The 54,109-nt window shown below is 70.4% G+C and carries 58 protein-coding genes (2 of these 58 only partly in view); 34 read left to right on the forward strand and 24 right to left on the reverse strand.

The window, feature by feature from the left end:
* On the reverse strand, positions 1–467 hold the 5' portion of the coding sequence (locus FGD71_RS39985; protein WP_119105458.1) for a DUF305 domain-containing protein. 184 nt of this gene lie to the left of the window's left edge; 467 of the gene's 651 nt are visible here — the first part of the coding sequence; it begins with the start codon at positions 465–467; the stop codon falls past the left edge of the window.
* Positions 468–660: 193 nt separating this feature from the next.
* On the opposite strand from FGD71_RS39985, the gene FGD71_RS39990 reads away from it, so the two are divergent.
* Complete coding sequence (locus tag FGD71_RS39990; RefSeq protein ID WP_119105459.1) at positions 661–2,163, forward strand: LVIVD repeat-containing protein; 1,503 nt, start codon at positions 661–663, stop codon at positions 2,161–2,163.
* Here FGD71_RS39990 and FGD71_RS39995 read toward each other — a convergent pair.
* From FGD71_RS39995 to FGD71_RS40015, 5 genes are all read right to left on the reverse strand, one after another.
* Positions 2,151–2,834: a TetR/AcrR family transcriptional regulator gene (locus tag FGD71_RS39995; RefSeq protein WP_119105460.1), complete on the reverse strand. Its 684-nt coding sequence runs from the start codon at positions 2,832–2,834 to the stop codon at positions 2,151–2,153. The two genes, FGD71_RS39990 and FGD71_RS39995, sit on opposite strands and share 13 nt — an antisense overlap.
* Positions 2,835–2,990: 156 nt before the next feature.
* Entirely contained in the window at positions 2,991–3,683 is a 693-nt protein-coding gene (locus FGD71_RS40000; protein ID WP_119105461.1) for an HAD family hydrolase, read from the reverse strand.
* A gap of 80 nt (positions 3,684–3,763) precedes the next feature.
* Positions 3,764–4,444: a phosphatase PAP2 family protein gene (locus FGD71_RS40005; protein ID WP_119105462.1), complete on the reverse strand. Its 681-nt coding sequence runs from the start codon at positions 4,442–4,444 to the stop codon at positions 3,764–3,766.
* 42 nt (positions 4,445–4,486) lie between these two features.
* Positions 4,487–5,422, reverse strand: coding sequence for a M56 family metallopeptidase (locus tag FGD71_RS40010; protein WP_119105463.1), 936 nt, complete (start codon positions 5,420–5,422; stop codon positions 4,487–4,489).
* Between the two features lie 165 nt (positions 5,423–5,587).
* Complete coding sequence (locus tag FGD71_RS40015) at positions 5,588–6,124, reverse strand: DUF5134 domain-containing protein (RefSeq protein ID WP_119105464.1); 537 nt, start codon at positions 6,122–6,124, stop codon at positions 5,588–5,590.
* Between the two features lie 332 nt (positions 6,125–6,456).
* Between FGD71_RS40015 and FGD71_RS40020 the strand changes: the two genes are divergently transcribed.
* From FGD71_RS40020 to FGD71_RS40040, 5 genes are all read left to right on the forward strand, one after another.
* Positions 6,457–7,506: a LacI family DNA-binding transcriptional regulator gene (locus FGD71_RS40020; protein ID WP_119105536.1), complete on the forward strand. Its 1,050-nt coding sequence runs from the start codon at positions 6,457–6,459 to the stop codon at positions 7,504–7,506.
* Positions 7,507–7,530: 24 nt separating this feature from the next.
* On the forward strand, positions 7,531–8,775 hold the full coding sequence (locus tag FGD71_RS40025) for a sugar ABC transporter substrate-binding protein (protein WP_119105465.1): 1,245 nt from the start codon (positions 7,531–7,533) through the stop codon (positions 8,773–8,775).
* 7 nt (positions 8,776–8,782) lie between these two features.
* A complete protein-coding gene (locus FGD71_RS40030) occupies positions 8,783–9,745 on the forward strand; it encodes a carbohydrate ABC transporter permease (RefSeq protein WP_119105466.1) in 963 nt (320 codons plus the stop codon).
* A complete protein-coding gene (locus FGD71_RS40035; RefSeq protein WP_119105467.1) occupies positions 9,742–10,569 on the forward strand; it encodes a carbohydrate ABC transporter permease in 828 nt (275 codons plus the stop codon). The genes FGD71_RS40030 and FGD71_RS40035 overlap by 4 nt, the downstream gene beginning before the upstream one ends.
* Before the next feature lie 80 nt (positions 10,570–10,649).
* A complete protein-coding gene (locus FGD71_RS40040; RefSeq protein WP_119105468.1) occupies positions 10,650–12,674 on the forward strand; it encodes a glycoside hydrolase family 31 protein in 2,025 nt (674 codons plus the stop codon).
* On the opposite strand, the gene FGD71_RS40045 is transcribed toward FGD71_RS40040, so the two are convergent.
* Both FGD71_RS40045 and FGD71_RS40050 read right to left on the reverse strand, forming a co-directional pair.
* Positions 12,646–13,260: a phosphoribosylanthranilate isomerase gene (locus tag FGD71_RS40045; protein ID WP_119105469.1), complete on the reverse strand. Its 615-nt coding sequence runs from the start codon at positions 13,258–13,260 to the stop codon at positions 12,646–12,648. The two genes, FGD71_RS40040 and FGD71_RS40045, sit on opposite strands and share 29 nt — an antisense overlap.
* Positions 13,253–13,699, reverse strand: a complete 447-nt coding sequence (locus tag FGD71_RS40050) for a VOC family protein (RefSeq protein ID WP_119105470.1) — start codon at positions 13,697–13,699, stop codon at positions 13,253–13,255. Before FGD71_RS40050 ends, FGD71_RS40045 begins: the two co-directional genes overlap by 8 nt.
* 96 nt (positions 13,700–13,795) lie before the next feature.
* Here FGD71_RS40050 and FGD71_RS40055 point away from each other — a divergent pair, with 96 nt between their 5' ends.
* A complete protein-coding gene (locus FGD71_RS40055) occupies positions 13,796–14,503 on the forward strand; it encodes a GntR family transcriptional regulator (RefSeq protein ID WP_119105471.1) in 708 nt (235 codons plus the stop codon).
* Here the strand turns inward: FGD71_RS40055 and FGD71_RS40060 are convergent.
* Positions 14,500–15,264: a VOC family protein gene (locus tag FGD71_RS40060; protein ID WP_119105537.1), complete on the reverse strand. Its 765-nt coding sequence runs from the start codon at positions 15,262–15,264 to the stop codon at positions 14,500–14,502. The two genes, FGD71_RS40055 and FGD71_RS40060, sit on opposite strands and share 4 nt — an antisense overlap.
* Positions 15,265–15,432: 168 nt before the next feature.
* On the opposite strand from FGD71_RS40060, the gene FGD71_RS40065 reads away from it, so the two are divergent.
* Together FGD71_RS40065 and FGD71_RS40070 are read left to right on the forward strand one after the other, a co-directional pair.
* Positions 15,433–16,386, forward strand: coding sequence for a GNAT family N-acetyltransferase (locus FGD71_RS40065; RefSeq protein ID WP_119105472.1), 954 nt, complete (start codon positions 15,433–15,435; stop codon positions 16,384–16,386).
* Between the two features lie 151 nt (positions 16,387–16,537).
* Positions 16,538–17,992 carry an endo-1,4-beta-xylanase gene (locus FGD71_RS40070; RefSeq protein WP_119105473.1) on the forward strand — a complete coding sequence of 485 codons (1,455 nt, stop codon included), beginning with the start codon at positions 16,538–16,540 and terminating at the stop codon, positions 17,990–17,992.
* Between the two features lie 65 nt (positions 17,993–18,057).
* On the opposite strand, the gene FGD71_RS40075 is transcribed toward FGD71_RS40070, so the two are convergent.
* Positions 18,058–19,104: a Ppx/GppA family phosphatase gene (locus tag FGD71_RS40075; protein ID WP_119105474.1), complete on the reverse strand. Its 1,047-nt coding sequence runs from the start codon at positions 19,102–19,104 to the stop codon at positions 18,058–18,060.
* A 283-nt stretch (positions 19,105–19,387) separates the two neighbouring features.
* On the opposite strand from FGD71_RS40075, the gene FGD71_RS40080 reads away from it, so the two are divergent.
* From FGD71_RS40080 to FGD71_RS40090, 3 genes are all read left to right on the forward strand, one after another.
* A complete protein-coding gene (locus tag FGD71_RS40080) occupies positions 19,388–19,828 on the forward strand; it encodes a CBS domain-containing protein (RefSeq protein WP_119105475.1) in 441 nt (146 codons plus the stop codon).
* 78 nt (positions 19,829–19,906) lie between these two features.
* Positions 19,907–20,275 (forward strand): DUF6479 family protein, encoded by a 369-nt coding sequence (locus FGD71_RS40085; RefSeq protein ID WP_119105476.1) that lies wholly within the window; start codon positions 19,907–19,909, stop codon positions 20,273–20,275.
* A gap of 148 nt (positions 20,276–20,423) precedes the next feature.
* Positions 20,424–20,939 (forward strand): flavin reductase family protein, encoded by a 516-nt coding sequence (locus tag FGD71_RS40090; protein WP_119105477.1) that lies wholly within the window; start codon positions 20,424–20,426, stop codon positions 20,937–20,939.
* Here the strand turns inward: FGD71_RS40090 and FGD71_RS40095 are convergent.
* On the reverse strand, positions 20,932–21,933 hold the full coding sequence (locus FGD71_RS40095; protein ID WP_119105478.1) for an SMP-30/gluconolactonase/LRE family protein: 1,002 nt from the start codon (positions 21,931–21,933) through the stop codon (positions 20,932–20,934). The two genes, FGD71_RS40090 and FGD71_RS40095, sit on opposite strands and share 8 nt — an antisense overlap.
* Positions 21,930–22,577, reverse strand: coding sequence for a diguanylate cyclase (locus FGD71_RS40100; RefSeq protein WP_119105479.1), 648 nt, complete (start codon positions 22,575–22,577; stop codon positions 21,930–21,932). Before FGD71_RS40100 ends, FGD71_RS40095 begins: the two co-directional genes overlap by 4 nt.
* A 128-nt stretch (positions 22,578–22,705) precedes the next feature.
* On the opposite strand from FGD71_RS40100, the gene FGD71_RS40105 reads away from it, so the two are divergent.
* Positions 22,706–23,671: an LLM class F420-dependent oxidoreductase gene (locus FGD71_RS40105; RefSeq protein WP_119105480.1), complete on the forward strand. Its 966-nt coding sequence runs from the start codon at positions 22,706–22,708 to the stop codon at positions 23,669–23,671.
* A gap of 30 nt (positions 23,672–23,701) precedes the next feature.
* Entirely contained in the window at positions 23,702–24,073 is a 372-nt protein-coding gene (locus FGD71_RS40110; protein WP_119105481.1) for a VOC family protein, read from the forward strand.
* 53 nt (positions 24,074–24,126) lie between these two features.
* On the opposite strand, the gene FGD71_RS40115 is transcribed toward FGD71_RS40110, so the two are convergent.
* Complete coding sequence (locus FGD71_RS40115) at positions 24,127–24,513, reverse strand: VOC family protein (protein ID WP_119105482.1); 387 nt, start codon at positions 24,511–24,513, stop codon at positions 24,127–24,129.
* Between the two features lie 72 nt (positions 24,514–24,585).
* Here FGD71_RS40115 and FGD71_RS40120 point away from each other — a divergent pair, with 72 nt between their 5' ends.
* Positions 24,586–25,140 carry a GNAT family N-acetyltransferase gene (locus FGD71_RS40120; protein WP_119105483.1) on the forward strand — a complete coding sequence of 185 codons (555 nt, stop codon included), beginning with the start codon at positions 24,586–24,588 and terminating at the stop codon, positions 25,138–25,140.
* Here FGD71_RS40120 and FGD71_RS40125 read toward each other — a convergent pair.
* On the reverse strand, positions 25,130–25,813 hold the full coding sequence (locus FGD71_RS40125; RefSeq protein WP_119105484.1) for a glycerophosphodiester phosphodiesterase: 684 nt from the start codon (positions 25,811–25,813) through the stop codon (positions 25,130–25,132). The genes FGD71_RS40120 and FGD71_RS40125 overlap by 11 nt on opposite strands.
* A 435-nt stretch (positions 25,814–26,248) precedes the next feature.
* On the opposite strand from FGD71_RS40125, the gene FGD71_RS40130 reads away from it, so the two are divergent.
* The 5 genes from FGD71_RS40130 (at position 26,249) to FGD71_RS40150 (ending at position 30,877) form a co-directional block, all read left to right on the forward strand.
* Positions 26,249–27,646 (forward strand): DUF6421 family protein, encoded by a 1,398-nt coding sequence (locus FGD71_RS40130; RefSeq protein ID WP_119105485.1) that lies wholly within the window; start codon positions 26,249–26,251, stop codon positions 27,644–27,646.
* A 38-nt stretch (positions 27,647–27,684) separates the two neighbouring features.
* The gene (locus FGD71_RS40135) at positions 27,685–28,431 is read left to right on the forward strand and encodes an SDR family NAD(P)-dependent oxidoreductase (RefSeq protein WP_119105486.1); all 747 of its coding nucleotides are present in this window, start codon (positions 27,685–27,687) and stop codon (positions 28,429–28,431) included.
* Positions 28,428–29,498 carry a threonine aldolase family protein gene (locus FGD71_RS40140; RefSeq protein ID WP_119105487.1) on the forward strand — a complete coding sequence of 357 codons (1,071 nt, stop codon included), beginning with the start codon at positions 28,428–28,430 and terminating at the stop codon, positions 29,496–29,498. Before FGD71_RS40135 ends, FGD71_RS40140 begins: the two co-directional genes overlap by 4 nt.
* A 91-nt stretch (positions 29,499–29,589) precedes the next feature.
* A complete protein-coding gene (locus FGD71_RS40145; protein ID WP_119105488.1) occupies positions 29,590–30,162 on the forward strand; it encodes a transglutaminase domain-containing protein in 573 nt (190 codons plus the stop codon).
* Between the two features lie 22 nt (positions 30,163–30,184).
* Positions 30,185–30,877, forward strand: coding sequence for a B3/B4 domain-containing protein (locus FGD71_RS40150; RefSeq protein WP_119105489.1), 693 nt, complete (start codon positions 30,185–30,187; stop codon positions 30,875–30,877).
* 25 nt (positions 30,878–30,902) lie between these two features.
* On the opposite strand, the gene FGD71_RS40155 is transcribed toward FGD71_RS40150, so the two are convergent.
* The gene (locus FGD71_RS40155) at positions 30,903–31,631 is read right to left on the reverse strand and encodes a lysophospholipid acyltransferase family protein (protein WP_119105490.1); all 729 of its coding nucleotides are present in this window, start codon (positions 31,629–31,631) and stop codon (positions 30,903–30,905) included.
* 203 nt (positions 31,632–31,834) lie between these two features.
* A complete protein-coding gene (locus tag FGD71_RS40160) occupies positions 31,835–32,251 on the reverse strand; it encodes a DUF4395 domain-containing protein (RefSeq protein ID WP_119105491.1) in 417 nt (138 codons plus the stop codon).
* Between the two features lie 75 nt (positions 32,252–32,326).
* On the opposite strand from FGD71_RS40160, the gene FGD71_RS40165 reads away from it, so the two are divergent.
* The 4 genes from FGD71_RS40165 (at position 32,327) to FGD71_RS40180 (ending at position 35,519) form a co-directional block, all read left to right on the forward strand.
* Complete coding sequence (locus tag FGD71_RS40165) at positions 32,327–32,749, forward strand: TlpA family protein disulfide reductase (RefSeq protein ID WP_119105492.1); 423 nt, start codon at positions 32,327–32,329, stop codon at positions 32,747–32,749.
* 226 nt (positions 32,750–32,975) lie between these two features.
* Positions 32,976–33,485, forward strand: coding sequence for a flavin reductase family protein (locus FGD71_RS40170; RefSeq protein WP_119105493.1), 510 nt, complete (start codon positions 32,976–32,978; stop codon positions 33,483–33,485).
* Positions 33,486–33,715: 230 nt separating this feature from the next.
* Positions 33,716–34,501 (forward strand): electron transfer flavoprotein subunit beta/FixA family protein, encoded by a 786-nt coding sequence (locus FGD71_RS40175; RefSeq protein WP_119105494.1) that lies wholly within the window; start codon positions 33,716–33,718, stop codon positions 34,499–34,501.
* A 55-nt stretch (positions 34,502–34,556) separates the two neighbouring features.
* The gene (locus FGD71_RS40180; RefSeq protein WP_119105495.1) at positions 34,557–35,519 is read left to right on the forward strand and encodes an electron transfer flavoprotein subunit alpha/FixB family protein; all 963 of its coding nucleotides are present in this window, start codon (positions 34,557–34,559) and stop codon (positions 35,517–35,519) included.
* Between the two features lie 61 nt (positions 35,520–35,580).
* Here FGD71_RS40180 and FGD71_RS40185 read toward each other — a convergent pair whose 3' ends face one another.
* Positions 35,581–36,516 (reverse strand): endonuclease/exonuclease/phosphatase family protein, encoded by a 936-nt coding sequence (locus FGD71_RS40185; protein ID WP_240437009.1) that lies wholly within the window; start codon positions 36,514–36,516, stop codon positions 35,581–35,583.
* A 193-nt stretch (positions 36,517–36,709) separates the two neighbouring features.
* On the opposite strand from FGD71_RS40185, the gene FGD71_RS40190 reads away from it, so the two are divergent.
* Positions 36,710–38,035, forward strand: a complete 1,326-nt coding sequence (locus FGD71_RS40190; protein WP_119105496.1) for a DUF6986 family protein — start codon at positions 36,710–36,712, stop codon at positions 38,033–38,035.
* Positions 38,036–38,131: 96 nt separating this feature from the next.
* Entirely contained in the window at positions 38,132–40,129 is a 1,998-nt protein-coding gene (locus FGD71_RS40195) for a serine/threonine-protein kinase (RefSeq protein WP_119105497.1), read from the forward strand.
* Here FGD71_RS40195 and FGD71_RS40200 read toward each other — a convergent pair.
* Positions 40,075–40,953 (reverse strand): hypothetical protein, encoded by an 879-nt coding sequence (locus FGD71_RS40200; protein ID WP_240437010.1) that lies wholly within the window; start codon positions 40,951–40,953, stop codon positions 40,075–40,077. The two genes, FGD71_RS40195 and FGD71_RS40200, sit on opposite strands and share 55 nt — an antisense overlap.
* Positions 40,954–40,956: 3 nt before the next feature.
* Positions 40,957–42,021: a LacI family DNA-binding transcriptional regulator gene (locus FGD71_RS40205; protein WP_420878393.1), complete on the reverse strand. Its 1,065-nt coding sequence runs from the start codon at positions 42,019–42,021 to the stop codon at positions 40,957–40,959.
* Between the two features lie 257 nt (positions 42,022–42,278).
* On the opposite strand from FGD71_RS40205, the gene FGD71_RS40210 reads away from it, so the two are divergent.
* The 3 genes from FGD71_RS40210 to FGD71_RS40220 all read left to right on the forward strand — a co-directional run bounded on the left by FGD71_RS40210 (position 42,279) and on the right by FGD71_RS40220 (position 44,952).
* Entirely contained in the window at positions 42,279–43,238 is a 960-nt protein-coding gene (locus FGD71_RS40210) for an ROK family protein (protein WP_119105498.1), read from the forward strand.
* A gap of 308 nt (positions 43,239–43,546) precedes the next feature.
* Positions 43,547–43,750 (forward strand): hypothetical protein, encoded by a 204-nt coding sequence (locus FGD71_RS40215; RefSeq protein ID WP_119105499.1) that lies wholly within the window; start codon positions 43,547–43,549, stop codon positions 43,748–43,750.
* A 161-nt stretch (positions 43,751–43,911) separates the two neighbouring features.
* Positions 43,912–44,952 carry an NUDIX hydrolase gene (locus FGD71_RS40220; protein ID WP_119105500.1) on the forward strand — a complete coding sequence of 347 codons (1,041 nt, stop codon included), beginning with the start codon at positions 43,912–43,914 and terminating at the stop codon, positions 44,950–44,952.
* Between the two features lie 86 nt (positions 44,953–45,038).
* Here FGD71_RS40220 and FGD71_RS40225 read toward each other — a convergent pair whose 3' ends face one another.
* Positions 45,039–46,394, reverse strand: coding sequence for a dipeptidase (locus FGD71_RS40225; RefSeq protein WP_119105501.1), 1,356 nt, complete (start codon positions 46,392–46,394; stop codon positions 45,039–45,041).
* A 175-nt stretch (positions 46,395–46,569) separates the two neighbouring features.
* On the opposite strand from FGD71_RS40225, the gene FGD71_RS40230 reads away from it, so the two are divergent.
* Positions 46,570–47,772 (forward strand): geranylgeranyl reductase family protein, encoded by a 1,203-nt coding sequence (locus FGD71_RS40230; protein WP_119105541.1) that lies wholly within the window; start codon positions 46,570–46,572, stop codon positions 47,770–47,772.
* Between the two features lie 47 nt (positions 47,773–47,819).
* On the opposite strand, the gene FGD71_RS40235 is transcribed toward FGD71_RS40230, so the two are convergent.
* Positions 47,820–48,272: a nitroreductase/quinone reductase family protein gene (locus tag FGD71_RS40235; RefSeq protein WP_119105502.1), complete on the reverse strand. Its 453-nt coding sequence runs from the start codon at positions 48,270–48,272 to the stop codon at positions 47,820–47,822.
* 129 nt (positions 48,273–48,401) lie between these two features.
* On the opposite strand from FGD71_RS40235, the gene FGD71_RS40240 reads away from it, so the two are divergent.
* From FGD71_RS40240 to FGD71_RS40250, 3 genes are all read left to right on the forward strand, one after another.
* Positions 48,402–49,136, forward strand: a complete 735-nt coding sequence (locus tag FGD71_RS40240; protein WP_119105503.1) for a TetR/AcrR family transcriptional regulator — start codon at positions 48,402–48,404, stop codon at positions 49,134–49,136.
* Between the two features lie 83 nt (positions 49,137–49,219).
* Positions 49,220–50,515, forward strand: a complete 1,296-nt coding sequence (locus FGD71_RS40245; RefSeq protein WP_420878394.1) for a sensor histidine kinase — start codon at positions 49,220–49,222, stop codon at positions 50,513–50,515.
* On the forward strand, positions 50,512–51,177 hold the full coding sequence (locus FGD71_RS40250) for a response regulator (RefSeq protein WP_119105505.1): 666 nt from the start codon (positions 50,512–50,514) through the stop codon (positions 51,175–51,177). Before FGD71_RS40245 ends, FGD71_RS40250 begins: the two co-directional genes overlap by 4 nt.
* Here FGD71_RS40250 and FGD71_RS40255 read toward each other — a convergent pair.
* The 3 genes from FGD71_RS40255 to FGD71_RS40265 all read right to left on the reverse strand — a co-directional run bounded on the left by FGD71_RS40255 (position 51,138) and on the right by FGD71_RS40265 (position 53,836).
* Positions 51,138–51,422, reverse strand: a complete 285-nt coding sequence (locus FGD71_RS40255) for a DUF6332 family protein (protein ID WP_119105506.1) — start codon at positions 51,420–51,422, stop codon at positions 51,138–51,140. The genes FGD71_RS40250 and FGD71_RS40255 overlap by 40 nt on opposite strands.
* 70 nt (positions 51,423–51,492) lie before the next feature.
* Positions 51,493–52,977, reverse strand: coding sequence for an MFS transporter (locus FGD71_RS40260; protein ID WP_119105507.1), 1,485 nt, complete (start codon positions 52,975–52,977; stop codon positions 51,493–51,495).
* A gap of 121 nt (positions 52,978–53,098) precedes the next feature.
* On the reverse strand, positions 53,099–53,836 hold the full coding sequence (locus FGD71_RS40265) for a maleylpyruvate isomerase family mycothiol-dependent enzyme (RefSeq protein WP_119105508.1): 738 nt from the start codon (positions 53,834–53,836) through the stop codon (positions 53,099–53,101).
* A gap of 225 nt (positions 53,837–54,061) precedes the next feature.
* Here FGD71_RS40265 and FGD71_RS40270 point away from each other — a divergent pair, with 225 nt between their 5' ends.
* On the forward strand, positions 54,062–54,109 hold the 5' portion of the coding sequence (locus tag FGD71_RS40270) for a hypothetical protein (RefSeq protein WP_119105509.1). 492 nt of this gene lie beyond the right edge of the window; the window shows 48 of its 540 coding nt (coding positions 1–48); its start codon is at positions 54,062–54,064; its stop codon lies off the right edge, out of view.

Raw genomic sequence — 54,109 nt, forward strand, 5'->3', positions numbered from 1 at the left:
CGCAACTTCTTCAGTTGTGCCTCGGTCGCCATGCCCGGCATCGCCTCGTGGTCGTGCGTCCCGGCCTTCTCGTCGCGGCCATGGGCCTTCTGCCAGCGCTTCATGGCGTCGATCTCAGGTCCCTGCGCCGCCGCGATGCGCTCGGCGAGCCGCTTCACCTGGGTCGACTCCGCGCGCTTCGGGGCGAGTTCGGTCATGTCCAAGGCCTGGGAGTGATGCTGGATCATCTTGCGCGCGTAGTCGAAGTCCGCCGCGTTGGGGGAGTCGTCGTCGGTGCGCTGCTTCGCGGCGTCCTCGGCGGAGAGTGTCTGCGCCGCCTCGCCCGGCTTGCCCGGAGCGATCACCGAAGGGCCCGTACCCGAAGCGGAATCCGGCTTGTCGTCCGAACCGGTGCAGCCCGCGAGTGCGAGGACTGCGGCCGTCACGGCGGCGGTGGCCAGGTGGCGGAACGAACGGGGTAAGAGCACTGCGACCTCCTGTGGCGCACGGGATGACAACCACGTTGTGGGTGTTGAGAACCGTCCTAGCACGCTTCCGCTCACCCGCGATCGGAAAGATTCATTACGAATCTGTTGCCCTCTGTTGATCTGTGCATGATGCCGACGATACTGCGGTGGTGCCTGAACCGTTCACTTGCGAACGGCACTAAGGGAGGATGCAGTGACCCTGTTAAGCAACCACCGAACGCGGCGCAGACGCCTGGGAGTTGCCGCCACCGCGGCCGGACTTCTGGCCGCGCTGCTCACGGCCGGTCCGGCCGTCGCGACCCCGGACCCCGGCGACAAGCCGGCCACGCCGGAGAAGGTCTCCAAGAGCGAGGCGGCCGAGGCCCGGGCCGCGATAGCCAACGGCGAGATACCCGGCAAGGACGAGATCGTCCACTCGGCCAACATCAAGCACCTCGGCAACATCCCCAAGGACGCGCTGCCCGGCACCAACTCGGACCTGGCCTTCCAGGGGAAGTACGCGTACGCCGGCAACTACGACGGCTTCCGCATCTTCGACATCAGCGACCCGAAGGCCCCCAAGACGGTCTCCCAGGTGCTGTGCCCCGGCTCGCAGAACGACATCTCCGTGTCCGGGAACCTGCTCTTCCTCTCCACCGACTCCTCGCGCAGCGACAGCTCCTGCAACAGCACCACGCAGCCGGCGACCGAGAAGTCCTCCTGGGAGGGCATGAAGGTCTTCGACATCAGCGACAAGTCCAACCCGAAGTACGTGGCGGCCGTCGAGACCGCGTGCGGCTCGCACACGCACACGCTGGTGCCGGAGCGCAAGAACGTCTACGTCTACGTCTCCTCGTACTCACCGAGCGCCACCTTCCCCGACTGCCAGCCGCCGCACGACGGCATCTCGGTCATCAAGGTGCCGCGAAAGGCTCCCGCGAAGGCGGCGGTTGTCGGCTTCCCGGTGCTCTTCCCCGGTGAGGGTCCCGACGGTGGCGGCAACCCCGGCTCGCCGACGAACCCGGGCGTCTCCAAGACCACCGGCTGCCACGACATCACCGTGCTGCCCTCCAAGGACCTAGCGGCGGGCGCCTGCATGGGCGACGGCATTCTGTTCTCCATCAAGGACCCGGAGAACCCGAAGGTCATCGACCAGGTCGAGGACAACGTGAACTTCGCGTTCTGGCACTCGGCGACCTTCAACCAGAAGGCCAACAAGGTCGTCTTCACCGACGAGCTCGGTGGCGGCGGTGCCGCCACCTGCAACGCGGAGATCGGGCCGAACCGGGGCGCCGACGGCATCTACGAGGTCGTCGGCAAGGGCGACAAGCGCAAGCTCGTCTTCAAGAGCTACTACAAGATCCCGCGCCACCAGGCGGACACCGAGAACTGCGTGGCCCACAACGGCTCGCTGATCCCCGTCAAGGGCAAGGACATCATGGTCCAGGCCTGGTATCAGGGCGGCGTCTCCGTCTGGGACTTCACCAACTCCTCGAAGCCCAAGGAGATCGGCTACTTCGAGCGTGGCCCGCTGTCCACGGACGCCCTCATGGGTGGCGGCTCCTGGTCGGCCTACTACTACAACGGCTACATCTACTCGAACGACATGGTCAAGGGCTTCGACGTCCTGAAGATCAGCGACAAGCGCACGGACCCGGCGAAGAAGGTTCGGGTGCCCGAGCTGAACGTGCAGACGCAGCCGGACTACTTCGACTGACCGGCCCGGTCCGCGGCACGATCCTCAGGCGAGAAGAACCGTGAGAGGTTCTTGTCGTACGTCCCGTCGGGCGCCTCGGCGTCCGGCGGGACACCCTGCTCCCAGTCGAGTCCGTAGCGCCGGAACAGCTCGGCCCGAAGGACCGGCAGGGACATCGGGACACCTGGCACCAGAGCCGCGTAGACCGCGCCCATCAGCAGCGCGCGCAGCATCGGATAGTCGACCGCGGCGTCCCGCGAACCGTAGCGGGCCATGGTGTCGTTGAGCAGTTCCGCCAGGCGCTGCTGCTCCGCGCACCGCACGAAACCTTCGCCCTGCAGGATGCCCGCCATGTGCTGGCGCATCAGCACGGGATGGTCTCGGGTCAGACCCAGGATCGCGTCGATGGCCCGCGCCATGAGCTCCCGGCCGTCCTCGGTGCGCGGCTCGCGCTCCAGCGCCTCCTGGAGCGTGCAGTGCATCAGCCGGTGGACAGCCGACTGCACCAGCTGCCGCTTGCCCGGGAAGTAGTACGAGACGAGACCGCGCGCCGAGCCCGCCCGGTCCGCGATGTCACCAAGTGTTGTCGCCTCGTAACCATGCTCGCTGACCAGCTCGAGCGCCGCCTGCAGAAGCTTCTCCCGGGAACGCCGCCGCAGCTCTTCATTGACCGAGCGGCTGCGCGGGGACATCCTGTAACTCCTGCGTTGACTGGCTGCCAGCCAACTATACTCAGCGCGTCCCGAGGCGAACCCTTCCAGGGTCCCTTCGGGCTGCCGTCCGCCTGGGCGACGCGGGGGATCGTCCAGGCGGACGCACAGGTGTGGCCGGGAGCCCGGCCACGGCCTTCAGCGGATGAGGTCCAGGACCGGGCGGAGGCTGTCCGGCCGCCTGCTGACCGGCAGGTGGTCGACGAAGTGCACCCCGCAGCCCAGAGCCGCCGCGCCGCCGTCCGCGCGGCGGTCGTCTCCGACCATCAGCGCGTCCCGCGGGTCGGTGCCGAGCGCCTCGCACGCGGTCGCGAACAGGCGCGGATCCGGCTTCTGGATGCCGTGCTCGTACGACAGTACGTAGGCGCCGACGTACGGGTCGAGGCCGTGGTCACGGAAGATCGGCCGCAGATCCCAGCCGATGTTGCTGACGACGCCGACGGCGACACCGCGCTCGCGCAGCGCGCCGAGCACCTCGGCCGTATCGGGGTAGGGCTGCCAGGCGGCCGGGGTCATGTGGCGGTCGTACAGCGCGTCGTGCAGCGCCGGATCGGGGAGCGGTACCTGGCGGGAGAGTCCGGTGTACGCGGCGCGGTGCAGCTCGGCGCTCTTGTCGCGGATGTCCCACACGGCGGCGACGGCGTCAGGTAACCGCCCGGAGGGGAAGGCGCCGCCCGGCAGCGCGCCCGCCGTCTCCAGGTCCCGCGCCGCCCGGATCAGCTCCGGTTCGGGCAGGAGGACGTCGGCCTCGGCCAGCACCGCGCGCAGCCAGGACTCGGTGGATTCGATACGGAAAAGGGTTCCGGAGAAGTCGAACAGAACGGCAGCCATGTGCGGGACCCTACCGATACCGCAGGCCGTACCGATGCGGTCCCGATGCGGTCCCGCCGGCGCGCGGCCTCGTGGGAAGATCAGGCCGCAGGGGCTCTCCACCGCTCGTACGACGCCACCGCCAGCGCCACGATCAGGGCTCCGAGCAACCAGCCGCCGAGCACGTCCGTGGGCCAGTGCACGCCCAGCCAGATCCGGGTGAGGCCCACGCCGAGGACGGAGACCGCCGCGAGGGTCAGCGCGACACGCCACAGGACGCGTCCGGCGTCGTACAGGCGCAGGAGCCAGAGCAGCAGGCCGCAGACGACCGCGGCCGTCAGGGCGTGGCCGGAGGGGAAGGCCGCGTAGTGGGCCGAGTCCACGGGGTCGGGCCAGACGGGGCGGTCCCGGCCGATCGCGGCCTTCAGCCCCTGCTGCAGCAGGGTGCCGAGCGCGCACGTGGCCGTCAGCCACAGGGCGAGCCACCACGCCGCGTGCTTCAGGACCAGCCAGATCACGGTCGCGGCGCACAGGGCGCGCATCGTCCAGGGGTCCCACACCCAGTCCGTCAGGATGCGGAAGGCCTGCGTGGTGTCGGGGTCGTCGACCGCCCAGCGATGCGTCGTGCGTGCGATGTCGCCGTCGAGGTCCATGAGCGGGTCCCAGGACACGGCGACCAGTACGAGCAGCAGCACGGAGGGAACGGCGAGGGCCACCGCGGCGCGGAGGGCGGTCCCGGGTGCCCGCGTGTGGGGTGGCGAGTCAACGGGTGGGGAGTGCATGCAACGATCCTCGCCGACCGGTGGGGTGGGAAGCCAACCGGGCTATCCCAACGCCCGCAGTCCCGGCACGAACGCCACCAGAACGGGGATCACCGGCACCAGCGCTGCGGCGGCCGTGAGCCGCAGCCGACGGGAGGGCGGGAGGCGGTCCGGGGGAGTGAGCAGACGGTGGACGCGCTGCGGGACATGGGCCTGCGGGGTGGGGCAGGGGCCGAACACGCCTCGGTCCTCGTTGAGTTCCACCAGCGCGAGGGCGATCGTCAGCCGCCCGAAGCGGCGGGAGGCCATGTCGTCGGCGGCGAGTTCGACCAGGCGGTGCATCTCGTCGCGGAACGCCGCGAAGACGGGAACCTGCGGAAAGCCGTTGGCCAGCGCGGCCGAGCTGTGCAGCAGCCAGTCGTGCCGGGCTTGGGCGTGTCCCTGCTCATGGGCGAGCACGGCGTCCAGCTGGCTCCCCTCGAGACGGCGCAACGCGGCGGTGGTGATGACGAGTTGGGGGGCCGCCCCGGGCAGCCACCAGGCGTCCGGGCGCTCGCCCTCCAGCACGACCAGGCGGTTGGTGCCGGGCTCCTCACCCGGCAACAGCGGGGCGCGTACGAGGAGTTCGGCGCGGCGGCGGCGCCGCCGCGCGCGAGCCCGTACGACCTCGCGGACCAGCATCGCCGCACTCCACACGCCGCCGCACGCGAGAGCGACCGCGGTCGCCGCGGCCCAGGGGCTCGCTTCGGCGAGGGCGTAGGACTCCACGACGGAGTGCGGGGCGGGGGCGAAGACCCGGCCGCGCACCGCCTGCCAGGCGGCGGCCGCGCTGAGCGTCATCGACAGCACGCAGCACAGCAGAACGGCCACCACCACGCACTGCCACACCCACAGGGCGACCACCGGTTCGCGGTCCGGCCAGTCCGTTCGGGCGAGCAGCCGCGGAGCGAGGACGGCGGCCAGGGCGCCGAGCAGCAGCAGTGCCGCGGGGACCATCATGGGTGCAGCCTATGAGCGGGGCGGTGCCGGAAGGTACGGCCCGGCCCGGCAAGTGACGTAGACCACGGCTTCGTACAGCCGTAGCGCCCGCCGGGGAGGGGGCGCCGAGCCCGGTTGAGAGCGTGACTCGGAGAGGGATTCAGGGCGGGATTCGGAGCGTGATGGTCAGAGCGTGAGGAGCATCGCGAGCATCCCGATGCCCATCGAGAGCCGGCACGCCCGCGACAGCTCCGGACGATCGCCCCAGCGGGCCGCACGGGTGCCGCCTCCTTCGTGTCCGGCGACAGCGACCGGGACCAGCCGTGTTCCGGTCCACAGCACGTAGGCGGTGAAGTACACGAGGAGCACTCCCGTCAGCACGGGCACCCCGGAGTGCGCGCCGCGGGCCATCGCCGCCGCCATGTAGACCATCGCGGACGCGCCCACCAGATGGTGCAGATGATGCGGACAGGTCCGCGCCGCCCACAGGGCACGCAGCGCGGCCGCGCCGAACACGGCCGTGTAGCCCAGCCACGCCCACCGCGGCGGCGTCAGCACCGTGGCGGGCACCGCCATCGCGGCCATGCCGAATCCCATGAGCGCCTCGCCGCCCGCCGCGCGGCGCTGCTCCTCCACGGGGCTGCGCATCCGCAGCAGACAGTAGGCCCCGGTCGCCGCGCACAGCGCGACGAGCAGCCAGCCTGGTGACGAAGCTCCGTGCACCGCGCACCTCCCCGCTCGACGGTGCCGAACAGCCCGGTCGAAGAGATGCCCGTGCCGATCGGTGCGCACGCGAGCGCAAGGGTGTACTCGGGGAGCGTGCGCGGTGCACCGAGGGGCCCTTCCGCGACACCAGGTCAGAAACTTTGCGGTCACCGACCGTTGACATGAGACACAGGTCACTCCTACCTTCAGGCACGCCGGTTCGGGAATCCGGCTGACGTACGAAATGTCGAACAGCTGTGGGCGGCGGAGGTGCGTACGGGGTGTCGAACCGGTTCGACGAGGTCGCCGCGGGCGACCGTGGCCCCGCGGGCGACGGCAGCCGCACTCGCGTGAGCGGCGGCAGTCCCACTGCCGCTGCCGTCAACATCGGTGAGATCGCGCGCCTCGCCGGTGTCTCGCGCAGCACGGTCTCGTACGCGCTGAGCGGCAAGCGGCCGATCTCGGAGCGGACCCGGCTGCGCATTCAGCAAGTCATCGACGAGTACGGCTTCCAGCCCAACGCCAGTGCCCGCGCGCTGGCCCACGGTCGCACCCGGACCCTCGGCGTGGTCTTCCCGCCGGCCGGCCGCCGCTACACCGACATGCAACTCGACTTCCTCAACGCGGTGATCGACGCCGCCGCCGTGCATGACCACGACGTGCTGCTGTCGCGCAGTGGCGAGGGCACGGACGAGGCGTTCGACCGGTTGGTGGGGCAGCGACGCGTGGACGGGGCGATCCTGATGGAGATCCGCGTCCAGGACTCACGTGTGGACCGGCTCCTCGGCACCGGATTCCCCTTCGTCACCATGGGGCGGACCGCGGACCCCGACGCCAACTCGTGGGTCGACATGGACTGGACGGAGCTCACCGCACGCTGCGTCCGGCATCTCGCCGAGCTCGGGCACCGGCGGCTCGCCCTGGTGAACCGGCCCCAGGAGCTGTTCGCCGTCGGATACGAGGCCGCGCACCGCGCCGTCGACGGCTTCCGGGCGGCCGTCGCCGAGCAGGGGCTGACCGGCGAGATCCACCACTGCGGGGACGACGCGGCCTCGGGTGAGGCCGCCGTCCGGGAGATCCTCGCCCACGACCCGCTGACGACCGGTCTCGTCGTCCTCAACGAGGCGGCACTCGTGGGTGTGTACCGGGGACTGGCCCAAGCGGGCCGGTCCGTGCCCGAAGACGTATCGGTGACCGGTATCGCGGGCGCCCGCTGGGCCGAGATGGTCACCCCGATGATGACCGGCGCCGACAACCCGTCGGATGTCATGGGCCGGCTCGCCGTGGAGCTGCTGCTGGAACGGCTGGCGGATCCTCCGGCGGCGCGGTCCCGGCACCACCTGCTCGCCCCCGAACTCACCCTGCGCGCGAGCACCGGCCGTGCACCGAACCGCAGTTGAACCACGCACCCCTGGGAGAAACACATGTCGAACCGGTTCGATCGACGCTCGTTCCTGCGGATATCGGGCTCGGGGCTCCTCGCCGCGGGTCTGGCGGGGCCGCTCACCGCCTGCGGCGGCTCGGACAGCGGCTCGTCCGGCGGAAACGAGCTCGTCTGGTGGGACTACCTCGTCGAGGACGCCCGCCAGCCCGGCATGAAGGCGCTCATCGCCGACATCGAGAAGCAGGTCGGCGTCAAGATCACCCGCCGCACGTTCTCGTACGCCGAGCTGGAGCCCGCCATCATCAAGGGCGCCGCCTCCGGGGACCTGCCCGACATCGCGATCGTCGACAACACCTCGATGAACTCCTTCGTCCCCCAGGGGCTCCTCACCGATCTCACCGACCGCGTGAAGGAGTGGGGCCAGTCGGACGCGTACTTCGAGGGCCCGTGGAACAGCGGCGTCATCGACGGCAAGACCTACTCCGTCCCGAACAACTCCAACTGCCTCTGCCTCTACTACAACACCGAGATGCTCAAGGAGGCGGGAGTCGAGCCCCCGAAGACCTGGGACGAGCTCGCCAAGGCCGCGAAGAAACTCACCAAGGGCGACACCTTCGGCTTCGCCATGAGTGCGATCAAGACCGAGGAGGGCGTCTTCCAGTTCGAGCCCTTCCTGTGGTCGACGGGCGGCGACCTGGACACCTTCGCCACGGACGGTGCCACCGCGCTGGCGTACCTGAAGGACCTGGTCGACGCGGGCGCGCTGTCGAAGCAGTGCGTCGGCTGGACCCAGCAGGACACCAACAACCAGTTCGTCTCCGGCCGCGCGGCCATGCAGATCAACGGCCCCTGGCAACTGCCCGCCCTGCAGGCCCAGAAGAAGGTCAAGTGGGGCGTCGTCCCGATCCCGGTGGACAAGAAGGCGGCTAGCTGTCTCGGCGGCGAGAACTGGGTGATCCTCAAGACCAGCGGCAAGGCCGACCAGTGCTGGCAGGCCATCAGGCGCAGCCAGGAGAAGACGGTCCTCGCCAAGTACCTCGACGGGCTCGGGCTGCTGCCCGCCCGCTCCGACATGGCCGACGCCGGCAAGTGGGCCACCGATCCCACACTGAAGGTCTTCGTGCAGGAGTTCGCCAACGCGCGCCCGCGCTCCTACGGCCCGAACTACCCACAGCTGTCGCAGGCGATGGCCGAGGCCCTCCAGGCATCCCTCACCGGCAGCTCCAGCCCGCAGGCCGCCGCGAAGAAGGCCGCGTCCGCCATCACGCCCAAGCTGAAGAAATAGGCCCGGGATGAGCCTCCAGGTGAAAGCCCGCGAGCCGGCGAAGGCGGTGGCGAAGACGGCAGCGGTGCGGCGCGGACACTCCCTCGTGGCGCGCCGCAACCGGGCCGGGTACCTCATGTCGACGCCCGCACTGCTGTTCCTCGGCGCGACCATGCTCTTCCCGCTCGCCTACAACTTCTGGACCTCCGTCCACGACGTCGCCATCGGTGATCTGCTCACCGGCGACTGGACGTTCAGCGGCGTCGACAACTACGACAGCGTCGTCTCCGAGAGCGCATTCTGGCACTCGGTGCGCGTCTCACTGGCTTTCACGGCCGGGTCGCTGGCCTTCCAGTTCACGATCGGCTTCGCGCTGGCGCTGCTGTTCGTACGGAAGTTCCCGCTGGCGGGCCTGTTCCGGTCCCTGATGCTGGTCGCGTGGCTGCTGCCGCCCATCGTCTCCGGCACCCTCTTCCGCTGGATGCTGGACGCCGACGCCGGCGCCTACAACGAACTGCTGCGGGCCGTGGGACTGGACTCCCTCGCCCACAACTGGCTGACCGACCCGAGCACCGCGCTGCCCGGCGTGATCGCCGCGAACATCTGGGTGGGCGTGCCGTTCAACATGCTGCTGCTCCTGGTGGGGCTGCAGTCCATCGACCCCACGCTGTACGAGGCGGGGGCCATCGACGGCGCCGGGCCCTGGCAACGGCTGCGGCACATCACGATCCCGCTGATGCGGCCGGTGTCGGCGGCCGTGCTGCTGCTCGGCCTGATCTACACCTTCAAGGTCTTCGACCTCGTCTTCGTGCTCACCGGCGGCGGCCCCGTCGACACCACGACCGTGCTGCCGCTGTACGTGTACCAGGTGGCGTTCAAACTCTTCCAGCTCGGCCGGGGCGCGGCGGCGGGCACCCTCCTGCTGCTCATCCCGCTGCTGGTCGCGATCGTCTACGTACGGCGCCTGCGCAAGGAAGGAGCCGCCGCATGACCGGTACGAAGCGGCCCTGGCTGCTCACACTCGTCGCGGGCGTCATCACCGCGTTCTTCCTGCTGCCGCTGTACTGGATGATCGCCACGTCGCTGAAGAAGCCCGACCAGGTACTCACCTCGCCGCCCCAGTGGATCCCGTCACCGCCGACCGGCGAGAGCTACACGCGGGCGCTGGACAAGCCGATGCTCGGCCAGGCGCTGCTCAACAGCGTCGCCATCTCGCTCGGCGTCGTCGTGCTGACCCTGTTGTTCGCGGTGCCGCTCACCTACGCCATCGCCCGCATCGGTATGCGCGGCTCCGGCGCCATGGTGCTGTCGCTGCTCGTGGCGCAGCTGCTGCCCAGCATCGTGCTCGCCGCGCCCCTGTTCATCGTGCTGCGGCAGGTGGAGCTGACCAACACCCTCATCGGGCTGATCATCGCCGACACCACGCTCACCCTGCCGTTCGCGGTGATCGTGCTGCGTCCGCTGGTGCGGGCCATGCCCGTCGAGGTCGAGGAGGCGGGGCTGGTGGACGGCTGCGGGCTGCCGGGGGTGCTGTGGCGGATCGTGCTGCCCGTCATGCGGCCGGGTCTGATCGCGGTGGGTGGATTCTCGTTCCTGCTCGGCTGGGGTGAGTTCGTCTTCGGGATCACCCTCAACAGCGATCCGAAGGTGCAGCCGGTGACTGTCCTGCTGAACACCTTCGTCGGCCAGACAGGTACCGATTGGGGCCCGCTCATGGCGGTCGCCACGCTCGTCAGCATCCCCGTGGTATGCGTCTTCGCGATGCTCCAGCGGTTCATCGTGGGCGGGCTGACCGCCGGAAGCGTCAAGTCCTAGCCCGCTGTTCCGAACCCCGTTGTCCCGAACCCGCTGTCCTGAACCGTTTTCCTGAACGGCCTTTTCCCGCAAGGAGATCCATGCCTGTCTTCCGCGTGCTCGACGACGCCCTGGAAGTGCGGCACCGGCACGAGGTGCTGCGTGTCGAGGCCTGGGGCACGGACAGCGCCCGCGTCAGGGTCGCCCGGTACCGCCTTCCGACGGACGACGTCGGGGCGCTCGACGCGGCGCCGGAGCACAGCGGCACCGTGACCGTCGGCGCGGAGAAGACCACGGCTCAACTAGTGAACGGTGAGCTGACCGTCACGGTCGTCTTCGACGGCAACGCGGCCGACCCCGAGCCGCGCCTGACGTTCACCCGCACCGGCACCGACGAGGAACTGCTCGCCGAGCAGCCGGAGCACCCCTGGTCCCCGGGCGCCCGCGCCTTCCAGGGCAACCGGTCCGGCGCGTACGCGATCCACCAGCGATTCGCCGCCCACCCGGGCGAGCGGCTCTACGGCCTCGGCCAGCACACCCACGGCCGCCTCGACCACAAGGGCCTGCGCCTCGATCTGGTGCAGCGCAACGGCGAAGTGAGCATCCCCTTCGTACTCTCCAGCCGGGGCTACGGCTTCCTGTGGAACCAACCCGCCCTCGGCCGGGTCGAGTTCGCCGAGAACGCCACGCGCTGGACGGCCGATCAGGCGCGGGGGATCGACTACTGGATCACGGCCGCGCCCACGCCGCGCGACATCCTCGCCCGGTACGCCGACGCCACCGGCCACGCGCCCGAACTCCCGGAATGGGCCGCCGGTTTCTGGCAGTGCAAGCTTCGCTACCGGACACAGGACGAACTCCTCGCCGTCGCCCGCGAGCACAAGCGGCGGGGCCTGCCCCTGTCCGTCATCGTCTCCGACTACTTCCACTGGTCGGCGATGGGCGACTACCGCTTCGATCCCGAAGAATGGCCGGACCCACAGGCCATGGTCGACGAACTCGCCGAGATGGGCGTCGAGTTGATGGTCTCCGTCTGGCCCACCGTCTCCCAGCTCTCCGAGCACTACGAGGACTTCCGCGACCGTGGGTTGCTGATCGGCTCCGACCAGGGCGCCGAGGTGCACCATCTGGTCCAGGACAAGGGCATGGCCACCAGGATGCCCGTCTCCGTGTACGACCCGACCAACCCTGACACCCGCGCGTTCGTCTGGGACCTGATCCGCCGCAACTATCTCGACCTCGGCATCCGGGTCTTCTGGCTGGACGCCTGCGAACCCGAGCTCGACCCCGCCCACCCCGCGAACACCACGCTGTACGCGGGCCCCGGAGCCCAGACCCTCAACATCTACCCCCGTGACAACGCCCGCCTGTTCGCCGAGGGCATGGCCGCCGCCGGACAGCCCGGCACCGTCCTGCTGTCCCGCTCGGCCTGGGCGGGCTCCCAGAAGTACGGGGCGGCCGTCTGGTCCGGCGACATCCCCGCGACCTGGGACTCGCTGCGCTCACAGGTGCGGGCGGGACTCTCCATCGCCGTCTCCGGCATTCCCTGGTGGACCACCGACATCGGCGGCTTCCACGGCGGCGACCCGGACGACCCGGCGTACCGCGAACTGATGATCCGCTGGTTCCAGTACGGCGTCTTCTGCCCCCTCTTCCGGCTGCACGGCGACCGCGAGCCGCGCATGCCCTGGGGGTACGCGCAGACCGGCGGCCCCAACGAGGTCTGGTCGTACGGTGAGGAGGCGTACGAGATCCTCTCCGCCCAGCTCTTCCTGCGCGAGCGGCTACGGCCCTACCTGCAAGAGCAGATGCGTGTCGCGGCCGTCGAGGGTGTGCCGCCCATGCGGCCCCTCTTCGTCGACTTCCCTCAGGACGAGGTGAGTTGGACCGTCGAGGACCAGTTCCTCTTCGGCCCGGACATCCTCGTCGCCCCGGTCACGGAGCCGGGCGCCCGCCACCGGGAGGTGTACCTCCCCGCGGGCCGCACCTGGACCGACGCCTGGACCGGGCACACCCACGAAGGCGGCCGGACCCTCACCGCCGAGGCACCGATCGAGCGCATCCCCGTCTTCACGACTCAGGGATCCGGCCTCCCCCTCAAGGACGCCGGTCGCGGGCGGATGTGATGAACGCGGTGATCAGCGCGGGATCCTTGACTCCCCGGCTCCGCTCAACGCCGCTGGACACATCGACGCCCCATGGGCGGGTGGCGTCGATGGCGGCCCGCACGTTGTCCGGGGTGAGGCCCCCGGCGAGCAGCCACTTCTCTCCCGGGCCGGCCAGGGGTTTCCTGGTCCAGTCCCAGGGGACGCCGGAACCTGGCACAGGCGCGTCGAGGAGGAGGATGTCCTCGCCCATGTCCCCGCAGCGCGGCACGTGGTTGCCGAACGCCGCGGCGCGGATCAGTGTCCACCCGCCCATGGCCAGGTCGTCGTAGTAGGCGCGGTCGTCCGGCCCGTGCAGTTGGACGGCGCGGATTCCCGCGCGGTCGGCCAGGGACCGCACTTCGCTAAGGGGCTCGTCGCGGAAGACACCGACCGTCAGGACGTGCTCCGGTACACGACGGCACAACCGCGCGGCCGTGGTGGCGTCGAGACGGCGCGGACTGTCCGAGAAGACGAACCCGATGGCGTCGGCTCCTGCTTCGAGGGCCGTGTCGACGTCCCTCTCGGTTTTCAGACCACAGATCTTGATGAACAGGGAGTCACTCATGCTCGCCTCCGGCGGCGAAGACCTGTGAGTCGTCGGCGAACGCCTTGAACTCCAGGGCATTGCCCGCCGGGTCGAGCAAGAACATCGTCCACTGCTCGCCGGTCTGCCCCTCGAACCGCACATAGGGCTCGATGACGAACTCGGTGCCCGCCGTACGCAGCCGGGAGGCGAGTTTGTGGAACTCCGGGACGGTCAGGATCAGCCCGAAGTGCGGCACGGGGACGTCGTGGCCGTCGACGGGGTTGCGCACGCCCCGCGAGCGGCCGGGCGCCAGGTGAGTGACGAACTGATGGCCGTGCAGGTTCCAGTCCACCCAGCTGTCCGCGCTGCGGCCCTGCTCCAGGCCCAGCACCTCGCCGTAGAAGTGGCGCGCGGCGGTCAGGTCGTCGACCGGCATGGCCAGATGGAACCGGGGGATGGGGGAGTCGAGAACGGTCATGTGAGGGTGCTGCCTTCCTGAACGCGAGCCCCGCGACGCGCCGGACCAGGGGTTGATTGTAGTGATGTTAACATTACGACATGGACGGCGAGCGTGATGAGTGAACAGGGCACGGTGACCCCGGCCCGCCGCAGGGGTCTGGCCGACGAGGTCGCGGACCGCGTCCGGGAGGCGATCTTCAGCGGGGTCTACGCTCCCGGGGCCCAGCTGCGCGAGGTGGAGCTGTCAGGCGCGCTGGACGTCAGTCGTGGCCCGGTGCGCGAGGCGCTGCTCCGGCTGGAGCGCGAGGGCCTGGTCCGCAGCGCATGGCACCGCGGTGCCACGGTGACGACGCTGACCTCCACGGACATCGCCGAACTCGACAGCCTGCGCGGGACCCTGGAGCATCTCGCCGTCCGGCAGGTGATCGCCCACGCCTCCGACGAGGACATCGCGGCCATCGACAAGGCGGCCGACCGCATGGAGCGCGCCGTGGACGGGCACGAGATGGTGCGCTGCGACATCGCCTTCCACGACGCCGTCTACGCCGCCGCACGGCACCGGCGCCTGCAGGAGGCGTGGCAGGCGATCCGCTCCCAGGTCCACCTCTTCCTGCTGACCCGGATCGGCGCCGACTCCGCGGACTACCTCGACCACATCCCGGACGAGCACCGCTCACTCGTCGTGGCCCTTCGCGCCCGCGACGCCGCGACCGCCCTCGACCTCTTCGCCACCCACCGCCGCCACGCCTTCGACGTACTCACCGGCTCTGACGACTCCGACTCTGTCGAAGAGCCTGGCCCGCAGGACACCCCCTCCAGCTAGGCCCTCTCGCCCTCCTTGTAGATGCCGAACGCCGCCCCCTGCGGGTCCCGTGGCACGGCGATGCGTGGGCCGTCCGGGACCGAGACGGGTTCCATGAGGAGGTGGCCGCCGGCATCCGTACAGGCCTGGGCGGTCGTGTCGACGTCCTCGACGGCGAAGTACGGCAGCCAGTGCGAGGGGACCTCGTGCGGGAACCTGGCGCCCATCTCCACCATGCCGCCGAAGTCGGCGCCTTCGATGCCCCATTGCGTGTAGGACTCCGAGGGGCGGACGGTCCAGTCGAACACCGTCGTATAGAAGGCGATGACCGCGTCCGGGTCGCGTGTCATCAGCTCGACCCAGCCGAGCGAGCCCGGTGCGTTGAACAGCGCGGCGCCGTGGAAGGACCACGGCTGCCACAGCTGGAAGACCGCGCCGCCCGGGTCGGCCACCACCGCGAAGCGGCCATGGTCGAACACGTCCGTCGGCTCCAGGAGGACCGCGCCGCCCGCGGCCCGCACCGCCGCCGCGGCCGCGTCCGCGTAGGGCACCGCGAACGACACGTTCCAGGCGACGGGCTGCCCCTCCTGATACAGCGGGCTCAGCGCAGCGACCGGCGCGTCGCCGAGGTGCGCGATGGTGTAGCCGCCCGCCTCCTCGCGCGGGTCCGTTTCCGGCCGCCAGCCGAAGACATCGGCGTAGAACCGCTTGGCCGCCTCCAGATCACTGGTTCCGAGCTCGGCCCAGCAGGGCCCGCCGGGCACCGGCTTGTCGAACTTCATGACCATCCCTCCGCCGGAAGCGCTCCCTCCCAGCACGCTAAACCGGCCCCCGGGTCCCGGCCATCCGGCGGAAAGCCCCATGGCGGGACCAGGCCGTGGGGCGTAACCTCTGCCGCGTACCGCACCTCATGGCGGCCTCCCTCAACGATCATCGCCCGGAGGTCCCGTATGTCCGCGCTCAAGGTGCGCCCCTTCCATCGTGACGACCGAGACCAGCTCACCGAGCTCGTCAACGCCCATGTCGCCGCTGTCGTCCCCGGTGTCTCCGTCTCCGTGAACACGGTGCTCAGTGAACTGCAGCGGCAGCCCGACGAGTTCATCACCGACCCATGGGTGGCCGAGCGGGTCACCCTCGTCGCGGAGCAGCGCCAGTATGTGGTGGCCGGCGCGCATCTGCTGCGCTACCGCGCCGACGCCGAGGTCGGCGAGCACTACCGGGACGCGGGCGAGATCGACTGGTTCGTCTGCCGTCCGCCCGCCTCCTTCTGGCCGGACTCCGAAGAGGCCGCCGACCTGCTGATGGCTGCCTGTGTGGCCCAGCTCGCCCGCTGGAACGTCCGCCTCCGCCATGCCGACGGCGCCCTGCCCGCGCCCGCCGTGTACGGCCTGCCGCGGCCCTGGCCACACATCCGTGCGGCGTACGAACGGGCCGGCTTCCGGCACACGGGCGGCACGGAGGTCATCCTGATCGCCGAAGTGGCGGATCTGCCATCGATGACGGCGCTGCCGGGAGTCCGCGTCGACCGCACTCTCGGCGAATGCGGCACCCGCTTCACGGCCCGCGATGGGGGCCCCTCCCCGCGCGAGCGCGGCCGAGAGCCCGGGGGAGGGCGCATCCTCGGCTTCATCGAGATCGACACGGCTCTGAGCCGCCCCGAGCGCCATGCCCGCAGCGGTGGTCTCGCCGACATCGGCAACTTCCCCGTCGAGCACCCGCTCGACGGTCTGGAGAGCCTGCTTCTCGCGCACGCCGCCGACTGGCTCCGCCTCTGTGGAGTGGAGCGGCTCCTCGCGTACGAGTCCGCCGAGGACACGGAAGCGATCAGCCGCCTGACCGCCGCCGGCTTCCACGAGCTGACCCGCACCGACCGCGGCTGGGAGCACCAGCCCGAGGGCGGGTGACGCCACTCCCGGCCTCCCCTTCGGTCAACTCCCCTCACGTCCGTTGACGGTTCACACCCCCGCCTCTACCGTTCCGAAAGCACTCTCGAAACTTTGCAGAAGTCTTCCGGAAATTCCGGGATCGACGTGAAGCCGTCATGAGAGGACGTCCATGAAGCTCCTGAGCTTACGAAGAGCCGCGTCGGTGAACCTGGCCGTGGCGTCGCTCGTCATCGGGGGAGCCGCCTCCGGTCACGCCGCGGCCTCCGATCAGGCAGGCGCCTCCGGTCAGGCAGGCGTCTCCGGTCAAGCAGCCGACCGCTCCGCGCCGCGGGCCGCCGCCGAGCCCGTCCTGCGGGAGCTCGCCGCCGCCAAGGGCATCTACTACGGAACGGCCGTCACCGCCTCCAAGCTCAACGGCTCCTACGGGTCCATCACCGGTGAGCAGTTCGACTCCATCACCCCTGGCAACGAGATGAAGTGGGGCTCGGTCGAACCGAATCGCGGCAGCTACAACTGGTCCGGGGCGGACGCCATCGTCGATTTCGCCGAGGCGCACGGCCAGAAGGTCCGCGGCCACACTCTCGTCTGGCACAGCCAACTGCCCAACTGGGTCATCAACGGCAGCTGGACCGCCGACAGCCTGCGGACCGTCATGACCGACCACATCGCCACCGAGGCGGGCCGCTACAAGGGCCGCATCGACCACTGGGACGTGGTCAACGAACCGTTCAACGAGGACGGAACACGCAGGCAGTCGGTCTTCCAGACGGCGATCGGCGACTCGTACATCGCCGACGCACTGAGGGCCGCCCGCGCCGCCGACCCGACCGCCAAGCTGTACGTCAACGACTACAACGTCGAGGGCGTCAACGCGAAGAGCACCGCCCTGTACAACCTGGTCAAGTCGCTCAAGGAACAGGGCGTCCCGATCGACGGCGTCGGCCTCCAGGCCCATCTGATCATCGGTCAGGTGCCGTCCAGCATGCAGGCCAACATCCAGCGCTTCGCCGACCTCGGCGTCGACGTGGCGATCACTGAGCTCGACATCCGGATGACGGTCCCGCCGACCAGCGCCCAACTCGCCCAGCAGAAGGCCGAGTACAAGGCCGTCACCAGCGCCTGCCTCGCCGTGTCACGCTGCGAGGGTGTCACCGTCTGGGGCTTCACCGACTCCGACTCCTGGATCCCCGAGGTGTTCCCCGGCTACGGCGCCGCCACCCCGTACGACGAGAACTTCCGGCCCAAGCCCGCCTACTACGGCATAGCCGAGGCCCTCGGCTGGACCGACGGCGGCACCACGCCGACGGGCAGCTGCGCGGTCACGTATGCCGTGCAGAACCAGTGGAACTCCGGGTTCACGGCACAGGTGACGGTCAAGAACACGAGTACGGAAGCCGTCAACGGCTGGAAGGTGGCGTGGAGTTGGCCCGCCGGGCAGCGGGTGACGCAGGCCTGGAACGCCACCGTCACCCAGTCAGGCTCCGCCGTCACCGCCACCAACGCCCCGTACAACGCGGCGATCGCACCAGGGGCGACGGTGACCTTCGGGTTCAACGGAGCCTTGTCCGGCAGCAACAGCGCGCCCACGGCCTTCACCCTCAACGGGACGGCCTGCACGGCATAGCGCACCGGCGGGCCGGCGGGGGAGTGCAAGGCACCCGCCCTCCGCCGGCCCGTGATCCCGCGGTACTACCCCACTCCACCCGAGAGTTGTGCGGCCGGTGAGCCCTCCTCCTCGCCGACGGGGTGGAGGACCCGGGGTGGTGTGGCGTCGTGCTCGCGGACGGAAAGAGCCGTCCCGTCCCACCACTCGGCGTTGCCGTCCTCGATGCAGCGCAGCATGACTCCTTCGCGCAGCGCCCAGGGGCAGATCGTCACCTCGTCGATGCCCATCAGCTTCATCGTCGTGTGCGCGACGATCGCCCCGGCAAGGGACTGGCCCGAACGGGCGGCGGAGATGCCCGGCAGGGCGGCGCGTTCCGCCGCCGACAGCTCCGCGAGCCGGTCGACCGCCTGGCGCAGATCGGCGCGCGTCATGCCGCGCGGTGTGAAGGGCCCCTGTCGGCCGGGAGGCGCGCCGCACAGGCGGCCCAACTGCTGGAACGTACGCGACGTGGCGACCGTCGTGCGCGGAGCCTCCCAGCGGATGCGGGCCGCGACATCGCGCAGTTGGTGGCGCACATGGCGGCGCAGCGCTTTGGTCTTGCGCTGCGGGGGCGGGTCCTGGCCGCGGAAGTACTCGCGGGTCATCCTGTTGGCCCCCAACGGGAGCGAGATGGCGAAGTCGGGCAGCTTGCTGCGACCGAACGCCACCTCCAGCGATCCGCCCCCGATGTCCAGCATGGCCAGCGGTCCCGCACGCCAGCCCATCCACCGCCGCGCGGCCAGGAAGGTCAGTTCCGCCTCGACCTCACCCGGCAGGATGTGCAGCGGAACTCCGGTCTCCGCGGAGACCCGCCGCAGGATTTCGGGGCGGTTCGGGGCGTCCCGCACGATCGCGGTGGCGAAGGCGAAGGGCCGTGTCACACCCCAGCGTCTGCCCTCGCTCCGGGCGTCCGCGACGGCGTCGACGATCCGGGCCACCTGCTCGTTCGGCAGGTGGCCGCCACGCTCGACGTGCTCCGACAACCTCAGCCGCCGTTTGGCGGTGTGCACGGGTAGCGGAACCGCACCGTCCGTCTCCGCGATGACGAGCCGCACCGTGTTCGAACCGACATCAAGCACTCCCATACGCATCCCCTCCCAGTACCCGAGGCGGCTTGTGCCAACCGGTCGCCCACTGGGCGCCCGGGGGCAGTTGGCGTGATCGCGCCGTCCGGGTCCGGTCGACGTGCGTGCGCGGCTGCCTCGGAGCGCCTGGCATGCGCTCCTGCGCGATGGACTGTCAGGAAGGTTGGGAGGACGGGGCAGGGGTACTGCACGCGGCGCGGCCCGGAAAGATCCAGGCAGAGCTCGGGGTTCAGGGCTCGGGGGCTCAGAGACCGGAAACCGGAAATCGGAAACCGGAAAGGTGAATGGAATGGTCCAGTTGGTGTACGACGTCATGACACCCGGTGCGACGACGGTCGAACCCGGCGCGTCGGTCGCGGAGGTGGCCCGGTTGATGCGGGACCAGGACCTCGGCGGCGTCCTCGTCGCCGACGGGGACCGACTGCTCGGCTTGGTCACTGACCGTGACATCGCGCTGCGCGTGGTGGCGGATGCCGGTGACCCGCGCATCATCGACGTCGGCTCGATCTGCACGCCGGACCCGGTGTGCGTCGGCCCCGACGAGGAGGCCTCGGCCGCTGTCGCGCTGATGCGGCGGCACGCGGTGCGCCGGCTCCCCGTGGTGCAGGACGGCAGGCCCGTCGGCATGGTCAGCCTCGGCGATCTGGCGGCGAACCGGGACCCGAACTCCGCGCTCGCCGACATCAGCCGGGCCGCGCCCAGCCCCGGACGGGGCCCGTCGGCGACGTGACCCGCGCGGTTCAGGAGTGGCTCACACGACGCCTGTGGTGCACCTGTTTCGCCCGGTCCCCGGGGGTACTCGCCCGTCATGGACACCTTCGGCAGAGGTTTGGCCATCCCTCCTGAAGTCGCGGCCGTGGCCCTCCCTCTCGGAGCAGGCTTGACGATCACGTTGATGCTGATCGCCGCGGTCTGGCTGGGCAAACGCGTGCGCGCCCGTGAACCCGGCCCCCCGCGCCCCGAGGACCAGCCCCACCTGCCCGAGACCGGCGCCGTCCACGAGATCAGTGAGATGCGTGAGCCCGATGAGATGCCGCACGACGGCACGGTGCTCCTCCCGCACGAGCTGCGGGCCCTCGGCAACATGGGTTCGCGTCGCGCGAAGAACCAGAAGCCGCCGACCTGGAACGAGGGCAGCAGCGGCGGATTCGGCAGCGGCGGGCCAGGGCACCACTGAGGGCCGGCTGCCACTCTCGGCGGGTCGGGGCACGTGACGGAGCCCCGGCCCGTCGGCGGCTGCCCTGCCGCCCGAACCCGCCATCGAGAGGTGGGCGCCGCGCCATGAGGACGGACCGCGATCCCGGGCCAGAGGGCCAGGCACCGACATGACGGTCATGGAGTCCTTCGTCGAGCGGCTCGACCACCCCGTGTACGTGGTGACCGCCACGGCCCACGGGGAGCGGGCGGGCTGCCTGGTGAGCTTCGCCTCGCAGTGCTCGATCCGGCCTGCCCGGTTCATGGTGTGGCTGTCGACGCTCAACCGGACCTTCCGGGTGGCGCGCTCCGCGGAACGGCTCGCGGTGCATCTGCCCGGTCGCGACCAGTACGCGCTCGCGGAGCTGTTCGGCGGCGAGACCGGCGACCACGTGGACAAGTTCGCACGCGCGGCCTGGACGCCGGGCCCCGACGGCGTTCCCGTACTGGACGGCACGCTCGCCTGGTTCGTCGGCCGGGTGGAAGGGCGTACCGACGCGGGAGATCACGTCGGCTTCCTCCTCAGCCCCGTCACGGGCGGGACCAGCGCGCGCACGGGGCGCACGGGGAGTACGGACTGTACGGATCGGGAGCCGCTGCGCCTGAGTGACGTCGACGGCATCACCGCCGGGCATCCCGTCAGCTGATCACGTCCTCGCTCACCGGCGCCGCGCACACCGCGATCCCGTCCTCCAGGAGGCTGCCCAGAACCAAGGCGCTCCCGCATGCGTGCACGCTGGTCACCATGCGGTAGCCGACACGGCGGCGCCCGAGATCGTGGCGGGCCCGGCCGTCGGGGCCGACGCCCATGACGCGCGCGACCGGACGCGGGCGTACGCGGAGCGGACGGACGATCCGCCAGACCGCACGGCGCACTCCCACGGGCGCCTGACGCAACCAGTCGAGGGGCGCTTGGCGCGGGCCGGCCAGGGCGACCCAGATCGTCCCGTCCGCGCCACGCGAAAGGTTGTCCGGGAAGCCCGGCAGGTTCTCGATCAGGGTGTCCTGGCGGCCGGCACGCGCCCCGGACAGCCACAGCCGGGTGAGACGGTACGCGCCGCTCTCGGCCACCACGACACAGGACTCGTCCTCGGAGAGGACCACTCCGTTGGCGAAACGCAGGCCGTCCAGGAGGAGTTCGGCTGCGTCGCTGCCGGGCCGGAGCCGGAACAGCCCGCCGGTCGCCGTGTCCTCGATCAGGTCGCCGAGCCAGTCCTGAAGCCCGTAGCGCCTGCTGGAGACGGTGAAGTACACGGTGCCGTCGGCCGCCGCGGCCGCGTTGCTGCAGAACCGCAGCGGCGCTCCCGCCACGGAGTCGACGAGGACCTCGACCGCCCCGTTCCCGCGACCCGGGGTGACACGCAGCAGCCCGCGCTCCGCGTCGCACACCAACAACCGCCCGTCCGGCAGGACTTCGAGCCCCAGTGGCCGACCTCCGGTGTGGGCGACTTGTTCCACGTCGACGGGACGGCCGTACGGACGGACACGCAGAATGCGGCCGTCCTCGACACCCGTGATCACGTGGCCTTCGCGGTCGACGACGACATCCTCCGGGCCCGTGCCGCCGACAGGTACGCGGCTGAGGGGTGGCAGCCCCGCGGGTGCGGTTCGGCGCCCCGGCCGGTGCGCTCGCGGTGTCATGAAGAGCGCTGGGCCCGGACGCAGCGCCGCAGCTCCTCGGCGTACGGCAGCACCACCCCGGCACCGATCACCACGCCCAGCCCGGCCAGATACGCGGCGGACAGCGGCCGGTCCTTGGGCAGCAGCCTCCAGTCGTCGGGGCCGCGACCGCCGCGCAGGGTCGCGCGGACCTCATCCGAGTGCAGGCACGCCGTGAAGGCCAGCCCCGACAGCGGCAGTACCTCCAGGAAGCTGTGGATGTGCTGCTCGACGGGGCGGACTTCCCGCTCCTCGACGGCCAGCGTCACGTCGTACAGGGCGGTGGCGCTGTGAGCCGCAGCGGCCCCGCCCATCACGGACAGGACGAGCGGGTTGATCCGGGCCAGGAGGCCCATGAGGACCGGGATCCCGGCCTCGGTCATCATCAGCGCGTGTACGACGGACTCCTTGGTCCCGGAGGTGTGCTCGATCCGGGTGCGCCGGTGCATCCACCAGTCGGCGACCGCCGGCACGACCCATAGCGGCAGCACCCCGTACAGCAGAAACCTCCGGTTCGCGTCCTCGGTTCCGGTGGACGTGAGGGAGACCGGTAACCGGTCGCGTCCTTGTCGCCAGTGGCGCCATCGCTGCCAGGACCTGGTCAGGGAATTGCCGGGCAGAGCCATCGGAACCTCCGTCGCACACGAGGATGCACATGCCCGGCCCCGGTACCCGGCACCGGCCCACGCACACCCCGTGTCCCCGCCCCGCCTGAGGCACGTTTCGGGTACCCCTGACCGGCTACTAGGAACGCATGGTGCAAATCGGATACACGATGATGACCGAGCAGGCAGGCCCTCGTGAACTCGTGCAGCACGTGGTGGCCGCGGAACAAGCAGGATTCGACTTCTCCGTCACCTCCGACCACTACTTCCCGTGGCTGGAGGAACAGGGGCACGCTCCGTACGCGTGGAGCGTGCTGGGTGCCGCGGCGCAGGCCACGTCCAGGATTCCCCTCATGACGTATGTGACCTGCCCGACGACGCGCTATCACCCGGCGGTCGTCGCCCAGAAGGCCGCCACGACGCAGCTGCTCGCCGAAGGCCGTTTCCGGCTCGGGCTCGGCTCCGGCGAGAATCTCAACGAGCACGTGGTGGGCGGCGGCTGGCCGGCCGCACACGTCCGCCTCGAGAAGCTGGAAGAGGCCGTCCGGATCATCTGCGCCCTGTTCTCCGGTGAGAGCGTGAACCACCACGGCACGCACTTCGACGTGACGAACGCCAAGCTGTACGACGTCCCCGACGAGGCGCCCCCGATCGGCGTCGCCGTCTCGGGCGAGCGCTCCTGCGCACTGGCCGGCCGGCTGGCCGACCTGGTGATCGCCACCGAACCGAAGACCGAGCTGGTGGACTCCTTCGAACGGCACGGCGGCAGCGGCAAGCCGAAGGTGGGGCAACTGCCCGTCTGTTACGACCCCGACAAGGACGCGGCCATCGGCCGGGCCCACGAGCAGTTCCGCTGGGCGCTGGGCGGCTGGCCGGTCAACGCCGAACTGCCCGGCCCCGCGAACTTCGACACCGCCACCCAGAACGTACGTCCGGAGGATGTCGCGGAGACCATTCCGTGCGGCGGCGACGTCGACACCTTCGTCGAGGCCGTACGCCCCTACGTCACCGCGGGCTTCACCGAGATCGCACTCGTCCAGGTCGGCGGTGACCACCAGCACCCGTTCCTGGACTGGGCGGAGAAGAAGCTGCTGCCGGCGCTGAAGGACCTGTGAACCAGGCTTGAAGGAAAGGACTTTCCCGCCATGGCCATCGCCCAGTACCGCCTCGTCGCCTTGGACTGTCCGGACCCCGCGGCCCTCGCCACCTTCTACGCGGGAGTGCTCGGCGGCGACATCAAGCAGTACAACGACGACTGGTACGACCTCTACGTGCCCGACGGCCATCGCGTCGCCTTCCAGCGCGCCCCCGGCTTCCGCCCGCCGCACTGGCCACGCGCCGACGACAACTCCCAGCAGCTGCACCTGGACTTCACCGTCTCGGACATCGACACCGCCGAAGCCCAGGTCCTGGCCCTCGGCGCCACCCCGCTCGACCTGGACGACGAGGACGGGCGTCGCGGGTTCCGGGTGTACGCGGACCCCGTCGGCCATCCATTCTGCCTGTGCTGGGAATGACGGCGGCCGCCTCAGTGTCCCGGCAGAGGCCGGCCGGCTTCGCGGTGGGGCCCTTACGGCCGGTACCGCAGCGGATGGTCCGCAGGCACCTCCACCACCACGATCTCGGTTCCGTCGGGGTCGGTGAGCCACATCTCGATCAGGCCCCACGGTTCCTTGACCGGGGGCCGCAGCACCTCCACGCCCGCCGCCGTCAGTTCCTCGTACGCGGCGGTCACGTCCGCCACCTGGAGCCACAGTTTGAGAGCGGGGGAGGGGGGTTCTTCGGAGCGGCCCGAGACTTCCAGGAAGCCACCGCCGAGGAAATAGACGGTGCCGCGTTCGGGGCCGGTGCCGAACTCCCGGTAGACGGGCAGGCCCAGTTGCTCGCCGTAGAAGGCGCGGGAGCGATGAGGGTCAGTGGGGCGGAGCAAGGTCCGGCTGCTCAGTACATGCACCATGCCCCCGCACCTTAGCCGGACAGGCCCTAAGCTCGTCGGTGCCCGAGCCCCGCCCGAGACCGGAGCCGTTCCATGGAGACCGCCGAGGAGACCGCCGACACCGGCCTGACCTTCCGAGACGCCACCGACGCCGACGTCGAAGCCTTGGTGGCGCTGATCGAGTCGGCCTACCGAGGAGACTCCAGCCGAACCGGCTGGACCACCGAGGCGGACATCCTGGAGGGGCAGCGGACGGATCCGGAGGGCGTACGCGCGGTCATCAAGTCGCCCGACAGCCGCCTGCTGACCGTAGAGCGCGAGGGCACCATGATCGCCTGCTGTCAGCTCGAACACCGCGGTGACCACGCCTACTTCGGCATGTTCGCGGTCAGCCCGGCGCTCCAGGGCGCGGGTCTCGGCAAGGTGATCATCGCGGAGGCGGAGCGGCACGCACGCGAGACGTGGGGCGTGCGCGCGATGCACATGACCGTGATCTCCGTACGCGAGGACCTCATCGCCTGGTACGAGCGGCGCGGCTACCGCCGTACGGGAGAGATGACCCCCTTCCCGTACGGCGACGAACGGTTCGGCGTTCCGCAGCGCGACGACCTGCAGTTCGAGCTCCTGGTGAAGCCGCTTACGCCGTGAAGCGGCCGGTGCGCTTGATCTCCGGGTAGTCGGTGGTCGCCCCGTCGAGCTCCAGGGCGCGCACCAGCCGCAGATGGTCCTGCGTGTTGACCACCCAGCCGATGATCCGCAGGTCCGCCTTGCGCGCGCGCTCGACGACCTCCAGCGTGAGCCGCCGGATGTTCAGTACGAGAGTGGTGGCGCCGACCGCCGTGGCGCGCTCGACGACGTCGGTGCCGTACCGGCTGGCGACCAGCGCGGTGCGTACGCCTGGGACGAGCCGCGCGATCTCGGCGATGGCCTCGTCGTGGAACGACAGCACCTCGACCCGGCCGACCAGATCCCGCCGGTGCATGACCTCGGCCAGTGCCCGGGCCGCCGCGACATCCTTGATCTCGGCCTGCAGGGGTGCCGAGACAGCGTCCAGTACCTCCTCGAAGACCGGGATGCGTTCACCGTGCCCCGCGTCCAGCGCGCGCAGCTCGGCGAGGGTCTTCTCCGCGATCGGTCCCGAACCGTCGGTGGTCCGGTCCACGTCGGCGTCGTGCATGACGACGAGCTCGCCGTCCTTGCTCAGATGCAGATCGAGTTCGATCACGTCGAGGCCCGCTTGCTGGGCGGCGACGAAGGAACGAAGGGTGTTCTCGGGTTCGACACCCATGATTCCGCGATGACCGATGGTGAGGAAGTTCAAGGCTGACTCCGCTTCCGTCGACGGCGGCTCGACTGCCGCGCTGCGGTCCCGTACCCACGCGGCAAGGCCGCAGCCTAATCGCCAGTCTCGGCGATGAACCCTGTCCGACACCGGGGAATGACGCGTTCCAGCCGCCCGGCACGGCTCGCGCGGTGTATCGGATCACCCCTGAGTGGGCGCGTCCCGAGAGAGTTGACCGAGCGCTCCGGTTGCGCGGGCTCGGTTCCGCTGTCGTACCGGAGCTCCTGGAGGACACGTGTGGCTGGTGTGGTTACCCACCGATGAGCGAAAGTAATCGTCTGAGCGATGCCTGACAGGAAAAAGAGCGGCATAGATAGCGCTGGACAGGATGATTTCCCGACCTTCCCACTTGTGGGAAGGAACCCCGCATGCATACGGTGTCTATACGCGAGGTTCTCCCGTGGAGGATGGGGCATGACGGAAATTCTTGTGCAGGTGGGCACGGAGGAGCAGGTTCCTTCCGGTGGCAGGGTGGTGGACCACCCGGCTTGGCCCGTGCTCAAGGATGCTGTGGAGCGGATCCGGCCATGGCAGTCCAAGGACGGCTCGATCGACTTCGACGCCGAGGGCGCGCCGGATCGGGGCGAGGCCGAGCTCGCGGTACGCCGTGCCGTGGACTCCGTGGAGGCGCTCTCCCCGCTGCTGCCGCACGACGCGGCCTACCACCAGGCGCTCACCAAGGACCTGCGCCGCTGGGTGGACGAGGGCTTCAAGGTGCCCGACTTCCTGGACTCGCTGCTGGCCTTCGAGCCCGCCGCGCACCGCGAGGACGGCCTCCAGCACCTGGTCGTCTTCCCGATGTACACGCAGAACGGCAACCCGGACCGCAACTTCGAGGCGGTCGTGCTGCGCATGGTGTGGCCGGACTGGCTCGCCGAGCTGGAGCGCACCCGCTACGACAACCCACTGTTCTGCGGCATCACCTTCGAGGACTTCACCTCGGGCTACGACACCAACTCGGCCGTCCTCTTCCCGGAGACCATCGCCGTCCGTGAAGCCCCCGAGCGGTTCAGCTGGGGCGGCATCTTCTGCGACCGGGAGGCGGCCCGCTTCCGCCGGGTCACCGAGGCCGCCGTCGACATCCTCGGCGTCGACCTGCCCGACGACGTCCGCGAGATGGTCGGCGACCAGGATCGCTGCCAGCAGGCGTTCGTCCTGTGGGACATGGTCCACGACCGCACCCACAGCCATGGCGACCTGCCCTTCGACCCGTTCATGATCAAGCAGCGCCAGCCGTTCTGGATGTACGGCCTGGAGGAGCTCCGCTGCGACCTCACCGCCTTCAGGGAGGCCGTGAAACTGGCGGACGACGGCTTCCCGCAGGGCCGTGACGTGCAGTACGCGGTGCTGTTCGACCGGATGTTCCGCTTCCCCGTCACCGGCGAACGCGTCCGCAACTACGACGGCCTCGGCGGCCAGCTGCTCTTCGCGTACCTGCACAAGCACGACGTCGTCCGCTGGAGCGACAACAAGCTGTTCATCGACTGGCAGCGCGCCCCGCAGGTCACCAACGAGCTGTGCGCCGAGATCGAGAAGCTGTACCGCGACGGCATCGACCGCCCGAAGCTGGTCCACTGGCTCGCCGGCTACGAACTGGTCTCCACCTACCTCGCCCCGCACCCGGGCTCCAAGTGGGCCAAGGGCCCGGACGCCCTGGATCTGAGCCAGCCGCCGCGCAAACTCGTCGACGACGTGCTTCCGGACGAGTTTCCGCTGAGCATGTTCTATGAGGCGCTCTCCAAGAAGCTGAAGAACGTGATCGCCTCTACCAAGGGCATCACGGCGGACAGCGCCGAGCGGGTGGCCGCGTGAGCGACCGCACCGAGACGACTGCTCAGGAGGCGAGGATCATGGGGAACGGGGCGCTCAACGGCGCGGTGATCGCGGTGGCCGGCGCGGGCGGTCCCGCCGGCCGGGCCACTCTGCTGCGGCTCGCCGAGGAGGGTGCGGTCGTCGTCGGCTCGGACAACGACCCGGAGCGGCTGGCCGAGGCCGTGGACTCGGCGCGCTATGCGTACGGCGGTGCCACCGTCGTCGGGGACACGGTCGACCTGCTCGACCGGGAGTCGACCCGAGACTGGGCCACGCGCGTCGAGAAGGACTTCGGGCGTGTCGACGGCCTCGTCCACCTCGTGGGCGGCTGGCGCGGCAGCGAGACCTTCGCCAAGACGAATCTCGACGACTGGGACCTGCTGGAGCTGCTGCTCATCCGTACAGTGCAGCACACCTCCCTCGCCTTCCACGAGGCGTTGCAGCGCAGCGACCGCGGCCGGTACGTACTGATCAGCGCCGCGGGCGCCAGCAAGCCCACCGCGGGCAACGCCGCCTACGCCGCCGCCAAGGCCGCCGCCGAGGCGTGGACGCTGGCCATGGCCGACTACTTCCGCAAGGCTGGGGGAGCGGAGGGCCCGACGTCCGCTGCTGCCATCCTGATTGTGAAGGCGTTGGTGCACGACGCGATGCGCGCCGAGCGTCCCAACGCGAAGTTCGCGGGCTTCACGGACGTCAAGGAGCTGGCCGAGGCCATCGCCGGCGTCTGGGAGAGGCCCGCCGCCGAAGTGAATGGAAAGCGTCTGTGGCTGACCGAGAAGCCGTGAACCCTCCGAAGACCGACGCCCGGCGTCATCACGACCCGGAGGTCCGCGGTTTCGCCAGTGACAACTACGCGGGGGCCCACCCCGAGGTGCTCGCCGCCCTCGCCTTGGCGAACGGCGGCCACCAGGTCTCGTACGGCGAGGACGACTACACCGGCCACCTCCAGCAGGTGATGCGCAGCCACTTCGGCGCGAGTGCCGAGGCGTTCCCCGTCTTCAACGGGACGGGCGCCAACGTCGTGGCACTCCAGGCGCTCACGGACCGCTGGGGCGCGGTGATCTGCGCGGAGGGCGCGCACATCAACGTCGACGAGGGCGGCGCCCCCGAACGCATGGGCGGCCTCAAGCTGCTCACGGTGCCCACGCCCGACGGCAAGCTCACGCCCGAGCTGATCGACCGGCAGGCCTGGGGCTGGGAGGACGAGCACCGGGCCATGCCGCAGGTCGTCTCGATCGCACAGAACACCGAACTCGGCACCGTCTACACCCCCGACGAGATCCGTGCCATCTGCGAGCACGCCCACGCGCGCGGTATGAAGGTGCACCTCGACGGGGCCCGGATAGCCAATGCGGCCGCCTCGCTGAATGTCCCGATGCGGGCGTTCACCAACGCGGTCGGCGTGGACGTCCTGTCCTTCGGTGGCACCAAGAACGGCGCGCTGTTCGGCGAGGCCGTCGTCGTCCTCAGCCAGGACGCCGTCAGCCACATGAAGCACCTGCGGAAGCTGTCGATGCAGCTCGCCTCCAAGATGCGCTTCATCTCGGTGCAGTTGGAGGCGCTGCTCGCCAGGGATCTCTGGCTGCGCAACGCCCGGCACGCCAACGAGATGGCCCAGCGCCTCGCCGAGGGCGTGCGCGCCGTGCACGGCGTCGAGATCCTGTACCCCGTCCAGGCCAACGCGGTCTTCGCGCGGCTGCCGCACGACGTGAGCGAGCGTCTGCAGAAGCGTTACCGCTTCTACTTCTGGGACGAGGCCGCCGGTGACGTCCGCTGGATGTGCTCCTTCGACACGACTGAGGACGACGTGGACGGCTTCGTGGCGGCGCTCAAGGAGGAGATGGCGCGCTAGCGAGCCACACCGAGCTCCGGCTCTGCATAGGTATGCGGCTGATGGAAAAGTCATTGACTCCCGTTCGGCCGCGTTCCTATGCTCTGCGGGCATGGAGCTGATCCAGGAAACTGCCGACCTGTCCACTTATTTGGCCGCTGGCGAGGTCATCGATCATCATCATCCGCGCGTACGGGAGACGGCGGCGCACCTTGCCTCGACGGTCGCCGACTCGTATGCCTATGCGCAAGCGGCGTACGAATTCATTCGCGACACCATCCCGCACTCGGCCGACAGCGGCGACCCGCGTGTCACCTGGCGCGCCTCCGACGTCCTGGAGCAGGGCACCGGTATCTGTCACGCCAAGGCCCACGCGCTGGCAGCGCTGCTGCGGGCCGAGGACATCCCCACGGCGCTCTGCTACCAGAAGTTCGACATGGTGCACGGTCTGATCGCCGTGCGGTTCAACGGGGCGTGGCACCGGCAGGACCCTCGCGGAAACAAGCCGGGGGTCGACGCCCGGTTCTCGCTCGATGGCGAGCGTCTGGCCTTCGCCCTCGATCCGGAGTCCAATGAGATGGACTATCCGGTTCTGTATGCTGAACCTCACCCGGTCGTGCTGCGCGCCCTGAAGGCCGCCCGTGACCGGGAGCATCTGTGGCAGACCCTCCCCACCGCACTCTGAGGCAAGGCAGGCACAGCAGACGATGACTCTCACGCTCACCGTGTCCGACGAGGTGCGCGCCCTCGCGCCCCGTTTCACCTACGTCACCGTCGAGGCGTACGGACTCGTCAACGGGCCCAGCACGGACGGCACTTCGGCAATCCTGGACGACGCGGCCCGCCGTCTCGCCGTACGACTCGAAGGGCGTCCCCCGCACGAGGACCCGCACATGGCCGCCTGGCGGGAGACGTACACGGCCTTCGGCGCCAAACCGTCGCGTACGCGCAACTCGGCGGAGGCACTGGCCAAGCGGGCCTTGTCGGCCGCGGGCCTGCCCCGGATCAACCTGCTCGTCGACCTCTACAACGCGATCAGCGTCGCCCATCTGATCCCGGTGGGTGGCGAGGACATCGCCCGCATCCAGGGCGGAATGCGACTCGTGCGAGCCACGGGCGACGAGGCTTTCGTGACCGTCGCGGCGGGCGAGGAGGTCGTCGAGCACCCCGACGCGGGCGAGGTGGTGTGGCGCGACGAGGCAGGTGTGACCTGCCGGCGCTGGAACTGGCGCCAGGGTCCGCGTACGCGGCTCACGGAGGAGTCCACTTCCGGGCTCTTCCTGCTGGAGAACCTGGCGCCGATGCCCGTGGCCACGGTCGAGGCGGCCGGAGCCGAACTCGCCGAACTGCTGGAGAAGTTCAGCCCCGGTGCGCGGATCACCGTCCACGCCCCTCGATAGTGGCCCCGGGCCCCGAAGCGGTGGCTCAGCGCGCCTCGGCCGCCCGCACCTCTTCGGGGGTGGGGGCCGTGCCGCCGAGGTGCGCGGGCATCCACCACGTGTCGTTCGGACCCTTGGGGCGCACGGGGTAGGCGCGTTGAGCGGCTTCCAGAAGCTCCTGCACGCGCTCGCGCAACTGCCGGGTGATCGCGCCCGCGTACTTGTCGCGGGAAGCCTCGATCGCCTCGCCGACCCGGATGGTGATCGGGACGTGGCTGCGCTTGAAGTTGCGCGGGTGGCCCTTCGTCCACAGCCGCTGCGTACCCCACAGCGCCATCGGGATCAGCGGAACGCCGGCCTCCTGGGCCATGCGCGCTGCACCCGACTTGAAGCTCTTGAGCGTGAACGACTGCGAGATGGTGGCCTCCGGGAAGACCCCGACGATTTCACCGGAACGCAGCGAGTCCAGCGCGTGCGCGTACGCCGCCTCACCGTTCTTGCGGTCCACGGGGATGTGCTTCATGTTGCGCATCAGCGGACCGGAGATCTTGTGCCGGAACACCGACTCCTTCGCCATGAAGCGGACCAGGCGCTTCTGCGGCAGCGCGGCGAAACCGTCGAAGATGAAGTCGAGATAGCTGATGTGGTTGCTCACCAGCACCGCACCGCCCGAGCGCGGAATGTTCTCCGATCCCTTGCAGTCGATCTTCAGGTCCCAGGCTTTGAACAACGTGCGGGCGAGACCGATGGCAGGACGGTAAGCAAGCTCAGCCATGAACGGAGTGAACCCTTCTCTCTGCTCTGCCTGGGAAGGGCGGTTCCCGGCGGGGAAGTTACGCAGCCGTAGGTTTACGGCATTGCGCAGATCGTGCCGTAAGAACGGACGAGTAGCCAGTCCTGGTGCCGCTGAACGGCGAGATTCTCGTCACGTCGCAGGTGATCCACCTGCGCGCTTTCCCCGCCTTTTACTCCATGGCGTTACTCTGCGCGCGCCGTCAGGCGGCGTACCAGCAGAAACATCTCGCAGCCCAGGCAGTACCCGAACGCGGCGTTCAGGAACGCCGCCGCGAGCGCGCAGCCGATCGCGGCCTGCCCCAGCCACAACGGCCCCCACGCGTAGCCGACCAGCCCGATGAGCGCGAAGACCAGCCCGACGGCCTGGGCGAAGCGCGGCGGCTCGGGCGACTCGAACTCCGTGGGCGGCCCGATCCGCGGACGTACGGCCTTGCGGAACAGCCAGCCGTACGGCGAGCGCCCCACACCTCCGGTCGCGCCGAGCGCGAAGCTGAGCGTCTGCCAGGCCAGCAGCCAGACGCTCCCGGTGATGAGCACGGCGGCCAGTACGGCGGTGGTCACGGCGGCCCCGAAACGCGGCCCCCTCACATCGATGTCCATGAACCAAGCATTCCGCATGGTCCGGGTCCCGTGAGCCCGGGAATCTTTGCGGTCGCGTGAACGCTGAAGGCGAGGATGACGGGACTTGTGGTGTGCGTGGCGGTGCTCGCGGTGGCGAGCGTTTTTGGAGTGCTGCACCGGCGGCGGAACGGGAGGGTCGTAGTGCGCGGGCGGGACGACGGGAAGCGGCTCGGGGTCGCCGAGTTGGGCGAGGACCTCGGTGAACGGGCCACGCTCGTCCAGTTCTCCAGTGCCTTCTGCGCGCCCTGCCGTGCGACCCGCAGGGTGCTCGGCGAGATCGCCGGGATGGTCCCGGGTGTGACCCACGTCGAGATCGACGCCGAGGACCACCTGGATCTCGTGCGCGAACTCGACATCCTCAAGACGCCGACCGTGCTCGTGCTGGACGCCGATGGGCGTGTCGTGCGACGCGCGACCGGGCAGCCGCGCAAGGCGGATGTGATCGCCGCGCTCGGTGAGGCCGTCGGCGCGCCATGACGCCCAGGCCCATTGGGGCAGACTTGGGGCAGACGGTGACGCATCTCCCAGTTGCCGGAACGCGCTTGACTGTGCGCACCACCTGTCGTCAGCCTGGCCGGGTGCCGCCGGAACTCCTTCTCCACGAGCGCGTCCATGTGGACCTCGTCCGCACCGCGAGCGCGCGCTGTCCGGGCTGTTGAGCAGCTCAGGACCCGCTCGCGACGTCTCGCAGAAGGACAACTCCATGGCGGCCACGCCCGACCTCGACACACCTCGACTCGCTTCTCCGGACCTGCTCCGCTCCGTCTTCCGGCGGCACGCGGCGGGAGTCGCCGTGATCACCGCCCAGGGCGGCGGCAACCCGGTCGGCTTCACCGCCACTTCGCTCTCCTCGGTCTCGGCCGAGCCCCCACTGCTCTCCTTCGGCATCGGCACCGGCGCCTCCAGCTGGCCGGTGATCTCCGAGACGGACCACGTCGGCGTGCACATACTCGGCGACCATCAGCAGGAGCTGGCGGCCACGTTCGCCCGCAGCGGCGCCGACCGCTTCGGTGCGCCGACCGGCTGGCGGGAGGGCCCCGAAGGAGTGCCTCTGCTCGACGACGTCCTGGCGTGGCTCGTCTGCCGCATCGTCGCGCGTGTTCCCGCGGGGGACCATCGCATCGTCCTGGCCGAGGTCCTCCTCGGCGATTCCACCGGCGCGGGCCGCCCGCTCCTCTATCACCAGGGGCGCTTCAATGGACTGCGGGACTGATCTCGGCGGGCCGTGGCGCCCGCGCTTCTGCGAGAGCGTCGAGTTCCGATTACGCTGCGTTGCAAAGGTCACAGTTCAAAGCGCTTGCTTAGCGGGGATGAACTGGATGTACTGACGAGTAATATTTGGGTCGGAGCGCAGGCCGCCCCAACCGGGACGGGCCGCTCGAGGCGCCTATGCTGCTGGAAACAAGGCAGCTCGGAAATGTCGATTGCAGTAGGAGAGCCGGCGTGAGCTTGAGGATCGTTGTCACTGTGAAGTACGTGCCCGACGCCACCGGCGACCGGCACTTCGCCGATGACCTGACCGTCGACCGGGACGACGTGGACGGTCTGCTCTCGGAGCTCGACGAGTACGCGGTCGAGCAGGCGCTGCAGATCGCCGAGGACGCCGATGACGCGGAGATCACCGTGCTCACCGTCGGCCCCGAGGACGCCAAGGACGCGCTGCGCAAGGCCCTGTCCATGGGTGCGGACAAGGCCATCCATGTCGAGGACGACGACTTGCACGGCACCGACGCCATCGGCACCTCCCTGGTGCTGGCGAAGGCGATCGAGAAGGCCGGCTTCGACCTGGTGATCTCCGGTATGGCGTCCACCGACGGCACCATGGGTGTGGTTCCTGCGCTGCTGTCCGAGCGGCTGGGTGTTCCGCAGGTGACCCTGCTGTCCGAGGTGTCGGTCGAGGACGGCACGGTGAAGGGCCGCCGTGACGGCGACGCCGCGTCGGAGCAGCTGGAGGCCTCCCTGCCGGCCGTGGTCTCCGTCACCGACCAGTCGGGCGAGGCGCGTTACCCGTCCTTCAAGGGCATCATGGCGGCCAAGAAGAAGCCGGTGGAGTCCTGGGACCTGTCGGACCTCGACCTCGAGGCGGAGCAGGTCGGTCTGGACGGTGCTCACACGGTCGTGGACTCCGCGGCCGAGCGCCCGGCGCGCACGGCCGGCACGATCGTCAAGGACGAGGGCGAGGGCGGCAAGCAGCTCGCCGAGTTCCTCGCGGGCCAGAAGTTCATCTGAGCCCCGTATTCGCCGACCGCCCCGCACACTTCGCAAGCAGGAGAGAAGAAGTCCCATGGCTGAAGTTCTCGTCTACGTCGACCACGTGGACGGTGCCGTCCGCAAGCCCACCCTGGAGCTGCTGACGCTGGCCCGTCGCATCGGCGAGCCGGTCGCTGTCGCCCTCGGCTCCGGCGCCGAGAACACCGCCGCCGCGCTCGCCGAGCACGGCGCGGTGAAGGTCCTCACCCACGACGCCTCCGAGTACGCCGACTACCTGGTCGTGCCGAAGGTGGACGCGCTGCAGGCCGCCTATGAGCAGGTGTCCCCGGCCGCCGTGCTGGTGCCGTCCTCCGCGGAGGGCAAGGAGATCGCCGCGCGTCTGGCGCTGCGCATCGGGTCGGGCATCATCACCGACGCCGTCGACCTGGAGGCCGGCGACTCCGGTCCGGTGGCCACGCAGTCGGTGTTCGCCGCTTCGTTCACCACCAAGTCCCGTATCGCCAAGGGCACCCCGGTCATCACGGTCAAGCCGAACTCGGCCGCCGTGGAGCCCGCTGCGGCCGCCGGCGCCGTGGAGGCGCTCGCCGTGTCCTTCTCCGACAAGGCGACCGGCACCAAGGTCACCGGCCGTACGCCGCGTGAGTCGACGGGCCGTCCGGAGCTGACCGAGGCCGCGATCGTGGTCTCCGGCGGCCGTGGTGTCAGCAGCGCCGAGAACTTCTCGATCATCGAGGCGCTGGCCGACTCCCTCGGCGCGGCCGTGGGTGCCTCGCGTGCCGCGGTGGACGCGGGCTGGTACCCGCACTCCAACCAGGTCGGCCAGACCGGCAAGAGCGTGTCCCCGCAGCTGTACATCGCCTCGGGCATCTCGGGTGCGATCCAGCACCGGGCCGGCATGCAGACCTCGAAGACCATCGTGGCCATCAACAAGGACGCCGAGGCCCCGATCTTCGACCTGGTCGACTACGGCGTCGTCGGCGACCTCTTCGACGTCGTCCCGCAGCTCACCGAGGAGGTCGAGGCCCGCAAGGGCTGAGCCGATCCGGGTGCCGCGAAGGCCCCTGCGACCGTCGCGGGCGCAGGGGCCTTCGGCGCGCTCAACCGAGACTCAGTGACGCCTGGACGGGCAGATGGTCACTGGGGAACTGCCCGTCGCGCGAGAACGTGTCCATCCACGCACGGTGCGCCGTCACGCCGGGTGTGGCCAGGATCCAGTCGATCCGGTTGCCGTCCGGCACCAGCGGCCGGTAGCCGTGGAACGTTTTGTACGCCTTACTCCGCTCGGCCGCCGTCTCCCAGACGTCCACCAGCCCGAGGTCCAGCATCGCGTCGTACACCGTGTTCTTGTGGGCCGGGACGTTGAAGTCGCCGGTCACCAGGAGCGGTAAGGAGCGGTCGAGCTCGGCAAGCCGCTCGCCTATGAGACCCACGGACCGCTTTCGCGCGTACTGACTCACGTTGTCCAGGTGGGTGTTGAGGACGTAGAACTCCTGGCCGTCGGCGCGACGGTCGCGGAAGCGGACCCAGGTCACCATGCGCAGCCAGTCCGCGCCCCAGGTGTTGGAGGCGATCACGTACGGCGTGCCGGAGAGCCAGAAGTGGTCGAACTCGACCGGAGCCAGCCGCCGGGTGTCGTAGAAGACGGCCATGAACTCATCACGGCTGCCTCCACCGCGGCCGGTGCCGATCCAGTCGTAGTGCGGGCCGAGATCGGCCTCGATGTCCCGCAGTTGTTGATAGAGGCCCTCCTGGGTACCGATGACGTGCGGCTGCGCCGTGCGCAGCAGCTCGCGCATCACGGGGCGGCGGGCCGGCCAGCTGTGCTCGCCCTCGTTGCTCGCGAAGCGCAGATTGAACGTCATGATGTCGAGTTGGCCGCCGCGTCCCCGGCTTCCCTGCTCGGCGACGGTGGCGGGCACCCCGGATTCCTGCGAACCTGCCGCGTCCCTCGAACCGAAGAAGGGCACCGTGAGTGCGGCGACCGCCGTGGTCTTGATGCTCTGGCGACGCGACACTCGGCTGGCGTTCAGCACACGTTCTCCTGTCTCTCACGAGCCAGGATGAAGGGTGTGCGGGGCGGTGCGGAAGAACGAGTCAAGACAGGAGTGAACAGGTGGGTGGCTGTCAAGGCTGTGCTGGAGGAGGTGTTGACCACCGAGAAGCACGCCGGATAGCTTCACCATACGGATCTGTCATTCCGTGTAACGGAAAGAAGGGGTGTCTGGGATGAGTCGGCAGGAGAGGGTGACGACCAGCCTCGCGGGCAGCGTGAGCAGGGAGATCAGTGCCCGGCTCGCCCCCGTCGATGCGGAGCTGGAGCGCCGCTACCCCGGCGACCCCGGCACCCGCCAGCCCGTCCACACCGTCTACGTACCCGGCGACGCGTTCGCCGCCGACACCATCCGCTCCTGGGGTGACCAAGCTCTCACCGCGCTCGACGAACACGCCCCGGACGCCGCGTCGTTCGCCGCCGTGCTCGGCCTCGCCGACGAGCTCGCCGGGCCGGTGTACGACCGCGTGCGCGCCAAGTTGGAGCGGGAGCCGATCGAAGACCTCCGCGTCGACTTCGAGGACGGCTACGGCGTGCGTCCCGACGCCGAGGAGGACGAGACCGCGGCGCGGGCCGCCCGGCTGATCGCGGCGGCGTACGACGGGGGCACCTCCCGGCCGGAGGCTGGGGGAGGGACGGCGGCCCCGTACATGGGCATCCGGATGAAGTGCATGGAGGCCCCCGTGCGTGACCGGGGCATCCGCACGCTCGACATCTTCCTGACCGGTCTGATGGAGGCCGGCCCACTGCCCGACGGCCTGGTGCTCACGCTGCCCAAGGTGACGTACCCGGAACAGGTCACCGCCATGGTGCGGCTGCTGGAGGCCTTCGAGAAGGTGCACGGTCTGCGGCCCGGGAGGATCGGCTTCGAGATCCAGATCGAGACCAGCCAGTCCATCCTCGCCACCGACGGCACCGCGACCGTCGCCCGGATGATCCAGGCCGCCGAGGGCCGCGCGACCGGACTGCACTACGGCACCTTCGACTACAGCGCCTGCCTCGGAGTCAGCGCCGCCCACCAGGCCAGCGACCACCCGGCCGCCGACCACGCCAAGGCGATCATGCAGGTCGCGGCCGCGGGCACGGGCGTACGCGTCTCGGACGGCTCCACCAACGTCCTGCCCGTCGGCCCGACCTCCAAGGTCCACGACGCCTGGCGGCTGCACTACGGCCTCACCCGCCGAGCCCTGGCCCGCGCCTACTACCAGGGCTGGGACATGCACCCCGGCCACATCCCGACCCGATACGCGGCCGTGTTCGCCTTCTACCGCGAGGGCTTCGAGCAGGCCGCGGCACGCCTCGCCCGGTACGCCAACCGTGCGGGCGGCGACGTGATGGACGAGCCCGCGACCGCCAAGGCGCTCAGCGGCTACCTGCTGCGGGGCCTGGACTGCGGGGCCCTCGACATCGCCGAAGTGGCACGTGTGGCGGGCCTGACCCGCGCAGACCTGGAGGGCTTCGCTACGCCCAGGCGGGCCGACCTGACGATCTCCGCCAAGTAACGGCCCGTCACAGCCGTCACGTTCGGCCCGCACTGTCACCTCTGCCCCCTAGGCTGTACGGCACTTGATGGCGGGGCACGGGAACGGGGGCAGGGGTTGTCTTCGGGGGAGAACGAACAGAGGGACGGGACAGACAGGACCGACGAGACCGGCGGGACCGACGGAATCGGCCGGCTCCTGGCCGGACGCTATCGCGTGGTGGCCCGGCTCGGGCGTGGCGGCATGGGGGTCGTCTGGCGGGCTCTCGACGAGGTCCTGCGTCGTGAGGTCGCGGTCAAGGAGCTGCGGACGTACTCCGACGCCGGCGCGCCCGAACTGGCCGACCTGAGGGTCAGGATGCAGCGTGAAGCGCGCGCGGCGGCCCGGATACGCCACCCCGGCGTCGTCGCCGTGCACGACGTGGCCGAGGTCGACGGGCGTCCGCTGATCGTCATGGAGCTGGTGGACGGGCCCTCCCTCGATGCCGTCCTGGGTGAGCGGGGCACGCTCGACCCGCAGGAAGCCGCAGGGATCGGCGCGAAGGTCATGGACGCGTTGGCCGCGGCCCATCGCGCCGGGGTACTGCACCGCGATGTGAAGCCCGGCAACATCCTGCTCGACCGCTCCGGCCGGGTCGTCCTCACCGACTTCGGTATCGCGACGATGGAGGACCCCGGCGACGGCTCCACCACGCATCTGACCCGCAGCGGTGAACTGGTCGGTTCCCTGGACTACTTGGCGCCCGAACGCGCCCAAGGCCATGACCCCGGACCCGCGTCCGACGTATGGGCCCTCGGCGCCACGCTGTACGCGGCCGTCGAGGGCACCTCACCGTTCCGGCGTACGTCGACGTGGTCCACGCTCACCGCGATCGTGACGGAACCACTGCCGGAGCCGCGCCGCGCCGGGCCACTCGGCCCTGTGCTGCGGCAGCTGATGGACAAGCAGCCCCAGAACCGGCCGGAGGCCGACCGGGCACGCCCACTGTTGGAAGCAGTGGCGGGCACGGAGCCGGGGCAGGCAGCGGGAGCGCCCGACCAGACCTCCGCGACCACCAACCTGCGCGGCCCCGTACCGCAACCAGGCAAGCACACCGAGCCAAGCGCACCGGCGGCACCGCCGGGGTTCGGACCACCGGGGTCGATCGCGGCAGGCGCTGGGGCGACAGGTGGGGACGGATCGGGCGCGGGTGTCCCTGACGCGAGTGGATCGGACGGGCAGGCTTCAGGGGGCGGCGGATCGGGTGTAGGAGCTCCGGGCGCGGGGGCATCCGGGGCGGATGGACCGGGTGTCGGCGGAGCGGGTGCGGGGATTTCGGGCGCCGGGGCTCCCGGTGGGGGCCGGTTGGCGTTCGGGGCACCGGCATTCGGCCTCCCGGCGTCCCCGCCCACGGGCGGGCCGGGCTTCGGGCCGCCGCAGCCGGAGGCGGCCCGGGGCGCGCCTCCCGGTGCGGCCCGGCGTCGTAAGAGCCGCGTCCTGCTCGCCGCCGCGGCGGTCACGATCGTCCTGGCCGGGACCGGCGTCACCGCGGCCCTGCTGAACAACTCCGACGACTCCAAGACGGCGGCCCCGCCCGCAAAGACCGCCGAAGCGGGCGAGTCGCCGTCCTCGGGTGCCAGCCGTGGCTCGGTGGACCTGTCGGACGAGCAAGAGACCCAGGGGGAGGGCGACAAGCAGTCGTCGCCGCCGGCCGAGAAGCCGGCGGGCACCGAGGGCACGGAGGGCGCACAGCCGACGACGAAGGGCCCCGACGCCTCGCCGACGCCGACCGGCGGTGGTTCCACGGACGGCGGCGGCACGAGCGCCGGCGGCGAAGGCGGCGCCAGCCCCGCCCCGGTCTGCCACCCCGTCGGCGGCGGAAAGTACAACTGCGAGGTCTGGCGCAAGGCCACGTCCTACACCGCCGACGGCGCCGAGGCAGGCACCCTCAACGCCGGCACCAACTACTTCTACTGCCAGCAGAATCTGGGCCGCCGCGAGACGTACGGGCAGTGGACGAACGTCTGGTGGGCGAAGACGGACGACGACAGCGGCAACACGAACGTCTTCGTCAGCGACGTCTACATCAAGGGCGGTGACAACGACGCGCCGCTGCCAGGGCTGCCCGTCTGCTGATCGCTTACGTACTTCTCCAGGCCGGAGGCAGTCGTCCGCCCCTCCTCGGCGAACAGCCGGGTGCCCCGCACGCACAGGTCCCAGTCGCCGCGGGCGCGGGCGCAGAACTCCTCAGGGGTGGAACCGAACAGCTCCCGCAACCGCGGTGACTCCGCGAGGAGTTCGGCGAGCAGCGGACGCTCGCCCGGATGCCTTCGCGGCGTACCGGAGCCGTCGTGGAGCACTCCCCGGCGGCTGACGTACAGATGGGCGCCGTCGAGCACCTCGCCGGACTCCAGCTCGACCGGAACATCGGAAGCGGGCAGCAGGACACGGTCGTACGCACCCGACGGCGCCTGGACTCCCTCGCTGGCGTCGACCGCCGCGAGCTGCGCCGGGTCCAGCCAGGTGACGAACAGTTCCCGGGTGAACCCACGAACGCGAAAGGGCGACGCGGACACGTACCCCATCCCGCTGACATGCGCGGAGACACCGACGTCGATGCCTGTGACCTTCGCCTTCACCAGAGGGATGGGCGACGAGATCTCGTACTGCCGCATCTTGTGCCGGAGTTGCGCGGGACAGGCGTTGGAGCCGACCGCGAGGACCGGGACGCGATCCGGGAACGTCAGGCGCGTGAGAGGGGAGAGCCGGTCGCCGTCCAGGAGCACGGACTCCTCGGGCCAGGCGCCCGGATAGCTCAGCGGATGGTCGCGCGGCGCTTCAGCGAGGCCGAGTGCTGTCAGCGTGCCATGGGTGCCATGGGTGCCATGGGTGCCATGGGCGCGGTGGGTGCCGCGGTCTGTGGGGCGGGTGCGGTGTGTGCGGTTGTCGGGATCCGCCATGGGTCAGCCCGCGGGCGGCAGTTCACCCGAGCCACGGGTGATCAGCCTGGTCGGGAGTTCGATGCGCTCCGGGAGGAGGAGAGTGCCGTCGAGTTGGCGGAAGAGGCGCTCGGCGGCTGTGCGGCCGAGCCGGGCGGCGTCCTGGGCGACGACGGTGACGCCGGGCTGGAGGAGGTCGGCGAGTTCGATGTCGTCGAAACCGACGAGGGCGACGGGGCGGGTGCGCTCGGCGAGGACGCGGACGACCGTGACCGTCACACGGTTGTTGCCCGTGAAGATCGCGGTGACGGGGGAGGGGCCCGACAACATGGCTTCGGCGGCCCGGCGGACCCGCTGCGGATCGGTGGCCCCCAGGGACATCCAGGCCTCCTCGACGGGAACGCCCGCGTCCTCCATGGCGGTGCGATAGCCGCGCAGCCGCTCGGCGGCCGTGTGGATGCGGGGCATGTCGCCGATGAACCCGATACGGCGGTGGCCGTGGGCGATGAGGTGGGCGACGCCGTCGCGCGCACCGCCGAAGTTGTCGGACAGGACGACGTCCGCGTCGATCTGTCCGGCGGGGCGGTCCACGAAGACCGTGGCGACGCCCGCCTTTATCTCCGGCTCCAGATAGCGGTGGTCGTCACCGGCCGGGATGACGACGAGCCCGTCCACGCGGCGCGCGCACAGCGCGAGGGCCAGCTCCTGCTCGCGGTCCGGGTCCTCGGCGCTCGAGCCGTTGATCAGCAGGGCGCCGTGGGCGCGGGCCACCTCCTCGACCGCGCGGCTGAGCGGGCCGTAGAAGGGGTCGGCGAGGTCCTCCAGGATGAGGCCGATGCTCGCGGTACGTCCCTTGCGCAGCACCCGCGCGCTGTCGTTGCGGCGAAAGCCCAGCGCGTCGATCGCCTCCCGCACCCGGCGCTCGGTGTCCGGGGTGACCCCCGGCTCGCCGTTGACTACACGCGACACCGTCTTGAGGCCGACTCCGGCACGCGCCGCGACGTCCTTCATGGTCGGACGGTTGCCGTATCGGTTGTCGGGTCGGTGGGCGGTCTGGGTCACGATGGGCTGTCCTGTCCTGTAGTCCACTTGGTCCACTGGTCCACGGGGTGCGTCGGCCGGAGGTGCTCACTGGGATGTGGCGTCGAGCATAGAGCCTGGACAACGTTGTCAGCTGCGAGGAGACTATCCCTCGCGCACTCCGGCCCGCACTGCTTCGGGGCCAGTCGTGCTATCTGTTTCGTCCGGCCGGGTGCCCGGGGTCGCTCCCGGAGAGATTCAGGGCACCCCCGGACGTACGCCGGGGGACCCTCGGAGAGAAAACTGCACCGGGAGATCAGACACTGATGCACACCGACCTCGTGGCCGCGCTCGACATCGGCGGCACCAAGATCGCCGGAGCGCTCGTGGACGGCCATGGCGGGATCCTCCTGCGTGCGCAGCGCGCGACGCCCGCGCAAGGGGACGGACACACCGTGATGCGGGCCGTCGAAGCCGTGCTCGGCGATCTGACCGGCTCGCCGTTGTGGAGCCGCGCCACGGCACTAGGCATCGGCAGCGCGGGCCCGGTGGACGCCTCGGCGGGCACCGTGAGCCCGGTGAACGTCCCCGGCTGGCGCGACTATCCGCTGGTCGAACGCGTCCGTGCCGTCACCGGCGGGCTGCCCGTGGAGCTGATCGGCGACGGTGTGGCGATCACGGCGGCCGAGCACTGGCAGGGCGCGGCCCGCGGCCACGACAACGCGCTGTGCATGGTCGTCTCGACAGGTGTCGGCGGCGGTCTGGTCCTGGGCGGCCGGCTGCACCCAGGGCCCACGGGCAACGCCGGTCACATCGGTCACATCAGTGTGGATCTCGACGGTGACCTCTGCCCGTGCGGGTCGCGAGGCTGCGTCGAGCGCATCGCGAGCGGGCCCAACATCGCACGCCGCGCCCTTGAGGGCGGCTGGCAGCCCGGCGCCGACGGTGACACCTCGGCAGCCGCGGTGGCCGCCGCCGCCCGCGCCGGTGACTCCGTCGCGATCGCCTCCTTCGAGCGGGCCGCCCGGGCACTGGCGGCCGGCATCGCGGCGACCGCGACCCTGGTGGAGATCGACATCGCGGTGATCGGCGGGGGAGTGGGCAAGGCGGGAGACATCCTGTTCACGCCCTTGCGCGACGCGCTCCGTCAGTACGCGACGCTGTCCTTCGTGCAGCGCCTGACCGTGGCGCCCGCCGTGATGGGCACGGACGCGGGCCTGGTCGGAGCGGCCGCGGCGGCTCTGCGGCGCCGGGAGGACGCGCCTACGGCGGGACTCGCGAGCTGACGCCTCCGGCGCGATCCGCGGAGGGAGGGGCGCGAGTTGGGGCCACGCCGGGGCGGCCGCCGAGCGGTGCCGCCGAGCGGTGCGGTGCCGCTGGCGCCCCCCTGGCCAGCAGACCGACGCGATGCCCGCCAGGAAAGCCGCCTGCCGGGCCGGAGTTGGCCATGTACCCAGACGGGCCCTCGCACAGCGCAGGGCGTCGCGGTGTGGCGCGCGGGTCCCCTCGGGACAGCTCCCGGCAAGGAGGGTGTCGCCTGCCCTTCCTGGTTCCGACACCGTGACTTGTGCCGCGTTTCTCAGTTGAGCCGGGCATGAAGAAGCGAAGCATGCTCGCCGTCGCGTCCCTCGCCGCCGGATTCGTGGTGGCTGCCGTCACCCCGTCCCACTCCCTCGACAGCGATGCCCTCGGCAACGTCGAGGTGCCGGACACGCTCAGCGCGCTGGACAAGACGGTCGACGACGGCAGCGGCCTGGCCCCCGACAACGCCGTCCTGGACCAGCAGTTGAAGAACTGACCGACCATCGGCCCTCGTCGGCCACGTCCCGACCCGAAGCCCGGCCCTCCCGGCCGGGCTTCCGCTTGTCTCCGGCCCTGCGGAAGGCGTCCTCATCAGGGCCTGGTTTTCATGGCAGGGTGGAGGGCAAGCCTCAGGGGGCCAACAGAAGAGGGGGAACCGTGATCGTCTGGATCAACGGTGCGTTCGGTGCGGGGAAGACCACCACCGCACGGGAACTGATCGACCTGATCCCGAACAGCACACTCTTCGACCCCGAGCTCATCGGAGCCGGGCTGACGCAACTGCTGCCGCCCAAGCACCTCGCCGAGGTCGGCGACTTCCAGGACCTGCCGATCTGGCGGCGGCTCGTGGTCGACACCGCGGCCGCGCTGCTGGCCGAACTCGGCGGCGTCCTGGTGGTGCCCATGACCCTGCTGCGCCAGGACTACCGCGACGAGATCTTCGGCGGACTCGCCTCACGAAGGATTCCGGTACGCCATGTGCTCCTCGCCCCGGCGGAAACGATCCTGCGGGAGCGAATAGCCGACCGCGAGGTGCCACCCGACCTTCCCGACGGGGAGATACGGGTACGCCAGTGGTCGTACGACCACATCGAGCCCTACCGCGCCGCCCTGGCCGGCTGGCTCACCGCTGACGCCCACCCCGTCGACACCAGCGCGCTCACCCCGTACGAGGCCGCCGAGCGGGTCGCCGACGCCGTGCGCACCGGCGCCGTCCCCGTCTGCGACATCGTGCAGACCCCTGAGCCCACCGCGGAGACCGTCGCCGCAGGCGTGCTTCTCTTCGACGAGCACGACCGTGTGCTCCTCGTCGATCCGACCTACAAGGCCGGCTGGGAGTTCCCCGGCGGCGTCGTCGAACGCGGCGAGGCGCCCGCGCGTGCCGGTATGCGCGAGGTCGCCGAGGAGACCGGCATCCAACTCGACGACGTCCCCAGCCTGTTGGTCGTCGACTGGGAATCGCCCAGGCCCCCCGGCTACGGCGGACTGCGCCTCCTGTTCGACGGTGGACGGCTCGACGGCGAAGCGGCCCGGCGGATGCTGCTGCCGGGCCCCGAACTGCGCGGCTGGCGCTTCGTCACCGAGGAGGAGGCCGCCACTTTGCTGCCCCCCGTCCGCTACGAGCGGCTGCGCTGGGCGCTGCGCGCACGGGAACGGGGAGCCGCACTGTACCTGGAGGCCGGGGTGCCCGTGGGATAGGAGCGCCCGTGGGCTGAGCGGCGGTACGGGCCCGGTCGCACCAGACCTCAGCCGTACGTCGGCCGGGCCGCTCCCGCCGAACCAGCTCAGCCCGCCGCGTAGTTGCGCAGGAACAGAGCCTCCGCGACGGCGAGGCGCTCCAACTCCTCCGGCGACACACTCTCGTTCACGGCGTGGATCTGCGCCTCCGGCTCGCTCAGGCCGATCAGGAGGATCTCCGCCCGCGGGTACAGGGACGCGAGGGTGTTGCACAGGGGGATGGAGCCGCCCTGCCCCGCGTACTGCATCTCCGCCCCGTCGTACGCGACGCTCATCGCCTCGGCCATCGCCGCGTACGCCGGGCTGGAGGTGTCGGCACGGAACGCCTGGCCCTGGCCGATCTGTTCCGTCCGCACCCGCGCGCCCCACGGCGTGTGCGCCTCCAGATGCGCCTGGAGCAGCTTGGTCGCCTCCACGGCGTCCACGCCCGGCGGCACCCGCAGGCTGATCAGCGCGCGGGCGCCCGCCTGCACGGACGGGGTGGCGCCGACCACCGGCGGGCAGTCGATGCCGAGCACGGTCACGGCTGGGCGCGCCCAGATACGGTCGGCGATCGTGCCGGAGCCGATCAGTTCCACACCCTCGAGCACCTTGGCGTCCTGGCGGAACTGGGCTTCCTCGTACTGCAGGCCCTCCCACCGGGCATCGCTCGTGAGCCCGTCGACGGTCGTCGAGCCGTCCTCTGCGCGCAGCGAGTCCAGTACGCGGATCAACGCGCCCAGCGCGTCGGGCGCCGCGCCGCCGAACTGCCCCGAGTGCAGGTTGCCTTCAAGGGTGTCGACCTGGACGCGCACCATCGTCATACCGCGCAGCGCCGAGGTGGCCGTGGGCAGGCCGACCCGGAAGTTGCCGGAGTCGCCGATGACGATCGCGTCGGCGGTGAGCAGCTCCGGGTGCTGCTCGGCGTACCGCTCCAGACCGCCCGTGCCCTGCTCCTCCGAACCCTCCGCGATCACCTTGACGTTGACGGGGAGTCCGCCGTTCGCCTTGAGTGCGCGCAGGGCCAGCAGATGCATGACGAAGCCGCCCTTGCAGTCGGCGGCTCCTCGCCCGTACCAGCGGCCGTCGCGCTCCGTCAGCTCGAACGGCGGTGTCAGCCAAGCCGCTTCGTCGAGCGGCGGCTGCACGTCGTAGTGCGCGTACAGCAGCACGGTCTTCGCGCCCTCGGGCCCGGGCAGGAAGCCGTACACCGACTGCGTGCCGTCCGGGGTGTCGAGCAGCGCCACCTCCTGGAAACCCTCGGCGCGCAGCGCTTCGGCCACCCAGTTCGCGGCGCCCTCGCTCTCGCTCCTGGGGAACTGGTCGAAGTCCGCCACCGACTTGAAGGCCACCAGCTCGGTGAGCTCCGCCTTCGCCCTGGGTATCAGTGAGGCGACGGTCTCGGCGACCGGATTCGACGACATGGCACGCTCCTCGTAGGTGCGACGTTGTACGGATGGGTACGGGTGGGATGCACGTGCGTACGGGTGCGCCTCGCGCATACGCTGCCGATACTCCCACAGCGGTCTTCGCCGGGCGCCGCCCGTAGGATGCGTGAGGTAGGTGCGGCAGGCGGCTGGATCGGAGCAGCAGACCATCGTGAGCAGCGAGAACTCTTCGGACGACGCACAGCGGGTATGGGACGTCGTCGTGGTCGGCGCGGGGCCTGCGGGCGCCTCGGCGGCCTATGCGGCAGCGGTCGCGGGGCGTCGCGTCCTGTTGCTGGAGAAGGCGGAGCTGCCCCGCTACAAAACGTGCGGCGGCGGCATCATCGGCCCCTCGCGAGACGCCCTGCCGCCCGGCTTCGAGCTGCCGCTCCGGGACCGGGTGCAGGCGGTCACGTTCTCGCTCGACGGCAAGTTCACCCGCACCCGCCGCTCCCGGCACACGCTCTTCGGGCTCATCAACCGGCCCGAGTTCGACCAGCAGCTCGTCGAGCACGCGCAGAAGGCGGGCGCCGAACTGCGCACCGGTGCCACGGTCTCGCGGGTGGAACAGCATGGATCCGCCGTACCGGACCGGCGCACCGTGGCCGTCGTACTGCAGGACGGCGAGACACTGCTGGCGCGTGCCGTGGTGGGCGCGGACGGCAGTGCCAGCCGGATAGGAGCGCATGTCGGGGTGAAGCTGGACCAGGTCGACCTCGGTCTGGAAGCGGAGATCCCCGTCCCGGAGACCGTCGCCGAGGACTGGAAGGGGCGTGTCCTCATCGACTGGGGCCCCATTCCCGGCAGTTACGGGTGGGTCTTCCCCAAGGGCGACACGCTCACCGTCGGTGTGATCTCGGCGCGTGGTGAAGGAGCCGCCACCAAGCGGTACCTGGAGGACTTCATTGCCCGGCTCGGGCTGGCCGGTTTCGAGCCGAGCATCTCGTCGGGGCATCTGACGCGCTGCCGTGCCGACGACTCACCGCTGTCGCGCGGACGGGTGCTGGTGTGCGGGGACGCGGCGGGCCTCCTGGAGCCGTGGACCCGCGAGGGCATCTCGTTCGCCCTGCGCTCGGGGCGGCTCGCGGGGGAGTGGGCGGTACGGATCGCCGAGGCGCACGACGCCGTGGACACCCGGCGCCAGGCCCTGAACTACGCCTTCGCCGTCAAGGCGGGGCTCGGGGTGGAGATGAGCGTGGGCAAGCGGCTGCTGACGGTCTTCGAGCGTCGCCCCGGCCTCTTCCACACGGCCATCACCGGGTTCCGGCCCGCCTGGAAGGCCTTCGTCGGCATCACCCGCGGCTCCACCTCAATCGGGGAGATCGTCCGCACCCACCCGATGGCAGGGCGCGCTCTCACCGCGCTCGACCGGTAGGCAGGAGAAGGGGGCAGGGACAGGGACAGGGGCGATCGGGGCGCCGGTCACGATGTGACGGTGATCCGGAAGACGGGGTGGTCGGCGGCGGCCGCGATCAGTTCCTCGTCGGTGGACTTGGCCGTGACCCCCTGGAAGTACTGGTTGACCTCCCAGCCCCACTTCTCCAGGTAGGTGCGCAGGATCGGGAGCTTCTCCTCGTCGGGGAGCTCCACCGCCTCGAACGTGCGGACCTTCCGGCCGACGCGCAGCTCGCCGCCGCCAGCGACCCGCATGTTGCGCACCCACTGGGAGTGGCCGCGGGCCGAGACCAGGTACTGGGTTCCTTCGTAGGTGTGCGGGTTGACGGGGATGCGCTGCATCTGACCGCTCTTGCGGCCGCGCACCGACATCTCGGCGGAGCCCATGAGGCTGATGCCGTGCCGGGCGAGCCAGCCGATGACGCTGTTCAGGCGGACGTTGAGCGGGCTGCCCTTGAGGTAGTACGGCGACGACGACATGGTGACTCCCACTGTTTGAGAGAGCGGTGCTCTCGCTTGAGAGCAGTGTGCACGAGATCGGTGATCCAAAGCAAGAGCAGTGCTCTCGATTGTGTGCGCTGCTCTCGAAAGCATGGGACACTGCCTCGCATGAGTACCGCACGAGGAGCCCGCGCCCGCGCCCGGATCGAAGTCACCGCGGCCATCAAGGACGAGGCGCGCAGACAGCTCGCGAAGGAAGGCGCCGCCAAACTCTCGCTCCGGGCCGTGGCCCGCGAACTCGGCATGGTCTCCTCCGCGCTGTACCGCTACTTCCCCAGCCGTGACGACCTGTTGACCGCGCTCATCACCGACGCCTACGACTCGCTCGGCGCGACCGCGGAGGCGGCGCACGGCAAGGTCGCCGCCGACGGCCCGATCCGCCGCTGGGCCGCGGTGTGCGAGGCGGTACGCGGCTGGGCGCTGGCGCATCCGCACGAGTACGCGCTGATCTACGGCTCGCCCGTGCCCGGGTACGCGGCGCCGGACTCGACCGTGCCGGCGGCGTCCCGCGTCGGGCTGCTGCTCATCGACATCGTCCGGGACGCGCACCAGGGACGCGGCGTCGCGCTCACCCCGCTGCCCGCCGAACTCGAGCCCGAGGCCCGGCGGATGGCCGAGGACCTCGCGCCCGATCTGCCGCCGGAGGCCGTGACGGCGCTCGTCGCGGCGTGGGCGCAGCTGTTCGGGCTGATCGGCTTCGAGCTGTTCGGGCAGTTCCACCGCGTGGTCGAGGACCGGGAGGCGTTCTTCCGGAACGCGGCGACCCGGCTCGGCCACGGCGTGGGCCTGGTGTTCCCTCAGGGCGGCGGCACGGCAGGCGGCGGCAACAGGCCGGGGTCCTGACGGCGGCCGCCTCCGGGTACTCCGCCGGGAGTACGTGTGATCACCACGCTCGGCGGACGCCGGGGCAGGCCGTGGCGTCTAGCGTGGCAGGCATGGAAGAGCAGCGCACACGCCGGTGCGGTGGCCCGCCCTGGTCGCGGGGCGGGCCACTGGGGCGGGAGCACGCCGGGCCGCCGTGGCGAGGGCCTCACCATCCTCCGTGGTGGAACCGTCGCGACGGGGAGGAGGGGAGCCGCACTCGATGGCCTTGGCGCTCGACGCTGCTGCTCACCGTGTTCGTGCTCGTCGGCAGCGAATTCGCCGCGCACGAGCAGCCCGAGCGTGAGCCCCTCGACCTCGCCGCGCGAGCGCTGCTGCTCACGGGGAGCGTTCTGCTCCTGTGGCGGCATCGGTATCCGGTCCTCGTGATGTCCGGTACCGCGGCGGCGGCGATCCTCTACTTCGGCGCCGGATATCCGTACGGCCCGATCTTCCTGACTGTTGCCCTCGCTTGCTTCAGCGCCGTCGTCGCCGGGCATCGAAGGGCTGCCTGGGCGGCGCTCGGCACGCTGTGGGTGACCCAGCTGCTGGTGGGGCACTGGCTCTACCAGTGGCTGCCGGGGAACGACGGTACGGAGGCCTCCTGGGGCGAGGACATCTCTGTCGCCGCCTGGATGGTGGCCATCGCCGCGGTCTCCGAGCTCGTCCGCGTACGCCGTGAGCAGTGGGACCGGGAACGGGCGGAGCGCCGGCAGGCCGCCGAGCGGCGCGCCGACGAGGAGCGACTGCGGATCGCCCGCGAGCTGCACGACGTGCTGGCGCACAGCATCTCGGTCATCAACGTCCAGGCGGGCGTGGGCCTCGCGCTGCTCGACGCCGATCCGGAACAGGCCCGTACCGCGCTCACCACCATCAAGGCGGCGAGCAAGGAGGCCCTGGGGGAGGTACGCCAGGTGCTCGACACGCTGCGCACGCCCGGCGACGCGCCGCGCGCGCCGGCGCCCGGCCTCGATCGGCTGCCCGAACTCGTCGAGCAGGCGGCGGGCGCCGGACTGACGGTCGGCGTCGAGACCGAGGGGGAGCGCCGGGGCCTGCCGCCGGGTGCGGACCTCGCCGCGTTCCGCATCGTCCAGGAGGCGCTGACCAACGTGGTGCGGCACTCCGGTTCGCGGCACGCGCGCGTGGTCCTCGACTACACGGGCGGCGCCCTGAGGCTCCGTATCGACGACGACGGACCGGCGACCGGCGAGGACGCGGGTGGCAGCGGCAACGGGCTGGCCGGAATGCGGGAGCGGGCCGCGGCCCTGGGTGGCACGATCGAGGCCGGACCGCGCGAGGACGGCGGCTTCCGGGTGCTGGCGGTGCTGCCGATCGAAGTCAAGGCCAAGGAGGACCGGTGATCCGTGTACTGCTCGCCGACGACCAGTCACTGGTGCGCGCAGGCTTCAAGGCGCTCCTCGGCGCGCAGCCGGACATCGAGGTGGCCGGGGAGGCCGCCGACGGTGAGGAGGCGCTGCGCGCGGTGCGCGAACTGCGCCCCGATGTCGTGCTGATGGACATCCGTATGCCTCTGCTCGACGGCCTCGCCGCGACCCGCCGCATCACCGACGACGCCGATCTGAAGAACGTCAAGGTGGTCATGCTCACCACCTTCGAGCTCGACGAGTACGTCTTCGAGGCCATCCGTTCCGGAGCGTCCGGCTTCCTCGTCAAGGACACCGAACCGGACGAACTCCTGCGCGCGCTCAGGGCGGTGGTCGAGGGTGACGCGCTGCTGTCGCCCGGCGTGACGCGGCGGCTCATCGCCGAGTTCGCGGCCAGGTCCAAGGAGCCCGCGGCAGCGCAGTCACTCGCCGAACTCACGGAGCGGGAGCGGGAGGTGATGGCCCTGGTCGGGATCGGGCTGTCCAACGAGGAGATCGCCCGGCGGCTGGTTGTCAGTCCCCTCACGGCGAAGACCCATGTGAGCCGCACGATGGTGAAGCTGGGCGCTCGGGACCGGGCCCAACTGGTCGTGCTGGCCTATGAGTCGGGGTTGGTGCGGCCGGGCTGGCTGGGCTGAGGCCCGCGCCGGAAACGAACCAGCACACTGACCACTCGGACGACGAAGACACCGAGCGCGAGTCCTGCCCCGGTGCGGAGCAGCGGGCCTTTGACGGCGTCCGGCACATCGAAGAGGAGTGCCGGGCCGGCCACGGCCCCGAAGAGGACGGCCGCCGCGAACGCAGCGCTGCACAGCGCGTATCCGATCTCGACGGTGATCGCGTCCCGCTCGGCCTGTGTCCGCCGGCCCCTGCTGTTCGCCATGCGCCGAGTCTCACAGCCTGCGCCCGGCCGGGCAAGAAGAGGCGGCCGGGCGCACGTACTTGAGTGGTCGTCAGTCGCGGACCGGCACCCGCTCCTCCTGCACGTCCTCGGACTTGGCGACGAGGACCGTCCGCTGGGGGTGGCGCGTACGCCGGGTGCGCAGCCCCGTGGCCGTGATGAGCAGCCCCGCCACCGCGATCGCCGTCACCACGATCAGTCCCGTGCGGTAGCTGTCGAGAACGGCCTGCGGAGAGGAGCCCTCGGAGGCGCTCGCGGTCACGACGGCCGTCACGACCGCCAGGAAGATGGCGCCGCCCACCTGCACCGAGGTGTTGAGCAGGCCCGAGACCATGCCCTGCTCGTGGTCGTCCACGCCGTTGGTGGCCTGGATGTTGAGCGAGGGGAAGACCAGCGCGCACGCGGCGCCGATGAGGAGCATCGTCGGCAGGATCACCGCCGCGTACACCGGGTCGAGGCTGACGCGCAGGAACAGCGCGTACCCGAGGACCATCAGGGCGAAGCCGACCGGAATCAGCCGCCGGGTGCCGAACCGGTCGACGACGGCGCCCATCTTGGTGGCGGACAGTGCGACCAGCGCGCCCGCGGGCAGGAAGGCGAGCGCGGTCTCCAGGGCCGACCAGCCGAGCAGCGACTGCAGGTACAGCGTGGCCAGGAACTGATAGCCGATGTACGAGCCGAAGAACGTCATCGCGCCGAGCTGGGCCCGGAGCTGGCTGCCGGAGCGCAGAACGCCGAGCCGGATCAGCGGACCCGGGGAGCGTCGTTCGATCCGGACGAAGACGGTGAGGAGGACGGCGACGGCGAGGAACGACAGGAGTGTGCGGGCCGAGGCCCAGCCTGCCTCCGGGGCCTGGACGACGGTGTAGACGAGCAGCAGCATCGACGCCGTGCCGATGATGGCACCCGGTATGTCGTAGCCGTTGTGGTCCTTCTCCCGCTCGCTGCGCGGGAGCAGCTTGAGGCCGGCGAGCAGGGCGACGACCGCGATGGGCGCCGGCAGCAGCATGGTCAGACGCCAGCTGGCCTCGGTGAGCAGTCCGGACAGGACGAGGCCCATGGAGAAGCCGGTGGCGGCGCAGGTGGTGTAGATCGAGAGGGCGCGGTTGCGCAGGGGGCCCTCGGCGAAGGTCGTGGTGATGATCGACAGGCCCGCCGGCGCGGTGAACGCCGCGCTCAGGCCCTTGATGAAGCGGCTGGCGATCAGCAGCGGACCTGAGTCGACGAGCCCGCCGAGCAGCGAGGCGAGCGCGAAGACGCCCAGGGCGACCAGGAAGACCTGGCGGCGGCCCAGCAGGTCGGCGGTCCGTCCGCCGAGGAGCAGCAGTCCGCCGTAGCCCAGGATGTAGCCGCTGACGACCCATTGAAGGGTCGAGGTGGAGAGATCGAGTTCGGAACCGATGGACGGCAGGGCTACGCCGACCATCGACACGTCCAGCGCGTCCAGGAACATCGCCGCGCAGAGCACCAGCAGGGTGCCCCACAGGCGAGGGGTCCAGCGTTCCTGGGACGCGGGGGCGGTGAGCGGAGAGGTCATGCGCCACACAGTACATGCGCATGCATTGAATGCAAGTGCATTTAATTCGGATGCAACAATAAGCGATTCCTTGTTACGGTGCGGGCCGGCGGCTGTGGAGAACGTCGAGCAGGGCGGTTGCTCAACCCCAGGTGACCGCCGACTTCTCGCGCCACAGGGTCGCCAGCGAGGAGTCCCCGGCCACGCGGGGGAACGGACGGCGGTTCCACAGCGACAGGTAGAGCGCGGCGGCGGGACCCGCCACTTCGCAGTCGGCCTCCGCCGTGTCGCCCCGCTCGCAAGCGGGCGGCTCGGACGACAGCCGTACGGTCCACACCGCGTCCGTGTCCTCGGCCCGCACCCTGAGCACCCGCGCCGCGTCCGTGCGCACCCTGCTCTTGGGACGCGCATGGAAGCCGCGCAGTACCTCGTCGATGCCGTCGACCGCGAAGTCCACGGCGATCGCGCTCGGGGCCCCGCCGAGCGCTGACTCCGCGTCGACCCGGTGCACCGTCGTCTCGTGTGCCTGCCGCCGCGCCCAGAACGCGAGCGGGGAGGGCGCCGGCAGGAAGCTCCAGCACTCCACATCGGCCGGGGCGCCGGAGAGCGTGTCGACCAGCCGCCGGTGGCCCTCGCGAAACCAGCTCAGCAATTCCGCGCCGTCCAGATCGGGCAGGCCCTCGTCGGGGTGGTACGAGGTGTGCCCGTCGGCGACGAACGCCGTGGCCCAGCGGTGCACCATGCCCGTGTGCCGCACCAGGTCCCGCACCTGCCAGCCGGGACAGGTCGGAACCTTGGCCTCGGTCCCGGCCTCCTCGGCGGCCCGGGCCAACGCGTGGCCTTCCACGCTCAGCGTCTGAACGAGCCGCTCAATCTCCATGTAGGGGAGTCTGCCGGATGAAGTGCGCTCGAAGGGAAGGGCTGGGCTGGGCTGGGCTTCGACGGCCCACCGCTCGGGCGGGGGCGGGACGCGGGCTCGACAGCTCACGCGGCGGTTGGGCGGTGTGGTCGAAGCCACTTCCTTTCCGTGGGCCGTGCCATTTGCCCGCGGGAGGCCACGGGCTAGCGTTTCCGTCGACATTTACCCAGCAATGCGGACGGGCCGGTGCTCGCAGACCTCTCCCCGCTCATAGCGGCGACGACTCAGTGGCTG

The sequence above is a fragment of the Streptomyces sporangiiformans genome, from assembly GCF_005768555.2.
Classification (GTDB): Bacteria; Actinomycetota; Actinomycetes; order Streptomycetales; family Streptomycetaceae; genus Streptomyces; species Streptomyces sporangiiformans.

What these genes read in the sequence shown, in the direction of transcription:
- FGD71_RS40255 (WP_119105506.1), bottom strand. Translation starts at nt 51,422, where the DNA reads ATGGCGAACAGCAGGGGCCGGCGGACACAGGCCGAGCGGGACGCGATC.
- FGD71_RS40200 (WP_240437010.1), bottom strand. Translation starts at nt 40,953, where the DNA reads ATGGCGGATCCCGACAACCGCACACACCGCACCCGCCCCACAGACCGC.
- FGD71_RS40055 (WP_119105471.1), top strand. Translation starts at nt 13,796, where the DNA reads ATGAGTGAACAGGGCACGGTGACCCCGGCCCGCCGCAGGGGTCTGGCC.
- FGD71_RS40135 (WP_119105486.1), top strand. Translation starts at nt 27,685, where the DNA reads ATGGGGAACGGGGCGCTCAACGGCGCGGTGATCGCGGTGGCCGGCGCG.
- FGD71_RS40225 (WP_119105501.1), bottom strand. Translation starts at nt 46,394, where the DNA reads ATGTCGTCGAATCCGGTCGCCGAGACCGTCGCCTCACTGATACCCAGG.
- FGD71_RS40095 (WP_119105478.1), bottom strand. Translation starts at nt 21,933, where the DNA reads ATGACACCGCGAGCGCACCGGCCGGGGCGCCGAACCGCACCCGCGGGG.
- FGD71_RS40180 (WP_119105495.1), top strand. Translation starts at nt 34,557, where the DNA reads ATGGCTGAAGTTCTCGTCTACGTCGACCACGTGGACGGTGCCGTCCGC.
- FGD71_RS40145 (WP_119105488.1), top strand. Translation starts at nt 29,590, where the DNA reads ATGGAGCTGATCCAGGAAACTGCCGACCTGTCCACTTATTTGGCCGCT.
- FGD71_RS40105 (WP_119105480.1), top strand. Translation starts at nt 22,706, where the DNA reads ATGGTGCAAATCGGATACACGATGATGACCGAGCAGGCAGGCCCTCGT.
- FGD71_RS40070 (WP_119105473.1), top strand. Translation starts at nt 16,538, where the DNA reads ATGAAGCTCCTGAGCTTACGAAGAGCCGCGTCGGTGAACCTGGCCGTG.
- FGD71_RS40000 (WP_119105461.1), bottom strand. Translation starts at nt 3,683, where the DNA reads ATGGCTGCCGTTCTGTTCGACTTCTCCGGAACCCTTTTCCGTATCGAA.
- FGD71_RS40060 (WP_119105537.1), bottom strand. Translation starts at nt 15,264, where the DNA reads ATGAAGTTCGACAAGCCGGTGCCCGGCGGGCCCTGCTGGGCCGAGCTC.
- FGD71_RS40260 (WP_119105507.1), bottom strand. Translation starts at nt 52,977, where the DNA reads ATGACCTCTCCGCTCACCGCCCCCGCGTCCCAGGAACGCTGGACCCCT.
- FGD71_RS40190 (WP_119105496.1), top strand. Translation starts at nt 36,710, where the DNA reads ATGAGTCGGCAGGAGAGGGTGACGACCAGCCTCGCGGGCAGCGTGAGC.
- FGD71_RS40075 (WP_119105474.1), bottom strand. Translation starts at nt 19,104, where the DNA reads ATGCGTATGGGAGTGCTTGATGTCGGTTCGAACACGGTGCGGCTCGTC.
- FGD71_RS40165 (WP_119105492.1), top strand. Translation starts at nt 32,327, where the DNA reads ATGACGGGACTTGTGGTGTGCGTGGCGGTGCTCGCGGTGGCGAGCGTT.
- FGD71_RS40110 (WP_119105481.1), top strand. Translation starts at nt 23,702, where the DNA reads ATGGCCATCGCCCAGTACCGCCTCGTCGCCTTGGACTGTCCGGACCCC.
- FGD71_RS40025 (WP_119105465.1), top strand. Translation starts at nt 7,531, where the DNA reads ATGTCGAACCGGTTCGATCGACGCTCGTTCCTGCGGATATCGGGCTCG.
- FGD71_RS40120 (WP_119105483.1), top strand. Translation starts at nt 24,586, where the DNA reads ATGGAGACCGCCGAGGAGACCGCCGACACCGGCCTGACCTTCCGAGAC.
- FGD71_RS40210 (WP_119105498.1), top strand. Translation starts at nt 42,279, where the DNA reads ATGCACACCGACCTCGTGGCCGCGCTCGACATCGGCGGCACCAAGATC.
- FGD71_RS40130 (WP_119105485.1), top strand. Translation starts at nt 26,249, where the DNA reads ATGACGGAAATTCTTGTGCAGGTGGGCACGGAGGAGCAGGTTCCTTCC.
- FGD71_RS40045 (WP_119105469.1), bottom strand. Translation starts at nt 13,260, where the DNA reads ATGAGTGACTCCCTGTTCATCAAGATCTGTGGTCTGAAAACCGAGAGG.
- FGD71_RS40080 (WP_119105475.1), top strand. Translation starts at nt 19,388, where the DNA reads ATGGTCCAGTTGGTGTACGACGTCATGACACCCGGTGCGACGACGGTC.
- FGD71_RS40050 (WP_119105470.1), bottom strand. Translation starts at nt 13,699, where the DNA reads ATGACCGTTCTCGACTCCCCCATCCCCCGGTTCCATCTGGCCATGCCG.
- FGD71_RS40265 (WP_119105508.1), bottom strand. Translation starts at nt 53,836, where the DNA reads ATGGAGATTGAGCGGCTCGTTCAGACGCTGAGCGTGGAAGGCCACGCG.
- FGD71_RS40160 (WP_119105491.1), bottom strand. Translation starts at nt 32,251, where the DNA reads ATGGACATCGATGTGAGGGGGCCGCGTTTCGGGGCCGCCGTGACCACC.
- FGD71_RS40010 (WP_119105463.1), bottom strand. Translation starts at nt 5,422, where the DNA reads ATGATGGTCCCCGCGGCACTGCTGCTGCTCGGCGCCCTGGCCGCCGTC.
- FGD71_RS40240 (WP_119105503.1), top strand. Translation starts at nt 48,402, where the DNA reads ATGAGTACCGCACGAGGAGCCCGCGCCCGCGCCCGGATCGAAGTCACC.
- FGD71_RS40235 (WP_119105502.1), bottom strand. Translation starts at nt 48,272, where the DNA reads ATGTCGTCGTCGCCGTACTACCTCAAGGGCAGCCCGCTCAACGTCCGC.
- FGD71_RS40100 (WP_119105479.1), bottom strand. Translation starts at nt 22,577, where the DNA reads ATGGCTCTGCCCGGCAATTCCCTGACCAGGTCCTGGCAGCGATGGCGC.
- FGD71_RS40035 (WP_119105467.1), top strand. Translation starts at nt 9,742, where the DNA reads ATGACCGGTACGAAGCGGCCCTGGCTGCTCACACTCGTCGCGGGCGTC.
- FGD71_RS40085 (WP_119105476.1), top strand. Translation starts at nt 19,907, where the DNA reads ATGGACACCTTCGGCAGAGGTTTGGCCATCCCTCCTGAAGTCGCGGCC.
- FGD71_RS40215 (WP_119105499.1), top strand. Translation starts at nt 43,547, where the DNA reads ATGAAGAAGCGAAGCATGCTCGCCGTCGCGTCCCTCGCCGCCGGATTC.
- FGD71_RS40030 (WP_119105466.1), top strand. Translation starts at nt 8,783, where the DNA reads ATGAGCCTCCAGGTGAAAGCCCGCGAGCCGGCGAAGGCGGTGGCGAAG.
- FGD71_RS40065 (WP_119105472.1), top strand. Translation starts at nt 15,433, where the DNA reads ATGTCCGCGCTCAAGGTGCGCCCCTTCCATCGTGACGACCGAGACCAG.
- FGD71_RS40040 (WP_119105468.1), top strand. Translation starts at nt 10,650, where the DNA reads ATGCCTGTCTTCCGCGTGCTCGACGACGCCCTGGAAGTGCGGCACCGG.
- FGD71_RS40115 (WP_119105482.1), bottom strand. Translation starts at nt 24,513, where the DNA reads ATGGTGCATGTACTGAGCAGCCGGACCTTGCTCCGCCCCACTGACCCT.
- FGD71_RS40155 (WP_119105490.1), bottom strand. Translation starts at nt 31,631, where the DNA reads ATGGCTGAGCTTGCTTACCGTCCTGCCATCGGTCTCGCCCGCACGTTG.
- FGD71_RS40005 (WP_119105462.1), bottom strand. Translation starts at nt 4,444, where the DNA reads ATGCACTCCCCACCCGTTGACTCGCCACCCCACACGCGGGCACCCGGG.
- FGD71_RS40090 (WP_119105477.1), top strand. Translation starts at nt 20,424, where the DNA reads ATGACGGTCATGGAGTCCTTCGTCGAGCGGCTCGACCACCCCGTGTAC.
- FGD71_RS40150 (WP_119105489.1), top strand. Translation starts at nt 30,185, where the DNA reads ATGACTCTCACGCTCACCGTGTCCGACGAGGTGCGCGCCCTCGCGCCC.
- FGD71_RS39995 (WP_119105460.1), bottom strand. Translation starts at nt 2,834, where the DNA reads ATGTCCCCGCGCAGCCGCTCGGTCAATGAAGAGCTGCGGCGGCGTTCC.
- FGD71_RS40170 (WP_119105493.1), top strand. Translation starts at nt 32,976, where the DNA reads ATGGCGGCCACGCCCGACCTCGACACACCTCGACTCGCTTCTCCGGAC.